The organism is Mesorhizobium sp. M0894 (genome assembly GCF_040319725.1).
Lineage (GTDB): Bacteria > Pseudomonadota > Alphaproteobacteria > Rhizobiales > Rhizobiaceae > Mesorhizobium.
The window spans coordinates 113380-171050 of record NZ_JAMYOG010000004.1; the positions used below are offsets into that span (position 1 = coordinate 113380).

The following is a 57671-nucleotide window of genomic DNA, read 5'->3' on the forward strand; positions in this document are numbered from 1 at the left end:
GTTGCCCATGGACGCGTCGCGGAGCGCACCAGTCGAAGGAGCACCGTCTTGGCTGTGGTCATCACCTCCCTGATCCTTTTCCTCATCGGCCTGGCGCTTGGCGGCGGCGGCATCTGGCTCGTGACGCTGGGCGGCAGCTGGTATTACGTCATCGCCGGCATAGCTTTCCTGATCGCTGCCTGGCTGCTCTACAGGCGCAGATCCACGGCGCTGTGGCTCTACGCGGCGATCGTGCTCGGCACGCTCGCCTGGGCTGTCTGGGAAACCGGCTTCGACTGGTGGGAGCTCGGCCCGCGCGGCGGCATCATCGTGCTTGTCGCGCTGTGGCTATTGACGCCATGGGCGCGGCGCGGGCTTACCGGTCCCGACGGACGAGCGCCGCTGATCCTCGCGGTGCTGGCATCGCTCGGCGTCGCCGGTTATTCGATGACGACGGACCCAAAGGATATTGCCGGCCAACTCAACACCGACAAGGTGACGCCGACGGCCGAACTCGGCGGCAATGTGCCGGCCGGCGAATGGCACTATTACGGTCGCACGCAATATGGCCAGCGCTATTCGCCGCTCGACCAGATCACCCCCGAAAACGTTGCCAATCTGCAGCCGGCCTGGACCTATCGCACCGGCGACGTGAAAGGGCCCGACGACATCGGCGAGACGACCTATCAGGTGACGCCGCTGAAAATCGCCGACACGCTCTACATCTGCACGCCGCATAATTTCGCCATCGCCATCGATGCCGCGAGCGGCAAGGAGAAATGGCGCTTCGATCCGCAGGTCAAGCTCAACAAGGACCGCCAGCACCAGACCTGCCGCGGCGTGGCTTACTATGCCGATGCCAAGATCGCCGCCGGCCAGCCCTGCGCCACGCGCATCTATCTGCCGACATCGGACGCCCGGCTGATCGCGCTCGACGCGGCGAATGGCCAGGTCTGTCCGACATTTGCCGAGGGCGGCACGCTGAACCTGCTCGCCAACATGCCATATCCGAAGCCGGGCTATTACTATTCGACTTCCGCGCCGCTGATCGTCGCCAACAAGATCATCGTCGGCGGCGCGGTCAACGACAATTATTCGACGCAGGAGCCGTCCGGGGTCATCCGTGCCTACGATGCCGACACCGGCGCGCTGTTATGGAATTGGGATTCCGGCAATCCGGACCAGACGACGCCGCTGCCGCCGGGCCAGACCTACACCAACAACTCGCCCAATATGTGGTCGACGGCGAGCGCCGACGAGAAGCTCGGCCTGCTCTATGTGCCGCTCGGCAACAAGACGCCGGACCAGCTCGGCGCCGGACGCAGCGCCAATGACGAGAAATTCTCTTCCTCGATCACCGCGCTCGATCTCAACACCGGACAATTGCGCTGGGTGCGGCAGACCGTGCATCACGATCTCTGGGACATGGACGTGCCGGCGCAGCCGACGCTGGTCGACATAACCACGGCCAGTGGTGTGGTGCCGGCGCTGGTCGGGCCGACCAAGCAGGGCGACCTCTATGTGCTCGACCGGCGCAGCGGCGAGCCGGTCGTTCCGGTCAAGGAAGTGCCGGCGCCGGGCGGCGCGATCGAAGGCGACCATACCTCGCCGACGCAGCCGGTCTCGGACCTCAGCTTCAGTCCGAAGCCACTGACCGGCGCGGATATGTGGGGCATCACCATGTTCGACCAGCTGGCCTGCCGGATCGAGCTTCGGAAGCTGCGGTATGAGGGCCGCTATACGCCGCCGTCGCTGCAAGGCTCGCTGATCTATCCCGGCAATTTCGGCACCTTCAACTGGGGCGGCGTGGCAGTCGATCCGGTCCGGCAGGTGATGTTCGGCATGCCGACATACCTGGCGTTCATCTCCAAATTGGTGCCGCGCGCCGACGTGCCGCCGCCGGGCGATACCAAGGGCAGCGAACAAGGCCTGAACCGCAATGACGGTGCGCCTTACGCAGTGATATTGAAGCCATTCCTGTCGCCGCTCGGCATTCCCTGCCAGGCGCCTCCGTGGGGCTATGTGGCCGGCGCCGACCTTCGGACCGGCAAGATCGTCTACAAGCATCGCAACGGCACCGTCTACGACATGACGCCGCTGCCGCTGCCGTTCAAGGTCGGCGTGCCGGGCATTGGCGGGCCGATGATCACTGCCGGCGGCGTCGCCTTTCTCGGTGCGGCGGTCGACGACTATGTGCGCGCTTATGACCTGACGACCGGCAAACAGCTCTGGCAGGCGCGGCTGCCTGCCGGCGGGCAGTCGACACCGATGACCTACACGGTAGCCGACGGACGCCAGTTCGTCGTCATCGTTGCCGGCGGCCACGGCTCGGTCGGCACCAAGCCGGGCGATTATGTGATGGCCTATACGCTGCCGAAATAGAGAAGTTCCTCAGAGCCCGAGATGCCCTTTCAGGTCGGGTACCGATGCAAGTACCTCGTTGGTCAGCTGCGGGCCGGCGGCTGTCTCGGCCTGCTGGACCAACGCGGCATCAAGGCCATCGTGCAGAGACTTATGGCAGCCCTCACTCAGCCGTGACTGGACCAGCCAGGCTTCGACCCTATGTTGCTGCCGGGGGCCGAAGACCTAGGAGCGCGCCATGACAACACCTGCCGGCCCCGCCAAGCCTGTCATTACCCAGGCGATGATCGATGCCTATGATGAATACACGCATCTGACGCTCGACCGGCGGCGCTTCATGGAGCAGTTGACCAGGCTTGCCGGGTCGGGTGCGGCAGCGGCCGCGATCTCGCCGCTGCTGGCGGCGAATTCGGCCCAGGCGGCAATCGTCGCGGAAAACGATCCGCGCGTGAAAGGCGAGGACATCAGCTATCCAGGCAGCGGCGGCGAGATGAAGGGTTATCTGGTCAAGCCGGCGGGTCAGACCGGCAAGCTGGGCACGGTCATCGTCGTGCACGAAAACCGGGGGCTCAACCCGCATATTCGCGACGTGGCGCGGCGCGTGGCGCTGGAGGGGTTCGTGGCGCTTGCCCCGGACTTCATGACACCGCTCGGCGGCACGCCGGCCGATGAAAACAGGGCACGTGACCTGTTTTCCCAGCTCGATCCAGCACAGGTCGCCACCAATGCCGTCGCAACGGTCGCCTACCTCAAAGGCCACAAGGACGGCAACGGCAAGGTCGGCGCCGTCGGCTTCTGCTGGGGCGGCGGCACGGTGAACATGCTGGCCGTCAACGCGCCGGATCTTGCAGCCGCCGTTGCCTATTACGGCATGCAGCCGAAGGCCGAGGACGTGCCGAAGATCAAGGCGCCGCTCATGCTGCATTATGCCGGGCTCGACACCCGCACCAATGCCGGCATCGACGCCTTCAAGAAGGAACTCGACGCGGCCCATATCGAATATTCGGTCTATGTCTATGAAGGCGCCAACCATGCCTTCAACAACGACACATCGGCGGCCCGTTACGACAAGAAGGCGGCTGACCTCGCCTGGGGGCGGACGATCGCTTTCCTCAAGGAGAAGTTGGCCTGATCAGGCGGGCGCCAGCGCCGGTTTGTGAAGGGCGACGCCGGCCACCACCAGCGCGATGCCGAGGCAGTCGGTGAGGCTCGGCACCTGCCGCAGCACGATGACGCCGATCAACGTCGCGGTAACCGGAAGCAATGACAGCATCAGCGCGAAACTGGAGCGCGGCAGCCGCGACATGGCAAGCTGGTCGCAAATATAGGGAATGACCGACGAGCAGATGCCGACACCGACCGCCGCAAGCAGCAGCGGCGGCGTCGAGAACGCCGGCAGCGCATCGGCAAGACCGATCGGCAGAACGACGAGAAGGGCGACCGCCATGGCGGCACCCAGCCCGGCGATGCCATCGCCAGCGTCGGCGCGCGCGACGCGGTGGCCGAGCACGATATAGAAGACGAACAGCGCGCCATTGAGGAAGGCCCAGAACAGGCCGACAGGATCGCTCGACCATTTGACGTCGATGAGCAGCAAGGTGCCGGCGACGGCGATTGCAAGGGCGGCGAGATTGCGCGGGCTTCTGAGGCCGACAAGCGCGACGCCGATGGTGCCGACGAATTCGATCGCCGCTACCAGCGAGATCGGCAGCCGGTCGAGCGCCAGGTAAAACGAGCAATTCATCACCCCAAGGCAGACGCCGAAACCCACAAGCAACAACCGCGTCGAGCGATCGGCGCGGGCGAAGACCGCCCATGGTCGGGTCAGCGGGGCAAAGACCAGTGCCGCGGTGGCGATGCGCAGCCACGCCATGCCGAGCACGCCGACATGCGAGAAAAGCAGGACTGCGAAAGCGGGGCCGAGATAGTGGAACACGGCGCTGACGCCGAACCACAGATGGGGCGGCACCGAGCTTGCCAAGGTAAAAGCCGGGCCGGCGAGTGCCGGACTTGCTGCTGGGGCTTGAGTCCGATCTTCCATGGGGTCAGTATCGCAGGCGATTTTTGCCGTTGATATGGATGATGGCCGGGCATTGCGGCTATTCCCTTTTCGAAAGCAAGGAGTATTCCGCTGAAACGCCTTCGAAATGAAAATACCGATCTGGATCCGGCGGATCTAAAAATCCTGCGCCTGCTGGAGGAGGATGCGCGCACCAGTATTGCCGAACTGGCGCGCTCAGTCGGCCTGTCGGCGCCGAGCGTCGCCGAGCGCATCAAGCGGCTGCAGGAAAGCGGCGTGATCGAGGCCTATACGGTGCGGATTAATCCGGCCGCGCTCGGCATGAAGCTGTCGGCATGGCTGCGCATCAGGCCGGTGCCGGGGCAACTCGCCGTCGTGGCCGAAATCATCCGCGACCTGCCGGAAATCGCCCAATGCGACCGGGTCACCGGCGAAGACTGTTTCATCGCGCTGGCGCATGTCGGCTCGGCCGCCGAGCTCGAGCGGGTGATCGACCGGATCATTCCCCATGCGATGACCAATACGGCGATCATCCAGTCGACGCCGGTAGTGGCACGCTCGCCGCTAGGGGCGGTGAAGCGCCCGGCCTGATGCTAGATTTAAATCTGCGACGTCAGCTCGACCGGGAAATCGTCATTGTCGGCGTCGCGCATGGCGGCGAGGCTGCGGTTGTCCAGCACCTCTGCGATCGCCTGACGCACCTCCAGCATCATGTGCCGGACCTGGCAGGTCGCCTCGTCGCAATCCTCGCAGCGCTGGTATTGTGTGCGGCTGGCGCAAGGGATCGGCGCCAGCGGCCCGTCGAGGACACGCACGACATGGCCGATCTTGATTTCGGAAGCGGGACGGGCGAGGCGGTAACCGCCTTCCTTGCCCTTGCGGCTCTGGACGAAGCCGGCATTGCGCAACTCGCCCAGGATGGCATCCAGGAATTTCTTGGGGATGTTGTTGGCGACCGCAATGTCGTTGACGAATGCGAGCTGGCCGACCGGCAGGCCGGACAGATGCACGAGAGCCTTGAGGCCGTATTTGCCTTTTTTGGTAAGCATGCCCGAGTCAACCCATTAAGCCCCAACCACCCGCATCTGGCGGCTGTTTGTGTGCAAATAATGACGGTTTGGCCGTGCGATGCCGTTCGCGCAGACAGGCCGCCCGAAGACATATTGCGCGCAAACGCGTTGATTCTTCGTAACGTTTTGGAGGGCGGGCGTCCGGAACGGGCGGAGGCCACGTTTTCGGCGAGCAAATGAAGAAAGCCGGCAAACGCCCGCTTTCAATCAGTTCACGAGGTTGCAGACGTCAGCGGCTGCCGTAAGTCTGGTCGAGCAGGCCGCCAGCGGCGAAATGCTCGGCCTGGACCTTGGCCCAGCCGCCGAAGACATCCTCCACCGTCAATAGGCGGACATCGGGAAACTCAGCCTTGTACTTGGCGGCGACCGTCGCGTCGCGGGTCCGCAGGCCGTTGCGGGCGGCGATGTCCTGGCCCTCCAGCGTATAAAGGAAGTCGAGATAGGTCTTGGCGAGGTCGCGCGTGCCATGCTCGTCGGCGATCGTGTCGACGATCGCCACCGGAAACTCGGCCAAAAGGCTGACCGAGGGCGTCACCTGCTCGAATTTGTCCTCGCCATACTCCTTGCGGACGCCGCGCGTTTCCGACTCAAAGGTGATCAGCACGTCGCCGATCTCGCGCTGCACGAAAGTGGTGGTCGCGGCGCGTCCGCCGCTGTCGAAGATCGGTACGTTGTTGAACAGCTTGGTGACGAATTCCTTCACCTTGGCGTCGTCGCCCTTGAAGGCTTCCTTGGCGTAGGCGGTGGCCGCAAGGTAGGTGTACCGGGCATTGCCGGAGGTTTTCGGATTGGGGAAGATCACCTGGACGTCGTCGCGCACGAGATCGTTCCAATCCTTGATGTGCTTCGGATTGCCGTCGCGCACCAGGAAGGAGGGCAGCGAATAGAAGGGCGAGGCGTTGTCGGGAAAATCTTTCTGCCAATCCGCGGAGATGAGACCCTTCCTGACCAGGAAGTCGATGTCGAGGACCTGGTTGAAGGTGACCACATCGGCGCCGAGGCCCTCGGCGATGGCACGTGCCTGCGCAGACGTCCCGGCATGCGACTGATCGATGGTGACGCCTGGGTGGCCGGCGACGAACGCCTTGTTGACCTGCGCAAACAGCTCGCGGCCGACATCGTAAGAAGCGTTCAGCAATTTGTCGGCCGACCAGGCTTGGGAGGATGCGAGGAACAGGCCGGCCAATGTGGCGACGCCAAGCAAAAATCGCTTCATGAAAACAAGGCTCCAATGCGTGCGCTTATTGCCGGACCATAGCGGCAAGGCATTGTGCGCGACGAGGCACGCAGAGCGGCCGCTCCACGTTGTCGATAGAAGAAATATTCCCGCTGTGGAGGATTTCTAGTTTTTTCTTTCAGGCAGAGTCTTCCAAGCAGCTTGGCAGCGGTGCCGATGCCGTCGGCGTGCACGATGGTTCCCGGCCGGCCAACGCGATGGCGATTGCATCGCCGCGCGGTCTGGCATATACAAATGGTATATACAAGGAGCTATCGTCATGCCTCAACGCCGCCATTCAACAACCCCGCCGAAAGAGGCGAAGCTGTTTCGTAACAATCGCAGTCAGGCGGTGCGCATTCCTGTCGAGTTCGAACTTCCCGGCGAAAAGGTCTTGATCAGTCGTGAAGGCGACCGCCTGATCATCGAGCCGGTTCGCAAACCCGGCCTCACGGCGCTGCTCGCGCAATGGGCGAAAGAGCCGCCCCCCGGTTCCGAGGAGGACCTTCCCGAAGTCGAGGATATGCCTGTCAAATCCGAGGAATTGTTTTGATGCGGTTCATGCTGGACACGAACATTATCAGCGACATGATCCGAAATCCGGCCGGGAAAGCCGCCGCCGCCGTCCTGCGCGTGGGAGACGCCGCCGTGTGTACCAGCATCGTGGTCGCCTCGGAACTGCGATATGGCTGCGCCAGGAAAGAGTCGGCCAAGTTGCTCAAGAAGGTCGAGGAATTGCTGGCTGAGATTCCTGTCTTGCCGCTCGATGTGCCGGTAGATGCCGAGTACGGCGCGATTCGCGCAGAGCTGGAAGGAAGGGGCCAGACCATCGGCCAAAACGACCTTTTTATTGCTGCCCACGCCTATGCACTGGGAACTACCCTGGTGATCGCCAACACCGGCGAGTTCAACCGGATCAAAGGCCTGAAGGTCGAGAACTGGCTGGTGTAGCGCCTAAAAGAGGATCAAGCAGCCGGAAAAAGCTTCCAGCGCCGCGGCCTGAAAGCCACCCGGCTTTTCTGCGCCGCCGGATGGTCGACTGGCAACTCGATCTCGACCCGCTGGCGTTCGCCGCCGATTTCGAGCTCGACCCGCCTGGTGCCGGCGACGCGGCGGCTGGCGACAACCGTGCCGGCGATGCAGCCGTTGCATTCTTCCACCAGATCGACGTCGTGCGGGCGGAAGAACAGCGTCGCTTCACCTTGCGGTGCGTGCGGCGCGGAAAGCCCGATCGGCCGGTCGGCGATCCAGACCTGGCCGTCCTCGACCTTGACCGGGATCGAGCTCGATTCGCCGATGAAGCCATAGACGAAGGGCGAGTTCGGCGTGTCGTAGATCTCGTCGGCGGTGCCAACCTGCTCGATGCGGCCCTGGCTCATCACCACGACGCGGTCGGCAAGCTCCAGCGCCTCTTCCTGGTCATGGGTGACGAAGACCGTGGTGTGGCCGGTGGCGTCGTGGATGTCGCGCAGCCAGCGGCGCAGTTCGCGGCGCACCTGGGCATCGAGCGCGCCGAACGGCTCGTCGAGCAAAAGCACGGCCGGTTCGATCGCCATGGCGCGGGCCAGCGCCACGCGCTGGCGCTGGCCGCCCGAAAGCTGCGCCGGATAGCGTTTTTCCAGACCGGAAAGCTGAACGAGGTTGAGGAGTTCCGAGGCGCGGCGGCGGATTTCCTTCGCCGACGGGCGTGACGGCCCGTGCCGGACCTTGAGTCCGAAGCCGATATTGTCGGCGACCGTCATATGGCGAAACAGCGCGTAATGCTGAAAGACGAATCCGACATTGCGCTCCTGGATCGACTTTTGCGAGGCATCCTCTTCGCCGAAGAAGATCTTTCCGCGGGTCGGCCGCTCCAACCCGGCAATCAGCCTGAGCAGCGTCGTCTTGCCGGAACCGGATGGCCCCAGCAACGCGATCAACTCACCCGACTTGATGTCGAGCGAAACGTCGTGAAGGGCCGGAAACCGCTCAAACTCCTTGCGCACGTTGGCAACGCGAACTTCCATACAAATCCCTTTTGTAGTTGATGCATGTCGTTATCCCAAAACCGGTTCCCACTTTTGGGCGACATGCATTTTGTCAGTGTCCGCGCGTCGCGGCGATCTCGGCGCCGTAGCGCATCTCGAGAAGTGTTTTCAAGACCAGTGTGACGAGCGCCAGGCCGGCAAGCAGCGAAGCGACGGCAAAGGCGGCGGCGGCATTGTACTCGTTATAAAGGATTTCGACATGCAGCGGCATGGTGTTGGTCAACCCGCGTATGTGGCCGGACACCACCGAGACCGCGCCGAACTCACCCATGGCGCGGGCATTGCACAACAGTACGCCGTAGAGCAATCCCCATTTGACGTTAGGCAACGTCACGTACCAGAACGCCTGCCAGCCATTGGCGCCGAGCGACAGGGCCGCCTCCTCGTCGCCATTGCCCTGTTCCTGCATCAGCGGGATCAATTCGCGGGCGACGAAGGGGAAGGTGACGAAGATGGTGGCCAGCACGATGCCCGGCACGGCAAACAGGATGACGATGCCATGCGCCTTGAGCCAGGCACCGAGCAGGCCTTGCGCGCCGAAGAGGAGTACATAGACCAGGCCGGAAATGACCGGGGAGACCGAAAACGGCAGGTCGATCAGCGTGGTCAGGAACGCCTTGCCCTTGAACTCGAACTTGGCAATCGCCCAGGCGGCGGAAATGCCGAAGACGACGTTGAGCGGCACCGAGATCGCCGCGACCAGAAGCGTCAGGCGGATCGCCGAGCGCGTATCCGGTTCCGACAGCGCCTGTGTGTAGGCCTCGATGCCTTTGGCGAAAGCTTCCTTGAAGACGATGATCAGCGGCAAGAGCAGGAAAATGCCGAGGAAGGCAAAGGTCACGATCATCAGCACGGTTCTCGCCGTGCGGCTTTCGGTCACCGCCGGCGACTGGCTTTCGTGGTGCGGCGCGTAGGATTTGATCTCCGGGTCAGCCATAGCGCTTGCGGCTCCACGTCTGCACCAGGTTGATGACCAGCAGCATCACGAAGGACAGCGCCAGCATGATCGCCGCGATCGCGGTCGCCGCAGCGTAATTATATTCCTCGAGCCTGATGACAATCAGAAGCGGTGCGATCTCGGATTTATAGGGCAGGTTGCCGGCGATGAAGATGACTGAGCCGTACTCGCCGACGCCGCGCGCGAAGGCCAGCGCGAAACCGGTGACGATGGCCGGCGCCAGTCCGGGAAGCAGGACGCGGCTGATGATCTGGAAGCGATTGGCGCCGAGCGTTGCGGCCACTTCCTCGACCTCCTTGTCGATCTCCTCCATGATCGGCTGCACGGTGCGCACGACGAAGGGCAGCCCGATGAAGATCAGCGCAATGACAATGCCGAGTGGCGTATAAGCGACTTTGATGCCGAGCGGCGTCAGCAGGCTGCCGATCCAGCCGTTCGGTGCGTAAAGCGTGGTCAGCGCGATGCCGGCAACCGCCGTCGGCAGCGCAAAGGGCAGGTCGACCATGGCATCGACGATGCGGCGGCCGGGAAAGCTGTAGCGCACCAGCACCCAGGCGACGATCGTGCCGAAGACGACGTTGACGGCGGCGGCAATGAAGGCGGTGCCGAAGCTGATTTCAAGCGCGTTGATGGTGCGGCGGTCGGTGACGATCGCCCAGAAGTCGGTCCAGCCGAGCGCCGCCGAGCGCCAGATCAACCCGGACAGGGGAATGAGGATGATGAGGGTGAGGTAGGCAAGCGAGAAGCCGAGCGTCAATCCGAAACCCGGAATGACGCTCGGCTGCCTGAACCGCCACCCCGCCTTGGCGGGTGCTGTGGTCATGTCGTCCTGATCTAAATGCTACTGGGCCGGCTTATAGATCTGGTCGAATATACCACCGTCGCCGAAATGATAAGGCTGTGCCTTCTTCCAGCCGCCAAAAAGTGGGTCGTCGATGGTGACCAGCTTGATCTCAGGCTGCTTGGCCAGGTCCTCCGCCGGCACCAGGTCGGGCTTCGAAGGGCGATAATGGTTCTTGGCGATGATCGTCTGGCCTTCCTTGGAATAGAGGTAGCTCAGATAGGCTTCGGCAACTTTGCGTGTGCCTTTGGCGTCGACATTGGCGTCGACCACTGCGACCGGCGGCTCGGCCAGGATCGAGGCCGGCGGGTAGACGATATCGAAATTGTCAGCGCCGAACTCGTCGAGCGCCAGATAGGCCTCGTTTTCCCAGGCGAGCAGCACGTCGCCTAGCCCTTTTTGCGCAAAGGTCACGGTGGCGCCGCGCGCACCGGTGTCGAGAACCGGGACATGCGCATAGAGATTGCCAACGAATCCCTTGGTCTTGGCCTCGTCGCCGCCATCCTTGGCGCTGGCATAGGCCCAGGCGGCAAGATAGTTCCAGCGCGCGCCGCCGGAGGTCTTCGGATTGGGCGTGATCACCTGGACGTCATCCTCGACCAGATCGCCCCAATCATGAATGCCCTTGGGGTTTCCCTTGCGGACGAGGAAGATGATGGTCGAGGTGTAAGGCGCCGAATTGTTTTCGAATTTCGTCCGCCAGTCGGGATTGATCTTCTTCGTTTTCGAGACAATGGCGTTGATATCGCCTTCGAGCGCCAGCGTCACCACGTCGGCGTCGAGCCCGTCGATCACGGCGCGCGCCTGGGCGCCGGATCCGCCATGCGACTGCTGGATGGTCACCGTCTCGCCTGTCTCGGCCTTCCAGTGGGCGACAAAGGCCTCATCGAATTGCTTGTAGAGCTCACGCGTCGGGTCATAGGACACGTTGAGAATGGTGGTGTCGGCAAACGCGAAACCGAGCGTGCCGAACTGGACCGATGTGGCGACCAGTGCGCCGAGCAGTTTCCTGAAATGAGGTTTGGTCATTTCCGCCTCCGTTGAACTCGCGCCAAATCTACCGAATTGATAGAATTTAGATGCATTCAATGTTGCCTTTTTTGGCCTATTGAAGCAATTTTTCGCCTACTTTCGGCGATGGGAGGAACTATTTTCCCTTGCACGGGACCTACGCTCCCGACGCGATTATCTAGAGACGGCTAGCTCTTCGGCAATGGCGACGTCGCGTCCGAACGAGGTTTTGGGCGGACTATTCGGCGGTGACGGGAAAGTTGAAGCGCTCTCTTGGAAACGGCTCGTTTTCCAGCGTGAAGTGCCACCATTCGCGTGCGTAATTCTTGAAGCCGCCGGCGCGCATCGCCTCGACAAGTTTTTTGCGGTTTGCCGCCGCTTCACTGGCGATCGGTCGGTGAGCCGTTTCGCTCGTCGGATCGAAACAGTCGAAACCGGTGCCGAAATCCAGCGTGTCGGCATCGGTCGCGCCGCAGGCCGGTTTCGGAGCGCTCTTGCGGTCCGCTCGCGTGATGGCGACATCGACCGTCGATCCGCGCGAATGGGTGGACAGTTCGCCGATATAGCCCTTGGCGATGAGATCCTTGCGCTTGACCTTTGGGTACCATTGCGGGTCCGGTGGTCCGCTCGTTTTTGTCCAGTCACCCATGTCGGAGACAGCACGCGCAGGGCGGTAGCAGTCGAACACGACCAGCGTCAGCCCTCCGGCAGCAATCGCTTTCTGCACTGCGGAAAGCGCTTGCGCCGCTTGGCTGGTGAGGACGCATACCGGCGCATCGTAACCGCTTACCTTGCGATGCAGGAAGTTTTCGAGGCCGGCATAGCGGATATCCTGCCGGATACTGGGATCGATGTCGGCCAGCCGAACAAAGCCGGCGGGGAGGGCGTCAGCAGAGGCCGAGGAAATACCGGCGGCCGAAAGCAAGGCGTAAAACCCAATCCGCTGAATCACCTGCCGGAAACTATTCAAGGGAAACTTTCACTCGACAAAAACCTTCACACTGGCCGCGCGCCCCGCCGCATCGATTACGGTCAGGGTGGAATAGCCGGCGCCGTCCGGCTGCCAGGTCGCGGTGCGCCGCCGGTCGATGCCGACCAGCGGCTTGCCGTTGGCCAGCCAGCGGAACGGTGCGCGGCCGCCTTGCAGCTTGAGCACCAGCGGCGAGGCGTCGGCCGAGGAAGTGCCGAGATCGACACGGGCGCCGTCAGGCGGAAAGACGATGGTTGGTGCAGGTTCGGTCGGCGTCGCCTGCACCAGCCCGTCGACGCCGGCGCCGAAGCGCGTCAGCGTCACCGGCAATTCTTCGCGCTTTGGCCGGCGGACGCCGGACGGTTGGCTTGGCAGCGGCACGGCGGCTAGGCTGGAACGGACAAAGCCTTCGAACAGAATGGGCGCGGCCGAGACATAGCCGGACAGACCGGGCACCGCGCCGGCATCGGGGCGGCCGACCCAGACGCCGAGCACATAACGGCCGTCGAAGCCGACCGACCAGGCGTCGCGATAGCCGTAGGAGGTGCCGGTCTTGTAGGCGATGCCGCGTTGGGCGGCACCCTGGGGCGGCTTGACGCCCGACAGGATGTCGGTGATCTGCCAATTCGCCTGACCATCGAGGATGGTGGTGGTCGAGCGTTCGGTGTTCGCCGGCTCGGTGCCGTCATGCAGCGTGTGTGCCTTGCCGCCATTGGCAAGGCCGGCATAGAGTTGGACGAGGTCGCGCAGCGTCACTCCGACGCCACCGAGGCCGATCGCCAGGCCAGGCGCTTCGTTGACGGGCAGTATCGGCATCACGCCTGCCTGGCGAAAGCGCGCCATCAGCCGGGCCGGGCCGACCGCGTCGAGCACGCGGATCGCCGGCACGTTGAGCGACAATTGCAGCGCCTGCCTGATGCTGACATCGCCCTGATAGCCCATGTCGAAGTTCTTCGGCCGGTAACCGGAGAAATCGGCCGGGCTGTCCTCGATCAGCATCTCCTGCGCCACCAGGCCTTGCTCGAAGGCGAGGCCGTAGATGAACGGCTTCAGCGTCGAGCCAGGCGAGCGAACGACCTTGGTCATGTCGATCCAGCCCGAACGGCTGGCATCGAAGAAATCGGCAGAGCCGACCTCGCCAAGAATATCGCCGGTGCGGGCATCGGCCAGCACCATGGCCACCGAAAGGCGAGGGCCGAGCTTGGCGGCGGCATCCTTGGCCACCTGCTCCAGCCCTTCCTGGACACTCTTGCGGATCGTCAGTTGCAGCTTCTGGCCGGGAATGGCCTTGGGCAGCATTGCATAGGCAGCATGAGCAGCGAGCGCCGGCAAGGTCCGCCGCAGCCCCGACACATCGTCGAGCGCGGCTCGCGCGGCCTCGCGTTCGCCGAGCAGGCCTGCCGACACCATGCGGGTCAGCACGCGGTCGCGGGCGGCATGAGCGACTTCGAGGTTGCGGTCAGGGCGTCGCTTTTCCGGCAATTGCGGCAAAGCGACGAGCAGGGCCGCCTCAGAGACCGTCAGCCGCTTCGGCTCCTTGCCGAAATAGGCGAGCGAAGCGGCGCGCACGCCTTCGAGATTGCCGCCATAGGGCGCCAGCGTCAGGTAGCGTTCGAGGATCTCGCGCTTGGACAGCCGCCGTTCTATCTGGACGGCGCGCAGCATCTGTTTGATCTTCGAGCCGAGGCTGCGGCTGTCGCGCGGTTCGATCAGCCGGGCGAGTTGCATCGAGAGCGTCGAACCACCGGAGACGATATGGCCGCTGGTCACGAACTGGCCGGCGGCACGCGCCAGTGCCAGCACGTCGACGCCTTGATGATCCCAGAAGCGCTTGTCCTCATAGGTGACCAGCATGTCGACGAACTGGTTGTCAACCTGGTCCAGGTTGGTCGCAAGCCGCCAATAGCCATCCGGCGTGGCGAAGGCCCGCAACAGCTGGCCGTCACGGTCCTGCACCTCGGTCGAGACCGTCAGCGCAGCCGGCAGCGGCGGCGGAAAAGCGCGGTCGAGCTGCCAGAGGGCGACAGCGGTGATTGCGGCGAAGGAAATGCCCGCAATGGCCGCTCGGCGGAGGAATCTTTTGGAGAGCACGGCGCCGCCCCTCATCCGCCTGCCGGCACCTTCTTCCCGTGGAGGACGGGGAGAAGGTGAATGGCCGCAACGCTGGCGACCCCCTCTCCCCGTCCTTCACGGGGAGAGGGTAAGGGTGAGGGGCGGCGCGGCATCACGTCGTTACCTGCAGTCAACCGGTCTGCGTCCCTCTCCATCGTTACGGCGCCATGACCTCCATCATGCCGGTGGCGGTGCGGGCCGAATATTGCGGCCGGTACATGTCCTCGATCGTTGCCGCCGGGTGGGCGTAGATGCCCGGCGTCACCGCGCGCACGACGTAGGCGAGCGTGATGTTGCGGTCGCCGTCGCCGTCGTTCGGATTGAAGGCCGCGACGAAACGGTCGTTGCGGAATTCGAGATGGGCAGCATCGGTCTGCGCCAGCCAGGAGAAGTTCGTCAATTGGGCGCTGGAGACCAGGCCCGGATTGTCGATCTCGAAGCCGGCCGGCAACAGGTCGGTGATCAGCAGCCGCGAAGGCCAGGTGTTCTGCTCGTAAACCTTGAGCAGGACGACATAGCGTTCGTTCTGCTTGACCTCCGTCACGTTGGCCTCTGTGCCGTCGAGCTTGTAGTAGGTACGGCTGATGGTAAAGCCGTTGCCGCCGGCCGGCAGAGGCTGGATCGGCGAGGCCACGGTGGTGACGACCGCCTGCAGCGGATTTCTGCCGGTGTTGACGATGGTCAGCGGACTGTCGGCCAGTTCGCCACCGGCGATCTGGTCCGAATAGCCGCCGGCATGCGGTGCGCCGTTGACGGTCAGCGCGATCGAATCATTGCCGGCCTTCAGCGCGCGGGCCGCCAGCAGCATCCAGGACTCGTCCTGGGTGCTGGTCCACCTGGCGTCGGCGCGTTCCCTGGTCACCAGCTGGATCAGCGCCGGCACGATGGTCGGCACCGGCTTGCTTTCCGCGGCAAGCGCCAGGATCGCCGCACCGTCACGCAGCGGCGAGCCATAGTCGGACCGGTAATAGTCATATTCCGGCGTCGACTTGGCCAGTTGCAACGCGGCCTGGAAGGTTGCCTCCGAGCGCTGCGTGTCACCGTAGAGCGCGAGAGAGGCCGCCAGTTGGGCGACGGCCATCGGGCTGGTAAAGGCTTCGAGCTGGGTGTCGGCGTAATAACGCAGATCGCCGACCGAGGCCTTCTTGTTGCGGGCAAGCACATAGAGCGCATAAGCGATCTCACTGCCGCGATCCTGGACGTCCTGGTCGTAGCCGATCGCGTTCTGCAGATTGCTCAGCGCCTGGTTCATCGCCAGGGCCGGCACGTCGTATTTCTGCTCGCGCGCCCGGGTCAGGAAATCGGTGACATAGGCGTCGAGCCACAGATCGCCGGAACCCGGACCCCACAGGCCGAAGCTGCCGGCCGAGGCTTGGTAGCTCAGCACCTTGTAGATGGCGTCCTGGACGCGGCCATGCAGATCGGGGTCGCTGGCCATGCCGATGCCGGAAGCCATCTCGTTGACGTAGAGAAGCGGCATGGCGCGGCTGGTGGTCTGCTCGGCGCAACCATAGGGATAGCGGTCGAGCGTCATCAGCAGCGACGGCACATCGAAGGCAGCTGACTGCGAAACGCCGACGCTCACCGAAGCGCCATCGAGCAGGCTTGCCGCCAACAGTTCCTTGTCGACGCGCAGCGCGCCGCCATTGCCCTTGAGGTCGACGACCATGCGGGTGGTCACCGGCAGTTGCGCCGGGCGCACCGGCACATAGAGCGTCTGCTCGACGGCGGTGCCATCGGCATGCGCAAGCTTGATGGTGATCGAGGCGTTGCCCGCGGTCTGCGCAATCAACGGCACGGTCAGTGTCTGCCGCTTGCCTTTGGCCAGCGTCAGCTTTTCAGGCAAGGCGGCACTGCCGGTAGACAGGTCGCCCGTCGTGTCGATGGTCAGCTTGTAGTCGCCAGCGGGGCCATCGGTGTCGGCGACGTCGAGCCGCATGACGGCGGAATCGCCGGGCGCCAGGAAGCGCGGCAGGCCGGCGGTGATCACCACCGGATCGCGCACGATGACGTCTGACTGGGCATGGCCGACCGCTTCCTTGGTCCAGGCGACGGCCATGACGCGCACGGTGCCGTTGAACTGTGGTATGTCGAAGTCGATCCGCGCCTTGCCGTCGGCGTCGAGCTGGACCGGGCCGGAGAAGAAGGCGACCAGCTTTTCGGTCGGCGGACTGCCTTGCGACTGCATGTTGGCGCCATCGCCGCCAGTGCGCAGCTTGCCGGTCGTGCCCAGCGAGCCGTCGATCAGCCGGCCATAGATGTCGCGAACCTCGAGACCGAGCATGCGCTGGCCGAAGAACCAGTTCTCCGGATCCGGTACCTTGTAGTTGGTCAGGTTGAGGATGCCGACGTCAACGGCCGCGACCATGACATAGGCGTTGGTGCCGGGCTGCACGCCGGCAACGGCGACCGGGATCGACAGCTGCTGGCGCGGCATGGTCTTGTCCGGCGGCGCCAAGCTGACGGCAAGCTTACGCGAGCCGGGATCGAGCTTCAGCCATTTGACGCCGATGGCGCGCGCCGGCATGCGCGTCTCTTGCGCATCGCCCGGCCTGAACAGCGTTGCCGTGACGTAGGCGCCGGCACCCCAATCGTCGCCGACCGTGATGTCGACAGTGCTGCCGCCGGCCGGCACGCTGGCCGTGACCGTCCTCAAGAGCTTGTCGGCGCCGATGGTGACGAGCAATTCGCCGGCAAAGTGCGGCGATACTTTGAGCTTGGCTACTTCGCCCGCCGCATAGGTTTCCTTGTCGAGGGCGATCTCGAGCCCGTCGGGCGTTTCGGTCGTGGTGGAACTGACATACCAGCCGGCGTCGAACTCGTAGCTGGTCGCCGGGCCTTCCGGATCCGATGTCTCGATCTCGAGCCGGTAGCGGCCCCAGTCGACCGGCAGCGACATGGTAGCCTCGCCATCGGCGCTCAGGTCGACCCTGCCGTTGGCCACCGCCTTGGTGAAGATGACCGGCTCATAGTTCCAGGAATTGCTCGAGCGGTACCACTGGTAGCTGCGCTCGACCTTGACCAGTGACCACTGCGCGCCCTTCAGCGCTTCACGCTTGCCGTCTGGGTCGACGGCGATCAGGCTGAACTTGGCCGTGCCGCCTTGCGGTACCTCGTCGCCGTCGAAATCGGGGCGGATGCCGATCATGTGGCCCTGCGGGCGGATGCCGATATTCAGCGAGCGCTCGATCGCACGGCCGCCGGTCTCGCGCAACCGGACCGTGACCTTGGCATCGACCAGCTTGGTGGTGGATGGCAATTGATCGACGGAAACCGGGAAGGTCGCCTTGCCGTCGTCGCCGACCACCGGCAGGCCGGTGAAGGGCGTCACCGTTGGTTCGGCCGACTGTTCGTCGGCCAGACCGAAGGAATAGCCTTTGAAGCGGTCCCAGTCGCGGCCGGTCGACAGCGTCAATTCGCCTTCGAGCGCGAGGCCCGCGGCCGGCGCGCCATAGAGAAAGCGGCCGTCGACGGTGATGTTGGCGGTCTCGCCCTGGGCGATCTCCTGCTTGTCGGCGGACAGGTCGAACTCGATGCGATCCGGGACGAAGTCCTCGACCAGGAACATCTGGCTGGCGACCGCCGCCTGCTTGGGATCGGTGTGGATCGCCACTGTCCAGGTGCCGCGCATGGCGTTGGGTTCCAGCGGCAGGTCGACGGCGTGGCCGCCGGCCGATGCTCCGTCGCTGACGATGCGGCGGTCCTCGACGCCGTCGGGCCGCGAGAAGATGAAGGTGAGCGGCAGGTTCTCGACCGCCTTGGCGGCACTGTCGCGGGCAAGAGCCGAGACATGGACGTCCTCGCCGGCGCGGTAGATGCCGCGCTCGGTCCAGGCATAGACGTCGAGCGCGCCCGGCGCCGCGCGTCCGGCGACGCCGCGATCGGACAGGTCGAAGCCGGCGCGGCCCATATCGAGGAAGACGAAGTCGTCGTCGCCCTGCTTGGCCATCAGCACCGCCGGCGCCATGCCGCTGTCGCCGCGCGTCAGGCCGGGATTGAACACCGCCCGCCCTTCCGCGTCGGTGGTCGCGGTGCCGAGGATTTCGTTGTTCCTGGCCAGCAGCGTCAGCTCGGCGCCGGCGATCGGCTCGGCGGTTGCAAGCGAACGGGCAAAGACGTTCAGCCCATCCTGTCCGGTATAGGTCGACAGGCCGATGTCGGAGACGACGAACCATTGCGTGGCGTGCGAATCATAGTCGTCGCTGCGATCGTTGACGGCTTGTGCGGTCAGCACATAGACGCCGGGCTTGCGCTTCGGCAACGCCTCGTCGATGGGGAAGGAGGTGGTGACTTCCTTGTTGAGGTCGTTGGCGATGTCGAGCTGGCCTTGCCAGACCGGCTCGCCCATCTGTTCGGAGATGTTCGAAATGTCGTAGCCGTCAAGTTGGCGCAGGAACTGATACCCCGACAGAAGCTGGGCCAGCGAGCGGTCGCCGATGCGGAAGAGCTTCATTTCGGCGGCATTCATGTTGACGGTGACGACCGGTATGCCGCGGCGTGCGCCGGCGGGCAGCACGAAGCTGTCGCCGGTGAAGCGGGCCGAAGGCGCGCGGTCCTGCACGTAGATCGACAGTACCACCGGTGCCGCGGTGACCTCGCCAATGGCGGCCGGCAGGCCGGCGCGGAAGGTCACGTCATAATGCTGGCCGTGCTCGAGCCCTTCGACGCAGATCTGCTTGTCCTTGGCTTCGACGCCCTTGGGAGCGGCGTTGTCGACGGTGACGAACTGGGAATAATCGACGCCGGTCTTGACCAACTCCTCGGAGAACTGCGCGCAGATACGCGGCGCGCTGGTGTCGGCATCGACGGTATGATCGATGACGCGGAAGCCCTTGCGGGCCTTGAGATCCTGATAAGCGGCCCTGACCGCCGGCGAATTGACCAAAGCGAGGCTCGCCTCGTAGGCCTGCAGGGCCGGCCTGTAGAGGTCGCGGCGGTCAAGGCCGTCGCCGAGCAGCGCCAGCACGTCGGCGCGCGTCTTGGTGGTGCGCAGCAATTTGTAGGCGTTGAAGGCGGCGGAAGTGGCGTTCGCCGGTAGGGTCGACGGCTCCGAACTGTTGGCGGTCGGATGGACGGCAAGCGTTTCGCGCGCCAGCTCGAGCCAGAGCTGGCCATCGTCCGGCAGCACCGAAACCGCCGCTTCGTATTTGTGCATGGCCGAGCGATGATCGCCCGTCAGCGCCGACTGTTCGGCGGCGGCCCTCAGCGCCGTCAGCCCCTCTGTCGGCTTGGTGTAGGTCGGGCCGGTGAGCTTGTTGCGGTATTGCTGGGCCTGGTCGGCCATCCAGTTGGGGAAGAAGGCGAGTTCGGGTGGCGCGCCGATGTCGGGATCGCCATCGATGTTGACGACCTTGCCGGCGACGGCGCCGCCGAAGGGTTTCAACGAGTTGTAATCGGATTTAAGGAAGCACCATTTGGCCTTGAGGTTGTAGGTGAAGGCACGGCAGGCCGGGTCGCCGAGGCAGGTGGTCTTGCACTGATCGAGGCTGACATTCTGGTCGGATCTGAGATCGAAACCAAAATAGTCGGAATTATCCGATGTCACCACCCGCCGGGCTTCGGCCGCTTGCGCGACACCGCTCCAGGCGAAAAAGAGAAGGAAAAGAATCGATAGACCACGAGCCGCGCGCATTGCCATAAACCCCTCCAGACAAGTGCTTACGTCCAGAAATCTTCAAGCTTCAGTCGCGCTTGTCAACATCAGGACGCGGCAGGATCCGCCTGCCAACGGTTTGCTTTCCGGTCGGTGACCGGTAGTAGCTCCATAGGACAGGGGATCACGCTTTCTTGCGGCGACGCAGAAGGTGTGAGTTCCAAGCCCTGTCTATTTCAGCAATTGGATTGTGGCCCCTTTACGAGTGCTTCAGAACTTCATTCCAATTTTAGGTTTGCGAGCTAGGCTAGGAGCATAATGCCGGCGTATGAAAGGCAGATGTCGGGAGGAACCGCGCCACAGCGCGCGCTTTCGCGCGCCCTGCTTTTCGCTTTGTTGTGCTCGACGGCACTTGTTGCCGAAACCGGAAGTGCGGCAGCCTTCGAGATTTTCGGCATCAAGCTGTGGGGGTCGTCAAAGGACGAAGATGCCGACATCGTCGACCCACTGCGCTATGCCGTGACGATAGAAGCGCCCGACGCCGACGAGGATCTTGCCGAGAAGCTCGAAAACGCCTCGGCGCTGAAAGCCGACGAGGAACACCCGGTATCAGGTTCGCTGGGTCTTTTGGCCAAGGCGCGCAGCGACCGTGAGCAACTTGTCGCCGCGCTCTACGCGGACGCGCGCTACGAGGGTGTCGTCACCATCACTATTCAGGGCAAGCCGCTCGACGATCTGCCGCCCGATGCCGAGTTTTCCGGCCCGCAGCCGATTCCGGTGGTGATAAGCATAGCAGCCGGGCCGAAATTCACGCTTGGCAACATCAGACTGAAAGGCGATGCAGCGGGGCTGGCAAGTGCCGATTTCGGCCTGATCGCCGGCGGTGACGCCAGTTCGGGCGCGGTGCTCAAAGCCGAGGCGGCGATCGTGCGGGCACTCAAGCAAGAAGGCAGGCCGCTGGCCAAGGTGACGGGCCGCGAGATCGTCGCCGAGCACGCCGGGTCGACGCTCGACGTGACGCTCACCGTCGCGGCCGGGCCGGTCGCCGGCTATGGCGACACCACTGTCGAGGGCACCGAAAAGGTCGACCGCGACTTCACCGAATATATGACCGGCCTGAAGCGCGGCCGCCAATATTCGCCCGATGAGATCGACGATGCGCGCGACCGGCTGCTCGGGCTCGAGGTCTTCAACAGCGTGACGGTGAAGGAAGCCGACGCCCTCGACGCCGACGGCAACATCCCGATCGGTGTCCAGGTAAGCGAACGCAAGCCGCGCTATTTCGGCATTGGCGGCAGTTTCTCAAACACCGAAGGGCTGGGCCTCGAAGGCTATTGGGGCCACCGCAATCTGTTTGGCCGCGCCGAAAAGCTGCGCATCGACGGCAAGATTAGCGGCATCGGCAGCAACGACTTGACCCAGCTCAATTACAATGCCGGCGTCATGTTCGAAAAGCCGGGCGTGGTCGGGCCGGCGTCGAAATTCATTGCCAGTGTCAACACCGTGCTGGAGCACCCCGACGCCTACGACCATTTCTCGGTCAAGGGCAGCACCGGCCTGTCCTACGAACTCGACAAGAAGCAGACGGTTTCCGCGCAAGTCGCGCTCGACTATTCCAGGATCCACGACACTTTCGGCAAACACACCTATCTGATCGCCAGCATTCCGCTGCAATATGTCTACGATAATCGCGACAGCAAGCTCAATCCGACCAGGGGCTTCAGGGTGCTGGCCTATGCCGAGCCGAGCTACGACATTTTGAGCGGGGCTGCGTTCGTCAAGCTGAAAGGCGAGGGGTCGGCCTACCAGTCGCTCGATTCGGCCTCGAAATTCGTTTTTGCCGAACGTGTCGCCATCGGCTCGATCATCGGCGCCGGTCTTCAGGATGTTCCGGCCGACCGGCGCTTCTACTCCGGCGGCGGCGGCTCGGTGCGCGGTTATGCCTATCAGGGCATCGGCCCGAAGGACAGCAACGGAGAGCCGATCGGCGGGCTTTCCTTCTTCGAGACCTCGGTCGAGATGCGCATCGCTGTCACCGACAAGATCGGCGTCGTGCCGTTCGTCGATGCCGGCACGGTGTCCACCAGGCAGGTCCCCGATTTTTCGGACATGAAGGTCGGCGCGGGTGTAGGCTTGCGCTATCTGACGGCGTTCGGGCCGCTGCGCATCGACGCGGCAGTGCCGCTCAACCGCGGCCCCGACGATCCTCATTTCGGCATTTATGCCGGCATCGGCCAGGCATTCTGATGGCAATATTCAGGCGCATCCTCCGTATCCTTTTCTACACGCTGCTCATCGTGGTGGCAGCGGCGGTGGGGGCACTCGTCGTGCTGACCAAAACCGAGCGCGGCCGCGAAAACCTTGCCGGCATCATCTCGACCATGGCCTCGACCGGCGATCGCAAGGTCACTGTCGTCGGCATCGACGGTATCTGGTCGGGCGCGCTGAGGGTCGATCATCTCGTTCTGGAGGATCGCGAAGGCGCCTGGATGGTGGCGCGCAAGGTGGCTGTCGACTGGTCGCCGCTGGCACTCCTGTCGAAGAGCTTCAGCGCCGATCGTATTGGGGCCGAGCGTATCGAGTTGGCAAGGCTGCCGGTGGCCAGCACACAGCCGAGCCAAAGCGGAGCGACCACGCTGCCGGTTTCCATCGACGTCAAGCAGCTCGACCTTCCCGAAATCGCGCTCGGGCAGGCTCTGGCCGGCAGCGGTGTCGCCGAACTTGCAGCCAAGGGAGCGCTCAAGGCGGACGCCTCGCCATTGGCCATCGAGAGCAGCCTCAACATCGTTCGCCATGACGGCAAGCAAGGCACGGTCGACGCCAAAGCCCATTTCGCGCCGGCTGACAACAAGCTCGACTTAGACCTTAAGGCATCCGAGCCGGCCGGCGGCATCATCGCCAACCTGCTCAAGCTGCCGGGCGCGCCGCCAGTCGACATTGTCGTTTCCGGCACAGGACCGCTCGCCAACTGGAATGGTATTGGGACTTTCGTTGTCGACGGCCGGATCGTCACCCAACTCACCGGTCGCCATCAGCTCACCGATAAGGGCCATTATGTCGAGGCCAACGGCGATGGCGAATTCGAGCGCTTCCTGCCCGAAACCCTGAAACCGCTGTTTGCCGGCAAGACCACCTTCGACCTTGCCGGCACAGCGACCGCGGCCGGCGGCGTCGATGTCGAGCGCGCCAATATCGACAGCGGCGCCGTGCACGCGACCGCCGCCGGCATTGTCGATCCGAACGGCGTCAGCGATCTTTCTGTGAAACTCGCCGCGAAAGGACCGCCGATCGTGCTTAGCCTCGGCAGCGAGGCACAGCCGATAACCGTGGCGATCAAGGACGCCACGGCCCGCGCTTTCGGCGATGGCAAGGCGCCGATGGTGGATATCGGCGCGTCGCTGGTCTCCGTGGTGGCGGGCGGCACGCGGGTGGACGACCTGATCGGGCAAGTGCATTCTGATGGCTTCGACATCCAGAACCGTAGCGGGCCCGTCACCATCAAGCTGACGGCGGCCGGCCTGAACACCGACGTTGCGACATTGGCGCCGCTGATAACGGGAAGGGTCAGCGCCGGTCTCGCCGGCTCGGTCAGCAAGGAACAGGTCGTTGTCGACCAAGGCACGCTGCGCAGCGACGCGCTCAATGCGTCCGTGACGGCCACTGTGGCGCTGGCCGATCTGTCGATGACGCTCAAGATGAATGCCGACGCGGCTTCGGCGGCGCTGCCGCCGCAGATCAGCTCGGTTCTCGGCGAGCGTGTGCAGTTTTCCGCAACCGCGACACGCGACCCGGACGGTGCGTTCGCCGCCAACGCATTGCAGCTCACCTCCGGTACGCTTAGTGCCAGCGGCACCGTCAGTGCGCAAGGCACCGATATCCGGGCCGATATCAAGGGCACGCTCGGCGACGTGTCGGTACTGTCGCCGCTGGTCGGCGCGAAGGTCGGCGGCGCCGTCGGTTTCGCGCTGACGGCAAGCGGCGCGCGCAGCGCACCGGATTTCTCGGTTTCGGCCAACAGCGACAGCCTGACGGCGTCCGGCCATGCGGTGAAGCAGATCAAGTTGAGCGCGAGCGGCAAGGCCGACATTGCCAGCCCTGCCGCCGATGTCTCGCTGACCGGCTCGGTCGACGACCAGCCGCTCGACCTCAAGGCATCGCTGGTCACCACCGACGGCAAGCGCTCCATCAATGGACTTGCCGTCTCACTGGCCGACAACAAGGTCTCCGGCGACCTCGGGCTCGACGACAACCTGCTGCCGCTCGGCACGTTGAACCTCGATGCCGCGGATATTGCTCCGCTGGCCAGACTTGCCGGCCAAACGGTAGCCGGCGACGTGCGTGGCACGATCCGTTTCGCGAATGACAATGGTGCGCCGACGGTCGCGATCGATGCGACGAGCGCCGCGATTTCGCGCGGCGAACTGGCGGCGAAGACAATCGCCGTCAACGCTCTGGTCGCCAATTATCTCAAAGCCCCGGCGATCTCCGGCAAGATCAAGGCCGACACGATCACCTCCGGAACCACGGTGATCAGCGGCATCGACGTCGACCTGAAGCGCGATGGCGACTGGACCGGCTTTAGCGGCGGCGCCACGGTCGCCGGCATTCCGGCCAGCGCGGCCGGGCGGGTCAGGGTTGCGAACGGCATCACCAGCATCGAGCTTGCCTCCGGCGAGGCGACCATCCGCGGCATCAAGGCAGCGGTCGCGCAGCCATCGGCGCTGACAATCGCCAATGGCATGGTGAGCATAGAGAAACTGGCGCTCGGTGTCGGCGGTGGTTCGGTTGCCGTGTCGGGTACGGCTGGCCAGACGCTCGATCTCGCTGCCACCTTGTCGGCGGTGCCGGCAGCACTTGCCAATGATTTTTCACCGGGCCTCGATGCCGCGGGCACGCTCAGCGGCACCGCGCAAGTCACGGGATCGTCGGCTGCCCCAGACATTCGCTTCAACGCCCGGCTCAGCGGCGGCGAAACCAGCCAGACCCGGCGGGCCGGGCTCGGGCCGCTCAATCTCGATGCGGCTGGCCGTTTCTCGTCGGCCAGCGGCGTCGCCATCGAGCATGCGACGCTTGCCGGCGAGAAAATCTCCGGCAAGGCAGCCGGCACCATCAATCCGAACGGTGCCAGCGATTTCTCGCTCGACCTCGCATCCACCGGCCCGAGCCTGCCGCTTTCGCTCGGCAGCAAGGAGAGCCCGATCAAGCTCGAGCTGCAGACGCTGTCGCTAAAGGCGGCCGGGCAGGGCACCCAGCCGAAGCTCGACATCTCCGCGACGCTGCCATCGGCCGCCACCAATCTAGCTAAGATCGAGGGCATCACGCTTGCGCTGCACTCCGACCGCTTCGACGTGAAAGCCCGGAGCGGGCCGATCTCCGGCTCGGTGACCGCCGAAAAAATCGGCCTCGACAATCCGACCGTCGCGCCGCTGATCGCCGGCAAGGTCACTGCCAAAGTCGCCGGCAGCCTTGCCGCCGACGCTGTCATCATCGATAGCGGCACCGTGACCAGCGACGCGTTGAACAGCGGCTTCAACGGGCGGGTCTCGCTGGCCGACGGCGCCATCGATCTAAATCTCAAGGCGGATGCCGCGTCGGCGGCGCTGCCAGTAGCGGCGCGTGGCATGCTCGCCGAGCGGACGCAACTCAGTGCCGCGCTGAAGCGAGACGCCAACGGCAATGTCACCGCCAACGCGATCAGGCTGTCATCAGGCGCGCTGACCGCAGACGGGCAGGCGAGCCTTGCCGATAACAAGCTGAGCGCCGACGTCAAAGGCGCGCTGGGCGACGTCTCGCTGCTATCCAAGGATGCCAAAGGCGCTATTTCTTTCGCGCTGAATGCGCAAGGCGCCAGCACCGCGCCGGATCTGTCGCTGACTGTCAACAGCGATAGGCTTTCGGTGGCGGCGCGTGAGATCACCGGACTGAAGCTCACCGCCACCGGCAAGGCTGATGCCGCCAACCCGGCGGCGAATGTACAACTCACCGGAAATGTCGCGGGCCAGTCGCTGCAGGGTAGTGCCGTGCTGGCGACATCGGACGGCAAACGCGCCATCAACGGGCTTTTGCTGTCGCTGGGCAAGAACCGTATTTCCGGCGACCTGGCGCTCGACGATGCCTTCGTGCCGGTCGGTACGGTAGCACTGGACCTGCCCGATATCGGTCCGCTTGCTGCCCTGGCACTGGAAAAGGCCGATGGCGATGTGCGCGGCACGATCGCCTTCTCCAAGGCTGGCGCCGTGCCGCAGGTCGCCATCAAGGCGACGACGGGCTCGATCTCGCGCGGCGATGTCTCGGCCAAGGCCGTGACCATTGATGCGCTGATCGCCAACTACCTGGCGGCACCGGTGATCTCCGGAAAAATCCGTGCCGACAGCGTCACTTCCGGCGGCACGGTTATCCGTGGTGTCGACGTCGATCTCAAGCGCGACGGCGAATGGACCGGTTTCTCCGGTGGCGCCACCGTGAAGGATATTCCGCTGAAGGCCGGCGGCCGGGTCAGGGCGGTCAAGGGCACGACGACGGTCGAACTTGCCTCCGGCGAGGCGACCATTCGCGGCATCAAGGCGGCTATCGCCCAGGCCTCGACCATCAACATCGCCAATGGAGTGATCAGCCTCGACAGGCTGGTGCTCAACCTCGGCGGCGGAACGGCGACGGTCACGGGCACGGCTGGGCAGGCGCTCGACCTCAACGCGACGCTGGCCCGCGTCCCGATCTCGATAGCCAACAGTTTTTCGCCTGGCCTCGATGCCGCCGGCTCCGTCTCGGGCACGGTGAAGGTGACGGGCGCGCCGGCCAATCCGGCCGTCGCCTTCAAGATCGACGCCGCAGGCGTTCAGACGTCGCAGACCCGCGGTGCAGGTTTCGGCGGCATGGGCGTTTCGTCTTCAGGTACGTATTCGGGCAACAGACTGACCTTCGACGCCAACATGAGCGATGCCGCCGGCCTTGGCCTCAAGGGCGGCGGCACGATGACGACATCAGGCGCGCCCACCCTTGATCTCAACTTTTCCGGCAAGGTGCCGTTCGCCTTCCTCACCAGGACACTCGCCGCGCAAGGCCTGTCCTTGAGCGGCACGGCCGACGTCGATGTGCAGGTGCGCGGCCCGGCGACGTCGCCGGTGATCTCAGGCACGGTCCGTACGTCAGGCGCCCGCCTGGTCGACGCGCGCTCGGGGCTTGCGATCAACGACATCACCGCCGATGTCGCTATCGGTGGTGGCGTGGCCAGGATCAACCGCCTGACCGGCACGCTGTCGACGCGTGGCAGCCTTTCGGCCAGCGGCACCGTCGGCATCGATCCGGCTAAGGGTTTCCCAGCCGACCTGTCGGTCAAACTGGTCGACGGCCGTTATACCGACGGCAAGGTGGTCACTGCTAACCTCGGCGGCGACCTGACCATCAAGGGACCGCTCACCTCCGGGCCGGTGATTTCCGGTACCGTCAACCTGGCCAAGACCGTCATCACCGTACCCGAAAAGCTGCCCGGCTCGCTGGCCGAGCTCAACGTCAAGCACAAGAATGCGCCGGCAGCCGTGCGTGCGCAGGACAAGGCGTTGCGCCCGGCCGCTGCAAGCAGCGGTGGCGGCGGCAGTGGCCTCAACCTCGACGTCACGATCAATGCGCCGAGCCAGATCTTCATCCAGGGCAGGGGCGTCGACGCCGAGCTCGGCGGTTCGCTGCGGCTGACCGGTCCGGCATCGTCACCCCAGGCGGTCGGCACCTTCACCTTGCGGCGCGGGCGGCTGACGATCCTTGCCAAGCGGCTGACCTTCACCGAAGGCACGGTCGGCTTCTCGGGCTCTCTGGTGCCCTACCTCAACCTTACGGCGCAATCCAAGACAACCAGCGCCACCGTGACCATCGTGGTGTCGGGCGAGGCGACCAACCCGAAATTCACCTTCTCCTCGGTACCCGCGCTGCCGGAGGACGAGGTGCTGGCGCAGCTGATCTTCGGCCGTTCGATGTCGAACCTGTCGCCGCTGCAGATCGCGCAGCTTGCCGAGGCTGCCGGACAACTGGCCGGCGTCGGCGGCTCGACCTCCCTGCTGCAGAACCTGCGCAGCGCGATCGGCGTCGACGATCTCGACGTAATCACCGACGAAGAGGGCGGCACCGCCGTCTCGGCGGGCAAGTATCTCAACGACCGCACTTACGTGACGATCCAGAAGGGCGATAGGCCCGGCTCGGGCAAGGCAACCGTCGATCTCGACGTCGGGCGCGGCGTCAAGCTGCGTGGTGAGGCAACCGACGCCGGCGAAGCCAAAGGCGGTGTTTTCTATGAACGGGAATATTGAAACGGCTGTTCGCGCAGAACAGTTGGTTGCCCGAAGAACGAGCGGCGCAGCAGCAAATGTCCCGGTTTAATTGTCCGTGGAGATTTCGCGCGAAATCCCTGGCGCAGTAGCAAATTTGCGCCAAGACTGTCGTTATCGCGCGAACCGCCCTGCTTTCAAAGTTGCACATTCCTTGGCATGTTCCCAATCCGTGCCGTCTTTGACATCATGGCGCGAATGCGGAATGTTAAAAGGCAGAAAGCCAACAATGGGAGTTAGTCATGACGATCTACAAGAGTAACGGCGACCGCGTTCCCGATCACATCCTGGCCATGGCCGAAGACGCCAAGGCAGGCAAGATGGATCGTCGCGAATTTCTGGCTCTCGCCAGCGTCTTCGGTGCGTCGACGGCGATGGCATATGGCATACTTGGCCTTGCAGACCCCACGCCGGCCAAGGCGGAAGAGGTCCAGGGCAAGAAAGGCGGCGTATTGAAGGTCGCGCAGTGGATCAAGGATCCGAAGGATCCGCGCAAGTCCGACTGGTCGGAAATCGCCAATGCCGAGCGTCAGGCGCTCGAGCCGCTGGTCAAATATACCACCGAATACACATTCCGCCCCTATCTGCTGGAGAGCTGGGACGTGAATGACGACGCTACCGAATACACGCTGCATGTGCGCAAAGGCGTCACCTGGAACAACGGCGATCCGTTCACCGCAGACGACGTCATCTTCAACCTCAAGCGTTGGGCCGACAAGAAGGCCGAAGGCAATTCTATGCCCGGTCGCCTCGGTTCGCTGGTCAAGGACGACAAGCTGGATGAGAGCGCGGTAACCAAGGTCGACGACCACACGATCAAGCTGACGCTCAGCAAGCCCGATATCGCCCTCATTCCCAACGTGTGCGACTATCCCGGCCTCATCGTCCACAAGACGTTCGACGAAAAAGGCGGCGACTTCAAGTCCTGCCCGATCGGCACTGGGCCGTTCGAGCTGGTCTCTTACGATGTCGGCCAGAAAGTGGTCTACAAGCGTCGTGAAGACAACAAGTGGTGGGATGGCGAGGTCTTCCTCGACGGCATCGAGTTCATCGACTACGGCACCGATCCGGCGGCGATGGTCAGCGCTTTCGAAGCTGGCGAAGTGCACACCAATTTCGAAACCTCGGCCGACTATGTGTCGATCCTCGACGGCATGGACCTGGCGAAGTCCGAGGTCGTCACCGCCTCGACGATCGTCTGCCGCACCAATGTGACCAACAAGCCTTACGGCGACCAGAAGGTTCGCAACGCCCTGCAGCTCGCGGTCGACAACGCTGTCGTCCTCCAGCTCGGCTACGGCAATGCCGGCACGGTTGCCGAGAACCACCATGTCGCCCCGATCCATCCGGAATACTACGAATTGCCGAAGGTTGCTCGCGACCCGGCCAAGGCAAAGGCGCTGATGGCGGAAGCCGGCCAAGCCGATTTCGAGCACGAGCTGATCACGGTCGACGAAGACTGGCACAAGAACACCGGCGATGCGATCGCCGCGCAGATGCGCGACGCCGGCATCAAGGTAAAGCGTACGGTGCTGCCGGGTTCGACCTTCTGGAACGACTGGACGAAGTATCCGCTGTCGATGACCAACTGGAACATGCGGCCGCTCGGCGTCCAGGTTCTGGCGATCGGCTATCGTACAGGTGAAGCCTGGAACGAGACGGCTTGGTCGAATCCCGAGTGGGATGCCAAGCTCAACGCTGCGCTGGCAGTTGCCGACGCCGCCAAGCGCAAGGAAATGATGAAGGATATCGAGCAGATCCTGCAGGATTCCGGCATTATCATCCAGCCTTATTGGCGCAAGCTCTACAGCCATTCGGTCAAGGCGGTGCAGAACTACAAGATGCACCCGACCTTCGAGCGCGACTACGGTAAGGTCTGGCTCGACCAGGCCTGACCGGACGATCCGGAAAGGGGCGTCTGGCCCCTTTCTCTCGCTCGTTGCATGGTCCTTGGACCGGAAGTCGGCGCAGGAAAAAGTTGCGGACTCTTCGGCCGGGGTCTGCAATAAAAAGGGTATTGCATCTGGGACTGGTCTGAAGGCTTGTTCTGCCGCTGGCGGCAGGGCACGGCTTGCAAACCGGTTCCACCCCCCAACCCGACCGGCAGGGGACCGCCATGCTTTCTTTCGTTATCAGGCGTCTCGGCACCATGGCATTGACGATGCTGTGCCTGACGATGATCGTCTTCTTCCTGGTCAATCTCGGGCCCAATCTGAAGAAGCTCGCGATCAGCCAAACCGAAATGCACACATCGGCCGAGCAGCTCGAGGCTTGGCTGGTCAATCATGGCTATCGGCAGAATTTCTTTGTCCGCTACGGACAATGGCTGGGCGTCGTGCCCAAGCAGCCGGTGACCGACCCGGCGACAGGCAAGCCAGCGCAGCGTTTCTCCTTCTGCAACGATCCGGTCGTGCCGACATTTTCCGGCATCCTGCAAGGCGATTTCGGCTGCTCGACCAAATTCAAGACGACGGTCGCCTCGAAACTCTTTCCGGCGCTCAGCGCCACCGGCATCCTGATGCTCTGCGTGCTTGCGGTTATGGTGCCGGTCTCGCTCCTGATCGGCATTCTTGCCGGCATGCGCGAGGGCTCACGCACCGACCGCACATTGTCGGTGGCTTCGATCGCCTCGACGGCGACGCCCGAATATGTTTCGGGCGTCATCTTCACCGTCATCTTCGCCTCCTGGCTCGGCGTGCTGAACGGCTCGGCGGCCTCGGCCAGCCAGGGCATCACCTTCTACAATTTCACCTTGCCGGTGATGACGCTGGCGATCTACGGCATCGGCTACATCGCCCGCATGACCCGCGCCTCGATGGTCGAGGTGATGACGCAGCAATATATCCGAACCGCCCGGCTGAAGGGCCTCTCCTTCGGCAGCGTGGTGGTAAAGCACGCTCTGCGCAACGCGCTGATCGCACCGTTCACGGTCATCATGCTGCAGTTCCCCTGGCTGCTCACCGGCGTCGTCATCGTCGAGGTGATGTTCCGATACCAGGGGTTCGGCTACACGCTGGTCGAGGCGGCCGGCAACAACGACATCGATCTTCTGCTCGGCTGCTCGCTGGTCTCGGTGTTTATCGTCCTGATCACACAACTCATCTCCGATGTCGGCTACGCGTTCCTCAATCCGCGCATCAGAGTTCAATAGGAGACCGGGCGGATGCAGGTCGAATATCTCAGCGCCTTCAACGTCGTACTCGGCGTGCTTACCCGCTTCTGGCCGGTCTGGATCGCTCTCGCCCTGGTGATGGGGGCGAGCTTCGGCTACAAGAAGAAGCTTGGCCTTTACGGCCAGCTTTTCGACAGCGGCGTCGGCATCGTCGGCGTCGGCATCTGCCTGTTCTGGCTGTTCACGGCGATCTTCGCATCGACCGTCGCGCCCTTCGATCCGCTCGCCCAGGTGCCGATCATGAAGGACGCGCTGCCGGGCGCGATCGAGCCGGCGTCGAAACTTGTATACTATTTCGGCGGCGACAAGCTCGCCCGCGACGTGTTCTCCCGCATGGTCTATGGCAGCCAGATCGTGCTGATCATCGCGCCGGCGGCAACCGGCTTTGCGCTGATGGTCGGCATCACGCTCGGCTTGCCGGCTGGCTATTACGGCGGCAGGATCGATACGGTGCTGTCCTTCCTCGCAAACCTTGTGCTGGCCTTCCCGGTGATCCTGCTGTTCTACCTGCTGGTGACGCCAGGCATCATGGACACGCCGATCCCCTACGCGATGGCCGGGCTGTTCTTCCTGTTTCCGATCATCTTCTTCAGTGTGCTGTTCTGGACGCGCTATAAGAACCGCCCCGACCGCCTCTATATCCTGCTTGGCTTGACGTTGGTCGTTGGCGGCTGGATCTATGCCGGCCTTGTCTTCGACGCCGATCCGTTCAAGATCATCCACATCGATCCTAACCAGCTCAACATCTTCGTGGCAGTGGTGTTCGCCTCCAGCCCGGGCGTGTTCCGCATCGTGCGCGGCCTGGTCATGGATATCAAAACGCGCGACTATGTTGCGGCGGCGCAGACGCGCGGTGAATCGCCCTGGTACATCATGCTGTGGGAGATATTGCCCAATGCGCGCGGGCCGCTTATCGTCGACGCCTGCCTGCGCATCGGCTACACCACGATCCTGCTCGGCACGCTCGGCTATTTCGGGCTGGGACTGGCGCCGGAAAGCCCGGACTGGGGCACGGCGATCAAGGATGCCAGCCGGCTGCTGCGCTCGTTCATCCACCCGGCGCTGCCGCCGACGATCGCATTGATGTCGTTCGTGCTCGGCCTCAACCTCCTGGCGGATTCGTTGCGCGAACAGTCGATGAAGGATTGATGCCGGGAAAGATTGAACCGGGAAAGATCGATGCCGGGTTCGGCCCGACATGCCTGCAGAACAAGGATTGGAGCGACCCATGAATGAGGCAGTTCGAAATCCCGCCAAGCCGACCAATGGGCCGACCAGTGGGCCGATCATCGAGATCGAGAACCTGTCGATCTCCTTCTTCACCCGCAAGGGCGAGATCCCGGCCGTCATGGATTTTTCCTGCACGGTCATGCCCGGCGAGGCGATGGGCATCGTCGGCGAATCCGGCTGCGGCAAGTCGACCGTGTCGCTCGGCATCATGCGCGACCTCTCCAACATCGGAAAGATCGTCGGCGGAAAGATCAAGTTCCAGGGCAAGGACATGGGAGAACTGTCCGACGAGGAACTGCGCGCCATCCGCGGCAACAAGATCGCGATGATCTACCAGGAGCCTATGGCCAGTCTGAACCCGGCGATGAAGGTCGGCCAGCAGCTGATGGAAGTGCCACTGATCCACGACAAGGTGTCGAAGGACGAAGCCCATAAACGCGCTTTGGAAATGGTGCGCGCGGTGAAGCTGCCGGATCCCGAGCGCATGATGCGTTCCTACCCGCACCAGCTTTCCGGCGGCCAGCAGCAGCGCATCGTCATTGCCATGGCGCTGCTGTCGAAGCCTGCGCTGCTTCTGCTCGACGAGCCGACGACAGCGCTCGACGTGACGGTTGAGGCCGGTATCGTCGATCTGGTCAAGGGGCTGGGCGAGAAGTTCGGGACCTCGATGATCTTCGTGTCGCACAATCTCGGCCTGATCCTGGAGACCTGCGACCGCATCACGGTGATGTATTCGGGCGAAGCGGTGGAGACGGGCAAGATCAAGGACGTCTTCGACCGGATGCGCCATCCCTACACGCAAGGCCTGTTCCGCTCGATCCCGTTGCCGGGCGCCGACAAGAATTCGCGGCCTCTGATATCCATTCCGGGGCAGTTGCCGCTGCCGCACGAGCGGCCGAAGGGCTGCAATTTCGGCCCGCGCTGCCACCATTTCGTCGAGGGCGTCTGCAACGCCGCCGAAATTCCGATGATCGCGGTCGAAGGCCATGACGGGCATTTCTCGCGCTGCGTACGCTTCAACGAGATCGACTGGGAGGCGCTGCCGCCTGGCGCCAAGAAAGTCAACGAGCGCGTGGTGCCCGGTGCGCCGGTGCTCCAGATCGAAGACCTCAGGAAGTACTACAAAGTCGGCGGCAGCGAAGTGTTCGGCTCGAGCGAAGGACGTGTCGTCAAGGCCAACGAGACGATCTCTTTCATGGCGCGCGAATCCGAGACCGTCGCTATCGTTGGCGAATCCGGCTGCGGAAAATCGACCCTGGCCAAGGTGTTGCTCGGCCTCGAAACGGCAAGCTCCGGCCGCGTGAAGCTGGGCAACAAGGAAATCCAGTCGACCGGGATCGAGAAGCGCAGCGTCGACACCGTGTCGTCGATCCAGATGGTGTTCCAAAATCCGTTCGACACACTCAATCCCAGCCATTCGGTCGGTTCGCAGATCATCCGTACGCTGGAAAAGTTCAATGTCGGCGACACGGTGGCCGACCGCCGCAAGCGGATGCTGGAACTGCTCGATCTGGTGAAGCTGCCAAGGGCATTCGAGACGCGCAAGCCGCGCCAGCTTTCAGGTGGCCAGAAACAGCGCATCGGCGTGGCGCGGGCCTTTGCCGGCGACGCCAAGGTGGTGGTGGCCGACGAGCCGGTCTCGGCGCTGGATGTGTCCGTCCAGGCGGCGGTGACCGAACTCTTGATGGACATCCAGCGCAAGAACAAGACCACGATGCTGTTCATCAGCCACGATCTGTCGGTGGTGCGCTACATCGCCGACCGCGTCATCGTCATGTATCTCGGCTATATCGTCGAGCAAGGCACGACCGACCAGATATTTTCGCCGCCCTATCACCCCTATACCGAGGCGCTGCTGTCGGCGATCCCGATTGCCGATACCAGCGTGGTGAAAAGGCATATCGTGCTCGAAGGCGACATTCCGTCGGCGATGAACCCGCCCTCGGGCTGCCCGTTCCAGACGCGCTGCGGCTACAAGAAACTTGTGCCGGACAATCTTTGCGAAACTACGGTGCCGCCGGTCAAAAATCTCGGCGACGGTCATATGAGCCTGTGCTGGCTGGCCGACGACGTGCTGGCAAAAATGGAGCCGGTGATTAAATTCGACAAGGAACACGCGGCGAATGAGGGCGTGCCGGATGATGCAAACCACGGTGTTGGCCCGGGCTTTGCTGGAGATCCGCCCAAGCGCCCGCATGGCAAGACTGGCAGCGTTGAAGCCGATGCCGAGGGTCAGGCAGCGGAGAATGCCGAAGCGGTCGCCAAAGCCCGCCGTCACGAGGTTCGCGACGAGGTTTCAGAGACCGGCGGCATCTCAAGCTCTGCCGATAGCGCGGTGGCACCAATCACGCCGCCGACAGTCGGCGACGGCCGCCAAGCTGAGAACGCCACGCGCAAGCCGCGCAAACCCAAGGGCGGCTGAAATACCGTTGATATGCTAGGGCGCGCATTGCCGTAGCTGCGCGGCGTAGTCCTGCGCCATCTGTTCGGTGGCGTGCGCATAGCGCTGCACGTCGGCGCCGCCGCGATTGCCGCGCTTATAGGCATTCCAGCCAAGATAGTAGGCGAGATACAGATTGTAGGTGTCGTTGCGGGCGACGCCGAGCGTGTCGGCGGTCTTGGAATGATACCAGCCGACAAAATCGACGGCATCGGCAAACCTGGTGCGGCGCGCCGCCCAACTGCCGGTCTCGTTCTGGTATTGCGCCCAGGTGCCGTCGAGCGCCTGCGAGAAGCCGGTGGCACTGGAGATATGTTTCCAGGGAATGAAGCCCAGCAGCTTGGTGCGCGGCGGCCTGGCGTTGCTCTTGAAGCCGGATTCCTTGCGCACCGTCGCCATCAGCACGGGGACCGGCACCCCATATTTCTGCTCGGCGCGCTGTGCCGCCGCCTGCCAGTTGCCGAACCAGCCATCGTTCTGGTCGAAAACGGCGCAGACATCGTTGATGTGGTTCGGCGGCGTCGCGCATGCCGAAAGCGTCAGCGGCACGGCAATCGCTACAATTTTACTAAAACTCGACCTACGCATTGGAAGAGCATTAGGCCGAAAACATAAAAGGAATCTTGCGGCGTTCCTTAACGGCTCGTCGGCCGCTTTGGCAGGCGCTGAGGAAGTATGAAGATTCCGACGTTTGTTGTCGCTTTTACCGATATGCAATTCCCGGAATGGCGCCTTGGCTAAAATCACGCCCGCAGGTGGCGGATTCTTGACAGCTCGATCCTCGTGCCGGCGCTTTGATGCGCCGCATGAGCGAACCAAGACGCAAGCGCGGCGCCGAGCGAACGAGCAACAGGGGACCGACCGCCATCCCGCAACTGCCGCTCAGGCGGGTGACAAACCCTTATCCGCCGATGGCGATGCTCTCGGCCGACCAGATCGAGGCGATCCATGAAGCCTCTATGCATATCCTGGAGAATTTCGGCATCGAGGTGATGAGCCCGCGGGCGCTGTCGCTGTTCGAGAAGGCCGGGGCCAAGGTCGATCATGCCTCGATGAACGTCCGCATCGATCGCGGCATGATCGAGGAAGCGCTGAAGACGACACAGTCCAGCTACACTCTGACGCCGCGCAATCCCGCCCATGCCGTCCACCTCGGCGGCAATACCATCAACTTTACGCTCGTCGCCGGGCCGCCCAATGTGCACGACATGGAGCGCGGCCGCCGTGCCGGCAATTTGCGCGATTATTCCGATCTCGTCCGCCTGGCGCAGCATTTCAACTGCATCCACATGCTCGGCAACCAGGTCTGCGCGCCGGTGGAATTGCCGGCGAATTCCCGTCATCTCGACACCTATTTCGCCAATCTGACGCTGACGGACAAAAGCTTTCACGTCTCGGCCATCGGCCGTGGCAGGGCGCTCGACGGCATCAAGATGATGGCAATCGCGCGCGGACTGACGCTTGACGAGATGCGCGACGATCCCGGGGTCACCACGATCATTTCGGTCAACTCGCCGCGCCGCTTCGACGAGATGATGGCCGAGGGGCTGATGACGATGGCCGAGTTCGGCCAGTCGGTGGCGGTGACGCCGTTCACGCTGATGGGAGCGATGAGCCCGGTGACGCTTGCCGGCGCGCTCGCCCAGCAGAATGCCGAGGCGCTGTTTGGCGTTGTGCTGACGCAGCTCGTCCGTCGCGGCGCGCCGGTGATGTATGGCGCCTTCACCTCCAATGTCGATATGAAATCGGGCGCGCCGGCCTTCGGCACGCCTGAAAATACCAAGGCGAACATCGCGTCCGGACAGTTGGCGCGGCGTTACAAGCTGCCTTATCGCACGACACCGGGCTCAGCCTCCAATGCCGCCGACGCGCAAGGCGCCTATGAGACGCTGATGGCGCTGTGGGGCGCGGTGCTAGGCCACGGCAACCTCGTCTATCACGCCGCCGGCTGGCAGGAGGGCGGACTAACTGCATCGTTCGAAAAGTTCATCATCGACGTCGAGATGATCCAGCACATGATGGAGTTTTTGCGCCCGATCGAAGTCAACGAGGCCGAGCTTGCCGTCGAGGCTCTGGGTGCGGTTCCGACCGGCGGCCACTTCTTCGGCGAGCCACACACGCTGGAGCGCTACGCCACGGCCTTCTACCAGCCGATACTGTCCAACTGGCAGAACTACGAGGCCTGGCAGGAGGCCGGTGGGCTCGACGCCACGTCGCGTGCGACCAGGCTGTGGAAGAAGGCGCTGGAGGACTACGCCGAGCCGGTGATGGAAATCTCCAGGCGCGAGGCGCTGGAGGCGTACCTAGCCAAGCGCAAGGAAGCGATCGGGCAGAGCGAGCCTTAAGCACCACTCTTCTCGGATTCATCTTCTTCTCTTCCAGAATCATGAAACCCATCCAACTCTTTGAAATGACGAGAATCCCATGAAATCACATGCAAAGGTCGTGGTTATTGGCGGTGGCGTCGTCGGGTGCTCCGTGCTGTTCCATCTGGCCCGGCACGGCTGGACCGACATCGTGCTCCTGGAGCGCGATGAATTGACCTCCGGCTCGACCTGGCACGCGGCCGGCGGCATGCACACGATCAACGGCGATCCCAATGTCGCCAAGCTGCAGAAATACACGATCTCGCTCTACAAGGAGATTGAGGAACTGTCCGGCCAGGCGACCGGCGTGCATCTGACCGGCGGTGTGCTGCTGGCGGCGACCGAGGCGCGGCTCGACTGGCTGCGCGGCGTTGTCGCCAAGGGCCGCTATCTCGGCATCGAGCTCGAGGAGATATCGCCGGCCGAAGCCGCCGAACTGATGCCTCTGCTCGATCCCAAGCAGTTCGTCGGTGCCGTCCGCAACAAGGAGGATGGCCATCTCGATCCATCCGGCGTTACCCACGCCTACGCCAAGGCCGCGAGGAAGCTTGGGGCCGAGGTTGAGCGCTTCACCAAGGTCGAGGACATCGTGCGGCGCGCCGACGGGCTGTGGCGCGTCATTACCAACAAGGGCGAGGTGGTGGCCGAGCATGTCGTCAACGCCGGCGGCCTGTGGGCGCGCGAGGTCGGCCGCATGGTCGGGCTGGAGCTGCCGGTGCTGGCGATGGAGCACATGTACCTGATCACCGAGGACATGCCGGAAGTCGCCGCCTGGAACCAGAAGACCGGCACGGAAATCATCCATGCAGTCGACTTTGATGGCGAGCTCTATCTGCGTCAGGAGCGCGGCGGCATGCTGATGGGTACTTACGAAAAGGCCAACAAGCCATGGTCCGAGTTCCAGACGCCGTGGAACTTCGGCCACGAGTTGCTCGAGCCCGACATCGACCGCATCGCGCCATCGCTGGAGGTCGGCTTCCGGCATTTCCCGGCCTTCCAGAACACCGGTATCAAGCAGATCATCAACGGGCCCTTCACCTTCGCGCCGGACGGCAATCCGCTGGTCGGGCCGGTGCGCGGCCTGCCGGGGTTCTGGGTGGCCTGTGGTGTCATGGCCGGGTTCTCACAGGGGGGCGGCGTCGGGCTGGCGCTGTCGAACTGGATGATCGAGGGCGATCCCGGCGCCGACATCTGGGCGATGGATGTGTCGCGCTACGGTGACTGGGCCACGATGGCCTATACCAACGCCAAGGTGCGCGAAAACTATTCGCGGCGGTTTTCGATCCGCTTCCCCAACGAGGAACTGCCCGCTGGACGGCCGCTCAAGACCACACCGGTCTATGATCTCCTGTCGGCCAAAGGCGCGCAATGGGGCGTCGCCTATGGGCTGGAAGTGCCGCTATGGTATGCGCCGGAAGGCGTGAGGGACGAGTTCTCGTGGCGGCGCTCGAGCGATTTCGAGCATGTCGCAAATGAGGTCAAGACCGTTCGAGAAGGCGTTGGCCTGTCGGAGATTTCGAGCTTCGCCAAATACAAGGTGACGGGCGAGGGCGCTGCAGCCTGGCTCGACCGCCTGCTTGCCTGCAAGCTGCCAAGGCCCGGCCGCATGACGCTGGCGCCGATGCTGAAGGAAGACGGCAGGCTGATTGGCGATTTCACGCTAGCCAATCTCAGCAGCCCAAATTCGGAAAGGGACGGCTGGTTCCTGGCCGGCTCCGGCGTCGCCGAGCAGTACCATATGCGCTGGTTCGAAGCGCATCTGCCGAAGGACGGCTCGGTCAGTATCGAAGCGCTGGGAGCAAAACTCACCGGCTTATCGATCGCCGGGCCGAGCACGCGGAACCTTCTTGAAAAGGTCACACGATCTGATGTGTCGGATACGGCCTTTCCGTTCATGGCCATCAGCAAGATGGACATCGGCATGGCGCCGTGTCTGGTCGGGCGTGTCAGCTACACCGGCGATCTCGGCTACGAGATCTGGGTGGCGCCGGAATATCAGCGCGCCGCCTATCAGGCGCTGATGGCGGCGGGCGAAGAATTCGGCATCGGCCTGTTCGGCTCGCGAGCGCTCAACGCATTGCGGCTGGAAAAGAATTACGGCTCATGGGCGCGCGAATACCGGCCGATCTATGGGCCGCTGGAGGCCGGCCTCGATCGCTTCGTCGCCTATGCCAAGGAGGCCGATTTCATCGGCAAGCAGGCGGCGCTGGCAGAGCGCAAGCAAGGCGGCAGACTGCGGCTGCGGGCCTTTGTCGTCGATGCTGTCGATGCCGACGTCATCGGCGACGAACCAATCTGGCATGGCGGCGCCGTGCGCGGCTGGGTCACGTCGGGCGGCTATGCGCATCATTCGAAAAAATCCGTCGCTATCGGCTATGTGCCGAAAGAGATTGCCGACGAAGTCGACGGTTTTGAGATCGAGCTTCTGGGCAAACGCCATGTTGCGCGCATGCAGCCGGTCCCACTGTTCGACGCGAACTTCGAGCGGATGCGTGGGTGAGGTTTCAGGCGCTGCGGCGGTTATCCAGCGCCAATGCGCCGGCGCCGGCGAATACCAGATAGAGGAAGATGAAGCAGAACGATATTGCCGCATCGCCACCATTGTTGACCGGGAAGAAGTCGCGCGGCATGTGCGCCATGAAATAGGCGATCGCCATCTCACCGCTGAGAAGGAATGCCACCGGCCTAGTGAAAAGCCCCAATACCAGCAGGATGCCACCGGCGAATTCCAGGATGGCCGCGGTCAGCGATAGCCCGCTCAGGGCGCCGGCATGGTCGCCGACGGGGAAATTGAACAGCTTTTGCGTACCATGTTCGATGAATTGCAGTGCCGTCACGAAGCGCAATGCGGCCAGAGCCTGCAGCTGATATCTGACAAGACCGTCGAAAAGCTTCATCTAAGACTCCATTTTACCCCCGAACCGGCCATAGATCATCGCCCGACAGGGGACCATTCACTTCGCATGGCCCGCCAGCCACAATCAGTGATTGGAAATGTTCCTCGTTCTTTTAATATTTTTCTCTCCAGGGTTGTATTTTAAATGCTATAGTTGTAGTGATATCCAGACACTCCAAACCATGTGGGTTCCGTTTGCCATGAGAAAAGTCGTCGTCAGCCTATTCGCCATCCTTGCAGGCACCAGCGTCGCCACGGCCGACGATGCCGGCTGTGCTGCCTTCAAATGGCCGGTGACGCGCGAGGAGGCCCTGTTTGCGGCGGCGCCCGCCGCGCAGTCCGGCGCTGACCTTTCGGTCGGCGAGGCTGCAGATGTGGCGTTGGCGCCGGTCGGCACGATCAGCTTCACCGTTCCGCCGGAACGCGCGCCGGCAGCCGGTACATTCGGCGCGATGGCGAGCGTGGCCGTGCCCCCGGAGGGAGAGCTCCAGATCAGCCTGTCTGATGAGGCTTGGATCGATGTCGTTCAGGACGGTAAAGCCGTGAAGTCGGCGGCTTTCAGTGGTATAAAATCCTGTCCGGGGATCCGCAAGAGCGTGCGCTTCAAGCTAGCCGCCGGCCCGGCGACCATCCAGCTCAGCGGCGCCAAGAAGCCCGATCTCAAAGTTTCCGTGCTGACGCCGGAATAGTTCTCAAAGAGCGTAAGGTTGGAGGGACAGCGCCCCTCTCTGTCCTGCCGGACATCTCCCCCACGAGGGGGGAGATCGGTTTTTGCTGCCGGTTTCGCCAATCGCGACGCGACGTTGCTACCGCACCGGTGCCATTAGCGCGAAATGGGCGCCTTGCGGGTCTGTGCACTGCACGATCCAGCTGCCGCCGGGGACCTCCATCGGACCCATCAGGATATTGCCGCCGTTGTCGGTGACGCGCTTGGCTGCCGCGTCGATGCCGGGCACGTTGAAATAGAACTGCCAGACCGGCGCCGGGATCTGCTCGGGCTTGTTCATTATGCCGCCAACGGGCTCGCCGCCGAAGGCGAAAAGCTGGTAGACGCCCATCGGACCCATATCCATGGCGTCACCCTTCTCCCAGCCGAACTGACTGGAATAGAAATCGGACGCCGCCTTCCAGTCTGACGTATAGAGCTCATGCCAGCCGATGTTGCCGGGTGTCGCCAACGGTAGCGGCGGCTGGTCGGGACCGCTGGGCTGCAGGAAGTTGAACATCGCGCCTTGCGGATCGGCAACGACGGCGAAGCGGCCGACGCCAGGAATGTCGTCGGGCTCGCGGTGAACCGCGCCGCCAGCCTTCTTGAGGGAGGCCGTTGCGGCATCGACATCCCTGGTGAGGATATAACCGATCCAGGCCGGCGGCATTCCCATCTTGCGCGCGTCATCGGGCAGCGTCATCAGCCCGCCGACGCCGCGCTCGCCGACATTCATGACGATATAGCGCGGCATGCCCGGCGCCCCTTCGAAAGGCTGCCCCCGCCAGCCTACCACGGCGGTGTAGAACGCCTCGGCGGCGTCGAGATCGGTGGTCATCAGCTCGTACCAGAAGAAGGGCATGGGGGACTGTGGCATTGTCGTGCTCCTTGCGCATGCGCGATCCATTCTAGGACGATCTTCACGACGAAAATCCGACAGCCAACCAAAAAAGATGACGGCAAACCGGAAATGTTACCGGGTTGCGCGCCCTGTGGTTTTCGACTTTGCTTGCAGTCAACGAGGGGTTGTTGATCCATGCGCCGGATGTCGCTCACTTCCGAACTTGTCGCGCTGTGCGACGAGATCAGGTTGATCCATGGCAACGCTCCTGAATGCGGTTCCGTACCTGCTTCGTGACGTATATGGCCGTTTGGAAAAACATGATTATTACAGTCATGTTTGTTGAAGCTTTTCAGTCGCTTGCGCCGAAAATTGACCAATTGATAAAAAAATAAAACGTGCTAGCCTTCCCCAAAACAAGAACATGGGGAACTGACGATGCCAGAAGGCCAGTTCAAGCAAGGCATTGCCGGCGGGCGGCTTTCGCCGGAACAATACGCCGATAATTTCGCCGACCTGCACCCGCCGCTCGATCACCACGAGGCGCTGGTCGAGTCCGACCGCTGCTACTTCTGCTATGACGCGCCGTGCATGAATGCATGCCCGACCTCGATCGACATCCCGCTGTTCATCCGCCAGATTTCGACGGGCAATCCGATCGGCTCAGCCAAGACGATTTTCGACCAGAACATCTTGGGCGGCATGTGCGCCCGCGTCTGCCCGACCGAAACGCTGTGCGAAGAGGTCTGCGTGCGCGAAGTGGCCGAAGGCAAGCCGGTGCAGATTGGTCGCCTGCAGCGCTACGCCACCGATGTCGCCATGGCCGAAAACAAGCAGTTCTACAAGCGCCCCGAACCGACCGGCAAGACCGTCGCCGTGGTCGGCGCCGGACCGGCCGGGCTTGCGGCCGCGCATCGGCTCGCCCGCTACGGCCACGAAGTGACCATTCTGGAAGCCCGCCCGAAGGCTGGCGGCCTTAATGAATACGGTATCGCCGCGTATAAAAGCGTGGACAATTTCGCCCAGGCCGAGGTGGATTATGTCACGTCGATCGGCGGCATCGACATCCAGAACGGCAAGGCGCTCGGCCGTGATTACCAGCTGTCGGACCTGACCCGGAATTACGACGCGGTGTTCCTCGGCATGGGGCTTGCCGGCGTCAATGCCTTGCGAGCGGATGGCGAGGAGGCGCAAGGCGTCACCAATGCTGTCGAGTTCATTGCCGAGCTCCGTCAGGCCAGTGATCTGGCCAGCCTGCCGGTCGGCCGGCGTGTTGTCGTCATCGGCGGCGGCATGACGGCGATCGACGCGGCGGTGCAATCGAAGCTGCTCGGGGCCGAAGAGGTGACGATCTGCTATCGGCGCGGCCCGGAGCACATGAACGCCTCCGAATTCGAGCAGGACCTGGCCGCTGCCAACGGCGTCATCATCCGGCACTGGCTGCAGCCGAAGCGGGTCATTGCTGACAGCGGCAAGGTGTCGGCGATCGAGCTCGAATACACCACGATGGACGGCGACCGGCTTGTCGGCACCGGCGAGCGGCTGACGCTGACCGCCGACCAGGTGTTCAAGGCGATCGGCCAGAGCTTTGTCCCGGCTGCGCTCAACGGCAGCGGGGCTTTGCTTGACCTGGAAGCCGGCCGCATCAAGGTCGACGCCGAAGGCCGCACCTCGCTGCCAAACGTCTGGGCCGGCGGCGACTGCATCTTTGGCGGCGACGACCTGACCGTCTCGGCCGTCGCGCAAGGCCGCGACGCGGCGGAAAGCATTCATCGGGCACTGACCTCGAACGGGAGGGCATGAGCATGGCAGACATCCGCAACAATTTCGTCGGCATCAAATCGCCGAACCCGTTCTGGCTGGCCTCGGCGCCGCCGACCGACAAGGCCTATAACGTCATCCGCGCCTTCAAGGCCGGCTGGGGCGGTGTCGTCTGGAAGACGCTCGGCGAAGAGGGTCCGCCGGTCGTCAACGTCAACGGGCCACGCTATGGCGCGATCTGGGGCGCTGATCGTCGCCTGCTTGGCCTGAACAATATCGAGTTGATCACCGATCGCGACCTGCAGGTCAATTTGCGCGAGATCAAGCAGGTCAAGATGGACTGGCCCGACCGGGCGATCGTCGTCTCGCTGATGGTGCCGTGCGAGGAGCATGCCTGGAAGGCGATCCTGCCGGTGGTCGAGGAGACCGGCGCCGATGGTATCGAGCTCAATTTCGGCTGCCCGCACGGCATGTCGGAACGCGGCATGGGTGCGGCGGTCGGTCAGGTGCCGGAATACATCGAAATGGTGGTGCGCTGGTGCAAGGCCAACACCCGCATGCCGGTCATCACCAAGCTGACGCCCAACATCACCGACATACGCAAGCCGGCACGCGCTGCGCTGTCCGGCGGCACCGATGCGGTGTCGCTGATCAACACCATCAATTCGATCACCGGCGTCAATCTCGACAATTTCGCACCGGAGCCGACCATCGACGGCAAGGGTTCGCATGGCGGCTATTGCGGTCCGGCGGTGAAGCCGATCGCCATGAACATGGTGGCCGAGATCGCGCGCGACCCGGAAACGCATGGCCTGCCGATCTCCGGTATCGGCGGCATCACCACCTGGCGCGACGCCGCCGAATTCATGGCGCTCGGCGCCGGCAATGTGCAGGTGTGCACGGCGGCGATGACCTATGGCTTCAAGATCGTGCAGGAGATGATCGCCGGCCTGGAAAACTGGATGGACGAGAAGGGCCATGCCTCGCTTGACGACATCGTCGGCCGCGCCACGCCCAACGTCACCGACTGGCAGTATCTCAACCTCAACTACATCGCCAAGGCGCATATCGACCAGGACGCCTGTATCAAATGCGGCCGCTGCCACATCGCCTGCGAGGACACCTCGCACCAGGCGATCACCAGCATGGTTGACGGAGTCAGGCATTTCGAGGTGATCGAGGCCGAATGCGTCGGCTGCAATCTCTGCGTCAATGTCTGTCCGGTCGAGAACTGCATCACCATGGAGCCGCTGGCGGTCGGCGTGATGGACCAGCGCACCGGCAAGCCGGTGTCACCGATCTACGCCAACTGGACGACGCATCCGAACAACCCGATGGCTAAGGTGGCGGCGGAATAGCATTGCGAAAAAAGCGGCGTTCATGGGCGCCGCTTTTTAAATTTCCTATTGCGGATAAAAATTATCCACGATAAGTTATATCCATGAATAGGAGAGCGAAATGAAGCTGGGTGAGGGCGTCGAAGCGGCCATCCACTGCGCCGCGATGCTTGCCGGCGTTGATGGCGCCGCGACCATGCCGGGTGCTGCCATGGCGGAAGCGTTCGGGCTGTCGCCGAGCTATCTCCTCAAGCATCTCAATATGCTGACGGTGTCGGGCATTCTGGAATCGGTTCCGGGGCCGTCCGGCGGCTACCGGCTGGCGCGGCCGTCGGAGGGCATAACGCTGCTCGATATCGTGCTGGCCGTCGAAGGGCGAGAACCGGCCTTTCGCTGCGCCGAAATCCGCCAGCGCGGCCCCGCCAGGCTCGATGCCTCGGTCTATGTCAAACCCTGCGGCATCAAGGTGGCGATGCTGAAGGCCGAGCGTGCCTACCGCGCAGCGCTCGCCGACGCCCGGCTGTCCGACATCGTTGCAGAATACACGGCCGATGCCGATCCCCGTTCGGTCGCCGCCAACTGCGCCTTCGTCGAGCGCCGTCAGCGTCCGCAGAAATCAAGTTCAACCAAGCAAGCATGAAGGCTACAGAAGATGGAACAGAGGCTGCAATTTTTCGGCGCGGCGCCGGAGATCATGAAGGCGGTGTCGGCGCTCAACAAGGCAGTCGACGAATGCGGGCTCGAAAAAAGCCTGTTGCATCTGATCAAGCTCAGGGCGTCGCAGATCAACGGCTGCTCGTATTGCGTCGAGATGCACAGCCGCGAGGCGCGCCACGACGGCGAGAGCGAGCAGCGGCTCTATCTCGTCTCCGCCTGGAAGGAATCGCCGCTATTTTCAGAGCGCGAACGCGCAGCCTTTGCCTGGACCGACGCGCTGACCAGGATCGCCGACAACGGTGTTTCGGACGAACTCTACGCAAGGACGCTCGAGCATTTCTCGGAACAGGAGCTGGTCAAGCTGTCGGTTGCGCTCGGCATGATCAACACCTGGAATCGGCTTTGCGTTCCGTTCCATGCAATCCATCCGATGCCGGCGGTCATGGCCGCTTGAGCATGGACCAGGCGCGGGGCCTGCGTCGCGCGCCTCTTTTCTGCCCAAGGACCAACAGCATGTTTTCAAACTTTGATAGTGAGATTCTATTCGCGGCCCGCCTGCTGCTTGGCGGCGCTTTTGTCTTTGCCGGCCTGCGCAATATCCAGAACGCGGCGTTCCTGACCCAATTGATGACGACGCGCGGCGTGCCGCAGGCTCGGCTGGTGCTGTGGCTGGGGATCGTCCTGCAGACCGTCACAGGAGCACTGGTGATCGCGGGCATCTGGACCGCTGCCGCCGCTCTGTGCCTGGTGTTGTTCCTTGTCGTTGCTACGCCGATGTTCCATAATTTCTGGGATCATCAGGGTCCCGAGCGCGCGTCCCGCATCAATGGCTTTGTCGGCAACGTCGCGCTGACGGGAGGATTTCTGGCGCTGATCGCGCAGTCGCTTTGAAAGCGATCACCGCGTAGATGTAGCCGCGTTACGCCGCATACCGCAAGCCGCCGTCGCAGGTCAGGATCTGGCCGGTGACGAAGCTGTTCGAAACCAGGAACGCGATCGCCTCAGCAACGTCCTCGGCGCGGCCGATGCGGCCGACCGGCGTCTTGCCTGCATAATCGGCAAACACCGCATGGCGCTGTTCATCAGGCAAAAAATCCCACCAGGGCGTGTCAATGACGCCCGGCGCCACGACATTGACGCGTAACGGCTTCAGCTCCATTGCCAGGATCGGCACCACGGTCAGCAGCATGCCGTTGACGGCGGCGATGCCGGCGACACCCGGCGCCGACAATTGCGCCGACACCGCCGAGATGAAAGTCACCGAGCCGCTCTTGTTCAGCGTCGGCAAGGCGGCCTGCAGGCAGGAGAGCTGCGGCCGGACCTTCTCGTCGACGCCGCCGCCGATGTCGGTCAGGTCAAGCGTTTCGAACGGGCCGAGCCCCTTGCCGCCGCTCGCGGCCAGCACCAGGTGATCGAAAGGGCCGAGATCGCTGAAAAACCGGCGAACCTCGTCCGGCTTCGCGGCATCGAAGGCAGCTTTTCCGACCGCGCCGCCAAGGCTTTGCCCTGCGTTGTCGAGCCTTTCCCGGTTGCGCCCGGTGATCGTCACCTTCATGCCCGGACCAAGCAGCTTTTTCGCGGTGGCGAGGCCGATGCCGGAGGAGCCGCCGACGACCACAGTGTGCTGCGCTTTCTCGATCATGAATTTTCTCTCTTCGATGTTGCGGAAGCCGGTGCGAGCCCGACAAGACCGAGGCTCAATTCCCGCAATCGACGTCGTGCCTTAGCGTCATAGGCTTGCGCATCGGCGCGGGATTCCCTCTGGCCGTCGAAATAGAGGCCGCTCCGCCCTTCGAGCGCCGGCGATGTGGCGAGATTGATGATGGCTTCGGCGCCGGTTTGGACCGAGCTCCAGGGTGTGACGCCCGCCTGCCGCACCATCGTGGTGTTCATGTAGCTTGCCGGATGCAGGCTGTTGACCGTGACGCCGGTGCCGTTCAGCTGCTCCGCCAGATCGATGGTGAACATGATCTGCGCCAGCTTGCTCTGGCAGTAGGCACGGATGCCGTCATAGGAGCGGGTCAGCATGACATCGTCGAAATCGATCGCCTGCTGGCCTGCCGAGGCGACGTTGACGATGCGCGCCGGCGCGCTGGCCTTGAGCAGCGGCAGCAGCTCCGTGGTGAGCAGGAAGCCGGCGAGATAGTTGACGGCAAAGCGCAGTTCGTAGCCGTCGGCGCTGACCTGTCGTTTGGCGTTGGGGCCGGCGGTGCCGACGCCGGCATTGTTGATGAGGACATCGAGTCGGCCCGTGCGGGCGCGAACAGCCTCGGCGAGGCGGCGGACCTCAGCCAGGGAGGAGAGATCGGCCACGAGCAACTCGGCTTTGCCGCCGGCGGCTTCGATCTCGGCCACGATCGCCTTGCCCCTGGTCGCGTCGCGGCCATGCACCAGGATGCGGGCGCCGCCGGCGCCGAGCCTTTGCGCGACGACACGGCCGACGCCGTCGGTCGACCCGGTGATGAGGATTGTCTTGTCTTTCAGTTCCATGTTCAGAGCCTCCATCTCATCGCTCTGAGCGGAAAGATGGGGCACCAGCCACTTGCCAAACAGTTCAAACTTTATCCTGGTATCGGTACTGCTATAGTAGCGGCCATGGATTCCACCGCGCATTCCGCCGAAGACAGCCGCCGCCGCGAGCTCGGCGCCTTCCTGCGTTCGCGGCGCGAAAGGCTGACGCCTTCGGCCACCGGCATCTCGACCGGCTTACGCCGGCGCACGCCCGGGCTGCGGCGCGAGGAGGTGGCGATGATCGCGGGCGTCGGCACGACCTGGTACACCTGGCTGGAGCAGGGCCGCGACGTTCGGCCGTCGGTGGAAGTGCTGACCGCACTCAGCCAGGCGCTGCGCCTGGACGCGGCTGAGCAACGGCATCTGTTTATTCTCGCCGGCCGGCCGCAGCCGGAGCGTCGCGTCGACGCGCCGGAAAAGATCGACGGCCCCTTGCTGCACATGCTGCAGAGCCTGGTCCTGCAGCCGGCCTATGTCGTCGGGCGGCGCTGGGATGTGCTGGCCTGGAACCCGGCGGCGGCAGCCGTGTTCGGCGATTATGGCCTGCTGGAGGGCGATGCCCGCAACATCGTCCATATGGTTTTCACCAGCCCGCAGCATCGGCGCCTGCTCGTCGACTGGGAGGAACTGGCGCGCGCCGTGCTGGCGTCATTCCGGGCGGAAAGCGCGAAGTATGTCGGCGATCCGGATTTCGAGCGGTTGATTGCGCTGATGACGCGTTCAAGCCCGGAGTTCCGCGCCTGGTGGCCGCTGCGCGATGTGGCCCGCAACCTATCGGGTGTGAAGCATGTCAGGCATCCGATAGCGGGCGCCATGGCGTTCGAACATATGAGCCTGTCGATCGACGACGGCTCGGACATGAAGCTGATCGTCTACACGCCGCTCGCCGAGCAGAACTCGATCGCCAAGCTGCAGAAGCTGCTCGATGCGCTGCCGGCCGCGCGGCGCAGCGCGTGAACCATCAAGGCTAGTCTTTCGGCTTCAGCCCGTCGATGAACAGTTGCTCGAGAAACCTTGCGGCATCCTCGAAGCGGCCGTCGCCGCCGCGGTCGGGGCCGAGCACGGCGCGGACCTGGACGTCGAAATCGGCATAATGCTGCGTCGTCGCCCAGATCGAGAAGATCAGGTGCCAGGGGTCGGTGCGGGCAATCTTGCCGGCGCGCATCCAGCCCTTGATGACGTTGGCTTTCTCGTCGACCAGCGTCTTCAACTCACCTTCCAGCATCGGCATGATGCGCGGCGCGCCCTGCAGGATCTCATTAGCGAATAGCCGGCTCTCGCGCGGGAAATCGCGCGTCATTTCGAGCTTGCGCCTGATGTAGTTGCGCAGTTCGGTCAGCGGATCGCCAATGTCGTCGAGTTCGCGCAGCGGCGCCAGCCAGGTGTCGAGAAGCCGTTGCATCAGCGTCTCGTGGATGTCCTCCTTGCGGCGGAAATAATAGAGCAGGTTCGGCTTCGACATGCCGGCGGCTTCGGCGATCTGGTCGATGGTCGAACCGCGAAAACCGTTGGTGGAGAAGACTTCGAGCGCCGCCTCCAGAATGAGCTCGCGCTTTTCCAGCTGGATGCGGGTGCGGCGTGGAGCGGAGCTTTCGACCGCCCCCGTCACCTCGAACAACCTTCGCTGTGAGGAGCGTCTGGACCAATTCTCTGGACCAGTTTTTCCCCGCCCTGTGGAGCGCACTTCGAAAGCCGCATTTCCGCTAGTAATCCCTTGACCGCTGATAAGGCGGTGCTAACGTTTGTCCAACCGGTCAAAAATTTGCGTAGCACGAAAACGCAGCAAAGACCAAGTGTTGGAAAGACCAAGCGTTAGCCGCACCGAAACAGGTTACAAGGGGAAGTCTTGGTCATGTCCAACCGGCTGAAAGTCACGCCGAACGATCTCAGCGCATTCTGGATGCCGTTCACGGCAAACCGGCAGTTCAAGCAGGCGCCGCGCATGATGGTGTCGGCCAAGGACATGCATTACACGACCAGCGACGGGCGCAAGGTTCTCGACGGCACCGCCGGCCTGTGGTGCGTCAATGCCGGCCACTGCCGCCCGAAGATCACCGAGGCGATCCAGAGCCAAGCGGCAGAGCTCGACTATGCGCCGGCCTTCCAGATGGGCCACCCGATCGTGTTCGAGCTGGCCAATCGCCTGGTCGACATCGCCCCGAAGGGCATGGACCATGTGTTCTTCACCAATTCCGGCTCGGAATCAGTCGAGACGGCGCTGAAGATGGCGATCGCCTATTACCGCGTAAAAGGCGAGGGCTCGCGCACCCGGCTGATCGGCCGTGAGCGCGGCTATCACGGCGTCAATTTCGGCGGCATCTCGGTCGGCGGCATCGTCACCAACCGCAAGATGTTTGGCACGCTGCTCGGCGGCGTAGATCACATGCCACACACGCATTTGCCGGAAAAGAACTCCTTCACGAAAGGCGTGCCCGAGCATGGCGCGGAACTGGCCAACGAGCTGGAACGCATCGTCGCCCTGCACGACGCGTCGACCATCGCCGCAGTCATCGTCGAACCGGTTGCCGGTTCCACCGGCGTCATCCTGCCGCCGAAGGGCTATCTGCAGAAGCTGCGCGAGATCTGCACCAAGCACGGCATCTTGCTGATCTTCGACGAGGTCATCACCGGTTTTGGCCGCCTCGGCACGCCGTTTGCCGCCGACTATTTCGGTGTCACCCCGGATATCATGACGACGGCCAAGGGCGTCTCCAATGGCGTCATCCCGATGGGCGCGGTGTTCGTCAAGAAGGAAATCCACGACGCCTTCATGACCGGGCCCGAGCATATGATTGAGTTCTTCCACGGCTACACCTATTCGGGCAATCCGATCGCCTGCGCGGCGGCGCTGGGCACACTCGACACCTACAAGGAAGAGGGGCTGCTGACGCGCGGCGAGGAACTGGCGCCGTACTGGGAGGACGCGCTGCACTCGCTGAAGGGCGAACCGAACGTCATCGACATCCGCAACATCGGCCTGATCGGCGCGATCGAGCTGGCGCCGATCGCAGGCCAGCCGACGAAGCGCGCCTTCTCGGCTTTCGTCAAGGCGTTCGAGCGCGGTGCGCTGATCCGCACCACCGGCGACATCATCGCTCTGTCGCCACCGCTCATCATTACCAAGGGCCAGATCAACGAATTGATCGACCATGTGCGCGAAGTGCTGAGGGCGGTGGACTAGATGCTCCCCAACATGTAGGGCGACGACGGGAACCGTCGTCCTAATGTGAGTAAATGAGAGGAACTTGAATGGCCGCCCCCGGCGAGAATCTGCGAATCAATTCAGACCGTTTGTGGGATTCGATAATGGAGATGGCGAAGATCGGCCCTGGCATTGCCGGCGGCAATAATCGCCAGACCGTTACCAACGAGGATGGCGAAGGGCGGCACCTGTTCAAGCGCTGGTGCGATGAGGCGGGGCTCGAAATGGGCGTCGACGAGATGGGTACGATGTTTGCCCGTCGCGAAGGCACCGACCCCAGCCTGCCGCCGGTGTATGTCGGCAGCCATCTCGATACGCAGCCGACCGGCGGCAAGTACGACGGCGTGCTCGGCGTGCTCGGCGGCCTGGAGGTTGTGCGCTCGCTCGACGATCTCGGCATCAAGACCAAGCACCCGATCGTCGTCACCAACTGGACCAACGAGGAAGGCGCGCGCTTTGCGCCGGCGATGATGGCGTCCGGAGTATTCGCCGGCGTGCTCGATCAGGCCGAAATCTATTCGCATGTCGACAAGGACGGCAAGAAATTCGGCGAGGAGCTCGAACGGATCGGCTGGAAGGGCACCGAAAAGGTCGGCGAGCGCAAGATCCACGCCTTCTTCGAATTGCATATCGAGCAGGGCCCGATCCTCGAGGACGAGGGCATCGACATTGGCGTCGTCACCCATGGCCAGGGACTGAAATGGCTGCAGGTGACGCTGACCGGCAGGGAGGCGCATACCGGCTCTACGCCGATGCCGAAGCGGCGCAATGCCGGGCTCGGCATGGCGCGGGTGATCGAATTGGTGCACGAGATCGCCATGGACTACCAGCCGGACGCCGTCGGCGCGGTCGGCCATATGGAGGTCTATCCGAACTCGCGCAACATCATCGCCGGACGCACCGTCTTCACCATCGACATCCGCTCGCCGGAAAAGGAGGTGCTGGACGCCATGGACGGCCGCATCCGCGAAGGCATCGACACGATCTGCGAGGCGCTCGACATCAAATATCAAATCGATCAGGTCGGTCATTTCGATCCGGTCACCTTCGACGCGGGCTGCGTCAAGGCTGTGCGGGATGCGGCGGAGCGCCTGGGATATACGCATCGCAACATCGTCTCCGGCGCCGGCCACGACGCCTGCTGGATCAACCGCGTCGCACCGACGGCGATGGTGATGTGTCCCTGCGTCGACGGGCTCAGCCACAACGAGGCCGAGGAGATCACCAAGGAATGGGCAACGGCCGGCGCCGATGTGCTGTTCCACGCGGTGGTCGATACGGCAGTGATTGTCGAATGAAGCCGCGTCGCAATCTTGACGAAGATCGGACGCTTAACGTGCTTCTGGGCTGGAAGGCAGATCAGCCTCCATTTCAAACCTCTCTCGTCGAACAATGCAGCATCGCGTTGGCAACGCCGCTGCGGAACCTTACGGGGGAGCAAATAAGGCTGCTGGTCAGCCAAGGATTCGGGCTGGAATATGTGGTCCCCAAAGCGATATCCATACTGACTGAAAACCCGTTGATCGCAGTGACGTTCCACGATGGCGATCTACTTATGAACTGCCTCAAGATTTCTCCGGAGTTCTGGATGGAAAACCAGGATCTTTGGATTGAGCTTGACGGGATCCTGCGATCGCTTGACCAAACCATGTCAGACATCGGCAAGCATCGGCCACAATTCGATTCCGCCTGGGAAATTTTGAGCGGTCAGGACGCGGGAATCGCAAGATCGAAGAAAGCTTAAGCTTGCCAACGCGGACATATAGGGGAACAAGAAAATGTCCAAAGTCATCAAGAATGGCACCATTGTCACCGCCGACCGGACGTGGAAAGCCGATGTGCTGTTCAGGCACGGCAAGATCGTCGGCATCGGGCCGGATCTGCATGGCGACCATGAGTTCGACGCCAGCGGCTGCTATGTCATGCCGGGCGGCATCGACCCGCATACCCACCTCGAAATGCCGTTCATGGGCACCTATTCGGCCGATGATTTCGAGAGCGGCACCCGCGCCGCGCTCGCCGGCGGCACGACGATGGTCGTCGATTTCTGCCTGCCGGCGCCGCAGCAGTCGCTGCTCGAGGCCTTGCAGATGTGGGACAACAAGACTTCGAAGGCTTCCTGCGATTATTCCTTCCACATGGCGATCACCTGGTGGGGCAAGCAGGTGTTCGACGAGATGGCCACCGTCGTTGACAGGGGCATCACCTCGTTCAAGCATTTCATGGCCTACAAGGGTGCGCTGATGGTCGATGACGACGAGCTGTATTCGTCGTTCCAGCGCTGTGCCGATCTTGGCGCGCTGCCGCTGGTCCATGCCGAGAATGGCGACGTGGTGGCGGCACTGTCGCAGAAGCTGCTGGCGGCGGGCAATAGTGGTCCGGAGGGACACGCCTATTCGCGCCCGCCGGAAGTCGAAGGCGAGGCGACCAATCGTGCCATCATGATCGCCGACATGGCCGGCGTGCCGCTCTATGTCGTGCATGTCTCCTGCGAGCAGGCCCACGAGGCCATCCGCCGGGCGCGCCAGAAAGGCATGCGGGTATTCGGCGAGCCGCTGGTCCAGCACCTGACGCTGGACGAGAGCGAATATTTCAACAAGGACTGGGACCATGCGGCGCGGCGCGTTATGAGCCCGCCCTTCCGCAACAAATGGCATCAGGATTCGCTGTGGGCCGGCCTGCAGGCTGGGTCACTGCAAGTGGTGGCGACCGACCATTGTGCCTTCACCACCAAGCAGAAGCGCAACGGCGTCGGCGACTTCACCAAGATCCCGAATGGCACGGGCGGGCTCGAGGATCGTTTGCCGGTGCTGTGGACGACCGGCGTCAACACCGGCCGGCTGACGATGAACGAGTTCGTCGCGGTGACCTCGACCAACATCGCCAAGATCCTCAACATGTACCCGAAGAAGGGCGCCATCGTCGAAGGCGCGGACGCCGACATCCTTGTCTGGGACCCGAAGCGCAAGAAGAAAATCACGGCCAAGAAGCAGCAGTCGGTCATCGACTACAACGTCTTCGAAGGTTTCGAGGTGACCGGCCTGCCACGCTACGTCTTCTCGCGCGGCGAACTGTCGATCGAGGAAAACGAGGTTAAGGCAAAGCCCGGCCATGGCGAGTTCGTCGCTCGCGAGCCGAACGCGGCGGTCAACCGGGCACTGTCGACCTGGAAGGAAATTTCCGCGCCGCGCAAGGTGGAGCGTACAGGCATCCCGGCGACGGGCGTTTGAGCTTGGCGAGCCACGGAGCGGTCATCTCAATGGCCGCGGTGATCCTTGCCGCCGGGCCGGCGGCGGACGTCCTTGCCGGCTCCTTTGGCAATGAGGTCGGTTGCGCTGGTGTACGGCTCGGTTATCAGGACCGCGACGATTATGTCGTGCTGACCGCCGAGGGCGTCGAAACCTATGGCAGCGGCTGCGAGTTCGCACAGCCATTGACGACGACGCCTGGCACCCAGTTGTTGAGCTCCACCTGTTTCGCCGAGGGCGAGGAGGGGACGACCACAGATGTCGTCAAGGTCATCAACAAAGGAGGGGACGGTTTCTTCGTGACCATTCCCGGCCTTGAGGAGATAGGGCCGCTGAAATCATGTTCGTGACGGTGCCGATGACGGCCGCCGCCTCGACCCAGTCCTCAGGCGACCAACCCGTCCAGTTCCGGCAGCAGGACGACGCTTTCCTGTTCGTTGGGATCGGTGCGGGCAATAACCGCCGAGGCGGGGCTGTCGCTCAGATTGGCCGGCAGATGCGGCACACCGGGGGGAATATAGAAAAGATCGCCGGCCTTGACCACGATATGCTGTTCGAGCCGGTCGCCATACCAGGTATGGACTTCGCCGGAGAGCACATAGATCGCGGTTTCATGGTTTTCGTGCATATGCGCCTTGGCGCGGGCGCCCGGAGGCATGGTCAGCAGATGCATGCAGATACCGGAGGAGCCGACTGTTTCGGCGGCGATACCGGCGAAATAGCTCAGGCCCTGCTTGCCTTCATAAGAGCTTTCAGGGCGGATAAGATGGCACGTCGGTTTGGGCGACATCGGGGCAACTCCGGGCGTCTATCTGATGGGACAAGGGCACGTAGAACTGGGGCGCGTAGAACTGGCGCGAGTAGGACTGGGCGAGTGGAAAGCAACATCGGGGTAAAATCAATCGGATTCCGGCCGGTGGCGCAGTGGCCGGAAGCGACAGGCTACGGCCGATGACGGGAGCATCGCCAGCCGTTGTTTCGGCAAGCAAGCTTGGCCTGACCTTCCAGACCAATGACGGTCCGGTGCAGGCGCTGTCGAATGTCGACCTGACCATCGGCAAGGGCGAATTCGTGTCCTTCATCGGGCCCTCCGGCTGCGGCAAGACGACCTTGCTGCGCGTCATCGCCGATCTGGAGAAGCCGACATCGGGAGCCATTTCCGTCAACGGCATGACGCCCGAGCAGGCGCGCCAGCGCCGCGCCTATGGCTATGTCTTCCAGGCGGCCGCACTTTATCCGTGGCGCACGATCGAGCGCAATGTGGCGCTGCCGCTGGAGATCATGGGCCTGTCCAGGGCGGAGCAGGCGGCGCGCATCAAGCGAACCCTCGACCTCGTCAACCTCAGCGGCTTCGAGAAGAAATACCCTTGGCAGCTTTCGGGCGGCATGCAGCAGCGCGCCTCGATCGCACGGGCGCTCGCCTTCGATGCCGACCTTTTGTTGATGGACGAACCGTTCGGCGCGCTGGACGAGATCGTGCGCGACCACCTCAACGAACAACTGCTGGAGCTTTGGGAGCGGACCAACAAGACCATCTGCTTCGTCACCCATTCGATCCCCGAGGCGGTCTATCTGTCGACGCGCATCATCGTCATGTCGCCGCGCCCGGGGCGTGTCAGCGATGTCATAGAATCGACGCTGCCGAAGAAGCGGCCGCTCGATATCCGCGAGACGCCGGAGTTCCTGGCCATCGCGGCACGGGTGCGCGACGGGCTGAGGGCAGGGCACAGCTATGATGATTGAGGGCGCGCCCGACGGGCTTGCGCGTTCGACGCAGGAGGTGCATCGCCCTCGCGAGAGAGGCGCTAACCGTGCTTTCGTCATCCTAGGGCGGAGCCGCCGCGAAGCGGCGTGCGCAGACCCTAGGATCCATGCCGTGATGTCGGGCGAAACGCGCAAGCGGTCGAGAATAAGCGTTACGCAGAGCGGTGCGGAGGGAGCCATTTTCAGCACCGTTGCGGAGCGGGGAGATAACGGCATGGATCCTAGGGTCTGCGCCGCGTCGCTTCGCTCCTTGGTTCGCCCTAGGATGACGAAAGCGTGGTTGGGCGCTCCCTTTACTCACGCCGCTTCGCGGCTGCTCCGCCCCAGGACGACGAAAGCGCGGTCACCCTCACCCGGCCTCCGCTTCGCTCCAGCCACCCTCTCCCCGTTGGGGAGAGGAGGGCGCATACCCGGCGAGGCCTGCTAGATGGACTCGTTTCGCGACAAGATCGTTCCGGTGACCTCGATCCTCCTGGGCGTCGTCGTCGTCTGGTACGTCATGGCCGTTGTCCTCAACGCGCCGTTCCAGCGCGATCTCGACCGCCGCGCCAATTTGACACCGGGCATTGTGGAATTCATCGGCAAGACGCTGGCACAACCGAAGCCGACGCTACCGGCGCCACACCAGGTGGCGATGAATTTTTTCGAAAACACCTTTTTGCGCAGCATCACCTCGAACCGCAGCCTTGTCTACAATGCCTGGGTGACGCTGTCGTCGACGCTGCTCGGCTTTGCCTTCGGCACAGCGCTCGGCATCGTCATCGCCGTCGGCATCGTGCATGTGGCGACCCTCGACCGCAGCATGATGCCGTGGATCATCGCCTCGCAGACCATTCCGATCCTGGCGGTGGCGCCGATGATCATTGTCGTGCTGGCGGCGGTCGGCATCACCGGGCTGATCCCGAAAGCGCTGATCTCGACCTATCTGTCGTTCTTCCCGGTGGCGGTTGGCATGGTGAAGGGGCTTCGCTCGCCCGAGCTCACCCATCTCGACCTGATGCATACCTATAATGCCAGTCCCTCGCAGACCTTCTGGAAATTGCGGGTGCCGGCCTCGGTGCCGTTCC

Annotated in this window: 44 protein-coding genes (1 of these 44 running past the window's edge); 27 read left to right on the forward strand and 17 right to left on the reverse strand. The window is 63.2% G+C overall.

Features of this window, described 5'->3' with window-relative positions; translation table 11 throughout:
- Positions 1-48: 48 nt before the first annotated feature.
- Positions 49-2361 carry a glucose/quinate/shikimate family membrane-bound PQQ-dependent dehydrogenase gene (locus NKH91_RS09740; RefSeq protein ID WP_352844506.1) on the forward strand — a complete coding sequence of 771 codons (2313 nt, stop codon included), beginning with the start codon at positions 49-51 and terminating at the stop codon, positions 2359-2361.
- A gap of 217 nt (positions 2362-2578) precedes the next feature.
- Entirely contained in the window at positions 2579-3472 is an 894-nt protein-coding gene (locus NKH91_RS09745; protein WP_352844505.1) for a dienelactone hydrolase family protein, read from the forward strand.
- Here NKH91_RS09745 and NKH91_RS09750 read toward each other — a convergent pair whose 3' ends face one another.
- A complete protein-coding gene (locus tag NKH91_RS09750) occupies positions 3473-4381 on the reverse strand; it encodes an EamA family transporter (protein ID WP_352844504.1) in 909 nt (302 codons plus the stop codon). It lies immediately after the preceding gene.
- 90 nt (positions 4382-4471) lie between these two features.
- On the opposite strand from NKH91_RS09750, the gene NKH91_RS09755 reads away from it, so the two are divergent.
- Positions 4472-4951 (forward strand): Lrp/AsnC family transcriptional regulator, encoded by a 480-nt coding sequence (locus tag NKH91_RS09755; RefSeq protein WP_352844850.1) that lies wholly within the window; start codon positions 4472-4474, stop codon positions 4949-4951.
- Between the two features lie 8 nt (positions 4952-4959).
- On the opposite strand, the gene NKH91_RS09760 is transcribed toward NKH91_RS09755, so the two are convergent.
- Together NKH91_RS09760 and NKH91_RS09765 are read right to left on the reverse strand one after the other, a co-directional pair.
- On the reverse strand, positions 4960-5409 hold the full coding sequence (locus tag NKH91_RS09760; protein WP_006202816.1) for an RrF2 family transcriptional regulator: 450 nt from the start codon (positions 5407-5409) through the stop codon (positions 4960-4962).
- Between the two features lie 250 nt (positions 5410-5659).
- Complete coding sequence (locus tag NKH91_RS09765; RefSeq protein WP_352844503.1) at positions 5660-6646, reverse strand: sulfate ABC transporter substrate-binding protein; 987 nt, start codon at positions 6644-6646, stop codon at positions 5660-5662.
- A 280-nt stretch (positions 6647-6926) separates the two neighbouring features.
- On the opposite strand from NKH91_RS09765, the gene NKH91_RS09770 reads away from it, so the two are divergent.
- Positions 6927-7199 (forward strand): antitoxin, encoded by a 273-nt coding sequence (locus tag NKH91_RS09770; RefSeq protein ID WP_352844502.1) that lies wholly within the window; start codon positions 6927-6929, stop codon positions 7197-7199.
- Positions 7199-7597, forward strand: a complete 399-nt coding sequence (locus NKH91_RS09775) for a type II toxin-antitoxin system VapC family toxin (RefSeq protein ID WP_502896288.1) — start codon at positions 7199-7201, stop codon at positions 7595-7597. Before NKH91_RS09770 ends, NKH91_RS09775 begins: the two co-directional genes overlap by 1 nt.
- 14 nt (positions 7598-7611) lie before the next feature.
- Here NKH91_RS09775 and NKH91_RS09780 read toward each other — a convergent pair whose 3' ends face one another.
- From NKH91_RS09780 to NKH91_RS09810, 7 genes are all read right to left on the reverse strand, one after another.
- A complete protein-coding gene (locus NKH91_RS09780; protein ID WP_352482922.1) occupies positions 7612-8652 on the reverse strand; it encodes a sulfate/molybdate ABC transporter ATP-binding protein in 1041 nt (346 codons plus the stop codon).
- 73 nt (positions 8653-8725) lie between these two features.
- Positions 8726-9610, reverse strand: coding sequence for a sulfate ABC transporter permease subunit CysW (gene cysW, locus NKH91_RS09785; RefSeq protein WP_023720881.1), 885 nt, complete (start codon positions 9608-9610; stop codon positions 8726-8728).
- Entirely contained in the window at positions 9603-10454 is an 852-nt protein-coding gene (cysT, locus tag NKH91_RS09790; RefSeq protein WP_023720880.1) for a sulfate ABC transporter permease subunit CysT, read from the reverse strand. Before cysT ends, cysW begins: the two co-directional genes overlap by 8 nt.
- Before the next feature lie 18 nt (positions 10455-10472).
- Positions 10473-11501 (reverse strand): sulfate ABC transporter substrate-binding protein, encoded by a 1029-nt coding sequence (locus NKH91_RS09795; protein WP_352844501.1) that lies wholly within the window; start codon positions 11499-11501, stop codon positions 10473-10475.
- A gap of 220 nt (positions 11502-11721) precedes the next feature.
- Positions 11722-12435 carry a M15 family metallopeptidase gene (locus tag NKH91_RS09800; protein ID WP_352844500.1) on the reverse strand — a complete coding sequence of 238 codons (714 nt, stop codon included), beginning with the start codon at positions 12433-12435 and terminating at the stop codon, positions 11722-11724.
- 27 nt (positions 12436-12462) lie between these two features.
- Positions 12463-14559, reverse strand: a complete 2097-nt coding sequence (gene pbpC / locus NKH91_RS09805; protein WP_352844499.1) for a penicillin-binding protein 1C — start codon at positions 14557-14559, stop codon at positions 12463-12465.
- 163 nt (positions 14560-14722) lie between these two features.
- Positions 14723-20203, reverse strand: a complete 5481-nt coding sequence (locus NKH91_RS09810) for an alpha-2-macroglobulin family protein (protein WP_352844498.1) — start codon at positions 20201-20203, stop codon at positions 14723-14725.
- Positions 20204-20476: 273 nt separating this feature from the next.
- Here NKH91_RS09810 and NKH91_RS09815 point away from each other — a divergent pair, with 273 nt between their 5' ends.
- The 6 genes from NKH91_RS09815 (at position 20477) to NKH91_RS09840 (ending at position 35297) form a co-directional block, all read left to right on the forward strand.
- Entirely contained in the window at positions 20477-22405 is a 1929-nt protein-coding gene (locus tag NKH91_RS09815) for an autotransporter assembly complex protein TamA (RefSeq protein ID WP_352844497.1), read from the forward strand.
- On the forward strand, positions 22405-28455 hold the full coding sequence (locus tag NKH91_RS09820; RefSeq protein WP_352844496.1) for a translocation/assembly module TamB domain-containing protein: 6051 nt from the start codon (positions 22405-22407) through the stop codon (positions 28453-28455). Before NKH91_RS09815 ends, NKH91_RS09820 begins: the two co-directional genes overlap by 1 nt.
- Before the next feature lie 260 nt (positions 28456-28715).
- Positions 28716-30368, forward strand: coding sequence for an ABC transporter substrate-binding protein (locus NKH91_RS09825; RefSeq protein WP_352495141.1), 1653 nt, complete (start codon positions 28716-28718; stop codon positions 30366-30368).
- 221 nt (positions 30369-30589) lie between these two features.
- Complete coding sequence (locus tag NKH91_RS09830; RefSeq protein ID WP_023720873.1) at positions 30590-31624, forward strand: ABC transporter permease; 1035 nt, start codon at positions 30590-30592, stop codon at positions 31622-31624.
- A 12-nt stretch (positions 31625-31636) separates the two neighbouring features.
- Positions 31637-32794 (forward strand): ABC transporter permease, encoded by a 1158-nt coding sequence (locus tag NKH91_RS09835; RefSeq protein ID WP_352482929.1) that lies wholly within the window; start codon positions 31637-31639, stop codon positions 32792-32794.
- A gap of 79 nt (positions 32795-32873) precedes the next feature.
- Positions 32874-35297 (forward strand): dipeptide ABC transporter ATP-binding protein, encoded by a 2424-nt coding sequence (locus NKH91_RS09840; protein WP_352495142.1) that lies wholly within the window; start codon positions 32874-32876, stop codon positions 35295-35297.
- Positions 35298-35312: 15 nt separating this feature from the next.
- Here the strand turns inward: NKH91_RS09840 and NKH91_RS09845 are convergent, their stop codons facing one another.
- Positions 35313-35903, reverse strand: coding sequence for a transglycosylase SLT domain-containing protein (locus NKH91_RS09845; protein WP_352844495.1), 591 nt, complete (start codon positions 35901-35903; stop codon positions 35313-35315).
- Positions 35904-36121: 218 nt separating this feature from the next.
- Here NKH91_RS09845 and NKH91_RS09850 point away from each other — a divergent pair, with 218 nt between their 5' ends.
- Both NKH91_RS09850 and NKH91_RS09855 read left to right on the forward strand, forming a co-directional pair.
- A complete protein-coding gene (locus NKH91_RS09850) occupies positions 36122-37660 on the forward strand; it encodes a trimethylamine methyltransferase family protein (protein ID WP_352495144.1) in 1539 nt (512 codons plus the stop codon).
- A 79-nt stretch (positions 37661-37739) separates the two neighbouring features.
- Positions 37740-40181 (forward strand): GcvT family protein, encoded by a 2442-nt coding sequence (locus NKH91_RS09855; protein WP_352495145.1) that lies wholly within the window; start codon positions 37740-37742, stop codon positions 40179-40181.
- Positions 40182-40185: 4 nt separating this feature from the next.
- Here the strand turns inward: NKH91_RS09855 and NKH91_RS09860 are convergent, their stop codons facing one another.
- Positions 40186-40578, reverse strand: coding sequence for a DoxX family protein (locus tag NKH91_RS09860; protein WP_023720867.1), 393 nt, complete (start codon positions 40576-40578; stop codon positions 40186-40188).
- A 181-nt stretch (positions 40579-40759) separates the two neighbouring features.
- Between NKH91_RS09860 and NKH91_RS09865 the strand changes: the two genes are divergently transcribed.
- Positions 40760-41266: a hypothetical protein gene (locus NKH91_RS09865; protein ID WP_352844848.1), complete on the forward strand. Its 507-nt coding sequence runs from the start codon at positions 40760-40762 to the stop codon at positions 41264-41266.
- A 117-nt stretch (positions 41267-41383) separates the two neighbouring features.
- Here the strand turns inward: NKH91_RS09865 and NKH91_RS09870 are convergent, their stop codons facing one another.
- On the reverse strand, positions 41384-42160 hold the full coding sequence (locus NKH91_RS09870) for a VOC family protein (protein ID WP_352844494.1): 777 nt from the start codon (positions 42158-42160) through the stop codon (positions 41384-41386).
- 402 nt (positions 42161-42562) lie between these two features.
- Between NKH91_RS09870 and NKH91_RS09875 the strand changes: the two genes are divergently transcribed.
- From NKH91_RS09875 to NKH91_RS09895, 5 genes are all read left to right on the forward strand, one after another.
- Entirely contained in the window at positions 42563-43927 is a 1365-nt protein-coding gene (locus tag NKH91_RS09875; protein ID WP_352844493.1) for an NAD(P)-dependent oxidoreductase, read from the forward strand.
- Between the two features lie 2 nt (positions 43928-43929).
- Positions 43930-45243, forward strand: coding sequence for an NAD-dependent dihydropyrimidine dehydrogenase subunit PreA (preA, locus tag NKH91_RS09880; protein ID WP_023720863.1), 1314 nt, complete (start codon positions 43930-43932; stop codon positions 45241-45243).
- A gap of 100 nt (positions 45244-45343) precedes the next feature.
- Entirely contained in the window at positions 45344-45862 is a 519-nt protein-coding gene (locus tag NKH91_RS09885; RefSeq protein ID WP_352844492.1) for an RrF2 family transcriptional regulator, read from the forward strand.
- 12 nt (positions 45863-45874) lie between these two features.
- Complete coding sequence (locus NKH91_RS09890; RefSeq protein ID WP_352844491.1) at positions 45875-46333, forward strand: carboxymuconolactone decarboxylase family protein; 459 nt, start codon at positions 45875-45877, stop codon at positions 46331-46333.
- Between the two features lie 59 nt (positions 46334-46392).
- A complete protein-coding gene (locus NKH91_RS09895; RefSeq protein WP_352844846.1) occupies positions 46393-46770 on the forward strand; it encodes a DoxX family protein in 378 nt (125 codons plus the stop codon).
- 28 nt (positions 46771-46798) lie between these two features.
- Here NKH91_RS09895 and NKH91_RS09900 read toward each other — a convergent pair whose 3' ends face one another.
- Positions 46799-47521: an SDR family oxidoreductase gene (locus NKH91_RS09900; RefSeq protein WP_352482940.1), complete on the reverse strand. Its 723-nt coding sequence runs from the start codon at positions 47519-47521 to the stop codon at positions 46799-46801.
- The gene (locus NKH91_RS09905; RefSeq protein WP_352844490.1) at positions 47518-48369 is read right to left on the reverse strand and encodes an SDR family NAD(P)-dependent oxidoreductase; all 852 of its coding nucleotides are present in this window, start codon (positions 48367-48369) and stop codon (positions 47518-47520) included. The genes NKH91_RS09900 and NKH91_RS09905 overlap by 4 nt, the downstream gene beginning before the upstream one ends.
- A 105-nt stretch (positions 48370-48474) precedes the next feature.
- Here NKH91_RS09905 and NKH91_RS09910 point away from each other — a divergent pair, with 105 nt between their 5' ends.
- Positions 48475-49347 carry a helix-turn-helix transcriptional regulator gene (locus NKH91_RS09910; protein ID WP_023720857.1) on the forward strand — a complete coding sequence of 291 codons (873 nt, stop codon included), beginning with the start codon at positions 48475-48477 and terminating at the stop codon, positions 49345-49347.
- Between the two features lie 10 nt (positions 49348-49357).
- Here the strand turns inward: NKH91_RS09910 and NKH91_RS09915 are convergent, their stop codons facing one another.
- On the reverse strand, positions 49358-49999 hold the full coding sequence (locus NKH91_RS09915; protein ID WP_352844489.1) for a TetR family transcriptional regulator C-terminal domain-containing protein: 642 nt from the start codon (positions 49997-49999) through the stop codon (positions 49358-49360).
- A 243-nt stretch (positions 50000-50242) separates the two neighbouring features.
- On the opposite strand from NKH91_RS09915, the gene aptA reads away from it, so the two are divergent.
- The 5 genes from aptA (at position 50243) to NKH91_RS09940 (ending at position 55190) form a co-directional block, all read left to right on the forward strand.
- Positions 50243-51571 (forward strand): omega-aminotransferase AptA, encoded by a 1329-nt coding sequence (gene aptA, locus NKH91_RS09920; protein ID WP_352844488.1) that lies wholly within the window; start codon positions 50243-50245, stop codon positions 51569-51571.
- Positions 51572-51639: 68 nt separating this feature from the next.
- Complete coding sequence (locus tag NKH91_RS09925) at positions 51640-52890, forward strand: Zn-dependent hydrolase (protein ID WP_352482945.1); 1251 nt, start codon at positions 51640-51642, stop codon at positions 52888-52890.
- On the forward strand, positions 52887-53336 hold the full coding sequence (locus NKH91_RS09930; protein WP_352495154.1) for a contact-dependent growth inhibition system immunity protein: 450 nt from the start codon (positions 52887-52889) through the stop codon (positions 53334-53336). The genes NKH91_RS09925 and NKH91_RS09930 overlap by 4 nt, the downstream gene beginning before the upstream one ends.
- 34 nt (positions 53337-53370) lie before the next feature.
- The gene (gene hydA, locus NKH91_RS09935) at positions 53371-54822 is read left to right on the forward strand and encodes a dihydropyrimidinase (protein ID WP_023720852.1); all 1452 of its coding nucleotides are present in this window, start codon (positions 53371-53373) and stop codon (positions 54820-54822) included.
- Positions 54823-54851: 29 nt separating this feature from the next.
- Positions 54852-55190, forward strand: a complete 339-nt coding sequence (locus NKH91_RS09940; RefSeq protein ID WP_352814703.1) for a hypothetical protein — start codon at positions 54852-54854, stop codon at positions 55188-55190.
- A gap of 35 nt (positions 55191-55225) precedes the next feature.
- Here the strand turns inward: NKH91_RS09940 and NKH91_RS09945 are convergent, their stop codons facing one another.
- A complete protein-coding gene (locus tag NKH91_RS09945) occupies positions 55226-55630 on the reverse strand; it encodes a cupin domain-containing protein (protein WP_023720850.1) in 405 nt (134 codons plus the stop codon).
- 161 nt (positions 55631-55791) lie between these two features.
- Between NKH91_RS09945 and NKH91_RS09950 the strand changes: the two genes are divergently transcribed.
- Positions 55792-56583: an ABC transporter ATP-binding protein gene (locus NKH91_RS09950; protein WP_023720849.1), complete on the forward strand. Its 792-nt coding sequence runs from the start codon at positions 55792-55794 to the stop codon at positions 56581-56583.
- 448 nt (positions 56584-57031) lie between these two features.
- Positions 57032-57671, forward strand: partial view of an ABC transporter permease gene (locus NKH91_RS09955; protein ID WP_352884629.1) — the 5' portion only. It continues 239 nt past the right edge of the window; the window shows 640 of its 879 coding nt (coding positions 1-640); it begins with the start codon at positions 57032-57034; its stop codon lies beyond the right edge, outside the window.

What these genes read in the sequence shown, in the direction of transcription:
- NKH91_RS09895 (WP_352844846.1), top strand. Translation starts at nt 46,393, where the DNA reads ATGTTTTCAAACTTTGATAGTGAGATTCTATTCGCGGCCCGCCTGCTG.
- NKH91_RS09875 (WP_352844493.1), top strand. Translation starts at nt 42,563, where the DNA reads ATGCCAGAAGGCCAGTTCAAGCAAGGCATTGCCGGCGGGCGGCTTTCG.
- NKH91_RS09910 (WP_023720857.1), top strand. Translation starts at nt 48,475, where the DNA reads ATGGATTCCACCGCGCATTCCGCCGAAGACAGCCGCCGCCGCGAGCTC.
- NKH91_RS09765 (WP_352844503.1), bottom strand. Translation starts at nt 6,646, where the DNA reads ATGAAGCGATTTTTGCTTGGCGTCGCCACATTGGCCGGCCTGTTCCTC.
- NKH91_RS09835 (WP_352482929.1), top strand. Translation starts at nt 31,637, where the DNA reads ATGCAGGTCGAATATCTCAGCGCCTTCAACGTCGTACTCGGCGTGCTT.
- NKH91_RS09780 (WP_352482922.1), bottom strand. Translation starts at nt 8,652, where the DNA reads ATGGAAGTTCGCGTTGCCAACGTGCGCAAGGAGTTTGAGCGGTTTCCG.
- NKH91_RS09850 (WP_352495144.1), top strand. Translation starts at nt 36,122, where the DNA reads ATGAGCGAACCAAGACGCAAGCGCGGCGCCGAGCGAACGAGCAACAGG.
- NKH91_RS09950 (WP_023720849.1), top strand. Translation starts at nt 55,792, where the DNA reads ATGACGGGAGCATCGCCAGCCGTTGTTTCGGCAAGCAAGCTTGGCCTG.
- NKH91_RS09745 (WP_352844505.1), top strand. Translation starts at nt 2,579, where the DNA reads ATGACAACACCTGCCGGCCCCGCCAAGCCTGTCATTACCCAGGCGATG.
- NKH91_RS09795 (WP_352844501.1), bottom strand. Translation starts at nt 11,501, where the DNA reads ATGACCAAACCTCATTTCAGGAAACTGCTCGGCGCACTGGTCGCCACA.
- NKH91_RS09845 (WP_352844495.1), bottom strand. Translation starts at nt 35,903, where the DNA reads ATGCGTAGGTCGAGTTTTAGTAAAATTGTAGCGATTGCCGTGCCGCTG.
- NKH91_RS09945 (WP_023720850.1), bottom strand. Translation starts at nt 55,630, where the DNA reads ATGTCGCCCAAACCGACGTGCCATCTTATCCGCCCTGAAAGCTCTTAT.
- NKH91_RS09750 (WP_352844504.1), bottom strand. Translation starts at nt 4,381, where the DNA reads ATGGAAGATCGGACTCAAGCCCCAGCAGCAAGTCCGGCACTCGCCGGC.
- preA (WP_023720863.1), top strand. Translation starts at nt 43,930, where the DNA reads ATGGCAGACATCCGCAACAATTTCGTCGGCATCAAATCGCCGAACCCG.
- NKH91_RS09930 (WP_352495154.1), top strand. Translation starts at nt 52,887, where the DNA reads ATGAAGCCGCGTCGCAATCTTGACGAAGATCGGACGCTTAACGTGCTT.
- pbpC (WP_352844499.1), bottom strand. Translation starts at nt 14,559, where the DNA reads ATGAGGGGCGGCGCCGTGCTCTCCAAAAGATTCCTCCGCCGAGCGGCC.
- NKH91_RS09940 (WP_352814703.1), top strand. Translation starts at nt 54,852, where the DNA reads ATGGCCGCGGTGATCCTTGCCGCCGGGCCGGCGGCGGACGTCCTTGCC.
- NKH91_RS09860 (WP_023720867.1), bottom strand. Translation starts at nt 40,578, where the DNA reads ATGAAGCTTTTCGACGGTCTTGTCAGATATCAGCTGCAGGCTCTGGCC.
- NKH91_RS09810 (WP_352844498.1), bottom strand. Translation starts at nt 20,203, where the DNA reads ATGGCAATGCGCGCGGCTCGTGGTCTATCGATTCTTTTCCTTCTCTTT.
- NKH91_RS09855 (WP_352495145.1), top strand. Translation starts at nt 37,740, where the DNA reads ATGAAATCACATGCAAAGGTCGTGGTTATTGGCGGTGGCGTCGTCGGG.
- NKH91_RS09885 (WP_352844492.1), top strand. Translation starts at nt 45,344, where the DNA reads ATGAAGCTGGGTGAGGGCGTCGAAGCGGCCATCCACTGCGCCGCGATG.
- NKH91_RS09825 (WP_352495141.1), top strand. Translation starts at nt 28,716, where the DNA reads ATGACGATCTACAAGAGTAACGGCGACCGCGTTCCCGATCACATCCTG.
- NKH91_RS09865 (WP_352844848.1), top strand. Translation starts at nt 40,760, where the DNA reads ATGTGGGTTCCGTTTGCCATGAGAAAAGTCGTCGTCAGCCTATTCGCC.
- NKH91_RS09820 (WP_352844496.1), top strand. Translation starts at nt 22,405, where the DNA reads ATGGCAATATTCAGGCGCATCCTCCGTATCCTTTTCTACACGCTGCTC.
- NKH91_RS09890 (WP_352844491.1), top strand. Translation starts at nt 45,875, where the DNA reads ATGGAACAGAGGCTGCAATTTTTCGGCGCGGCGCCGGAGATCATGAAG.
- NKH91_RS09775 (WP_502896288.1), top strand. Translation starts at nt 7,199, where the DNA reads ATGCGGTTCATGCTGGACACGAACATTATCAGCGACATGATCCGAAAT.
- NKH91_RS09815 (WP_352844497.1), top strand. Translation starts at nt 20,477, where the DNA reads ATGCCGGCGTATGAAAGGCAGATGTCGGGAGGAACCGCGCCACAGCGC.
- NKH91_RS09760 (WP_006202816.1), bottom strand. Translation starts at nt 5,409, where the DNA reads ATGCTTACCAAAAAAGGCAAATACGGCCTCAAGGCTCTCGTGCATCTG.
- NKH91_RS09840 (WP_352495142.1), top strand. Translation starts at nt 32,874, where the DNA reads ATGAATGAGGCAGTTCGAAATCCCGCCAAGCCGACCAATGGGCCGACC.
- NKH91_RS09900 (WP_352482940.1), bottom strand. Translation starts at nt 47,521, where the DNA reads ATGATCGAGAAAGCGCAGCACACTGTGGTCGTCGGCGGCTCCTCCGGC.
- NKH91_RS09925 (WP_352482945.1), top strand. Translation starts at nt 51,640, where the DNA reads ATGGCCGCCCCCGGCGAGAATCTGCGAATCAATTCAGACCGTTTGTGG.
- NKH91_RS09770 (WP_352844502.1), top strand. Translation starts at nt 6,927, where the DNA reads ATGCCTCAACGCCGCCATTCAACAACCCCGCCGAAAGAGGCGAAGCTG.
- NKH91_RS09905 (WP_352844490.1), bottom strand. Translation starts at nt 48,369, where the DNA reads ATGGAACTGAAAGACAAGACAATCCTCATCACCGGGTCGACCGACGGC.
- aptA (WP_352844488.1), top strand. Translation starts at nt 50,243, where the DNA reads ATGTCCAACCGGCTGAAAGTCACGCCGAACGATCTCAGCGCATTCTGG.
- cysW (WP_023720881.1), bottom strand. Translation starts at nt 9,610, where the DNA reads ATGGCTGACCCGGAGATCAAATCCTACGCGCCGCACCACGAAAGCCAG.
- NKH91_RS09870 (WP_352844494.1), bottom strand. Translation starts at nt 42,160, where the DNA reads ATGCCACAGTCCCCCATGCCCTTCTTCTGGTACGAGCTGATGACCACC.
- NKH91_RS09830 (WP_023720873.1), top strand. Translation starts at nt 30,590, where the DNA reads ATGCTTTCTTTCGTTATCAGGCGTCTCGGCACCATGGCATTGACGATG.
- hydA (WP_023720852.1), top strand. Translation starts at nt 53,371, where the DNA reads ATGTCCAAAGTCATCAAGAATGGCACCATTGTCACCGCCGACCGGACG.
- cysT (WP_023720880.1), bottom strand. Translation starts at nt 10,454, where the DNA reads ATGACCACAGCACCCGCCAAGGCGGGGTGGCGGTTCAGGCAGCCGAGC.